Origin of the sequence: Pseudomonas sp. SLFW, from assembly GCF_009905615.1 — a bacterium.
Lineage (GTDB): Bacteria > Pseudomonadota > Gammaproteobacteria > Pseudomonadales > Pseudomonadaceae > Aquipseudomonas > Aquipseudomonas bambusae.
On sequence record NZ_JAAAKW010000003.1, the window covers coordinates 455,589 to 508,541 of the forward strand.

Consider the following 52,953-nt stretch of genomic DNA (forward strand, 5'->3'; position numbering starts at 1 on the left):
TACATCCACCCCGCCGTGCTGGAGGCCTTTGTCGTGGGCGAACTCGCCAAGCTGCCTCGTTCGCGTCAGCGCCAAGGTTTACGACTGGAAGAAGCCGCATTGGCCGGATTTCTCAAAGGCTTGCAGGCTGCCGAAGCCCTGCGTGACGTCACAGGAGACAAACCATGACCGCCCATACCCCCGGGGAAAAAATCAACGACCCTGACGCCAAACCCGCTGATGTGGCGGATGATCGCGACCGCACCCAGGAAACCCGCAAAGAGCAGCCCTTGACTGGAGGCGAGCACGACGACGCGGGCCATACCCCCAAAGTTCCTGATGCCCGGTAAGCTCTGCACCCAGACCGATTCGAATCACGCCAAGGCCCGCCCATGACCACAGCGCCACACCCTCCGCACGACGCCGACACCCGCCCCCCTGTTTCTTTCAAAGTCGCGCCGGATCAACCCGGCTTTGTCAGGGTGCGCGGCGCGCGTGAACACAACCTCAAGGACGTCGATGTGGACATCCCGAGGGATGCCTTGGTGGTGTTCACGGGGGTGTCGGGTTCGGGCAAATCCTCCTTGGCATTCTCGACGCTCTACGCGGAAGCCCAGCGCCGGTATTTCGAATCGGTGGCGCCCTATGCTCGCCGCCTGATCGACCAGGTGGGCGTACCCAACGTCGATTCCATCGAGGGCCTGCCGCCCGCCGTCGCCCTGCAACAGCAGCGGGGCACGCCCAGCACACGCTCGTCGGTGGGCAGCGTTACTACTTTGTCGAGCCTGATTCGCATGCTGTACTCGCGGGCCGGCCACTACCCGGACGGCCAGCCCATGCTGTACGCCGAGGACTTCTCGCCCAATCTGCCCCAAGGCGCCTGCCCCGAATGCCATGGTTTGGGCCGCGTGTATGAAGTGTCGGAAGCGCTGATGGTTCCGGACGACTCGCTGACCATTCGCCAGCGCGCCGTCGCCTCTTGGCCGCTCGCGTGGCAAGGGCAAAATCAGCGCGACATCCTCGTGACTCTGGGCTATGACGTCGACATCCCTTGGCGCGACTTGCCGAAAAAACAGCGGGATTGGATTCTGTTCACTGAAGAGCAGCCGACCGCGCCGGTGTACGCCGGGCTCACCCCGGAAGAAACCCGCGTCGCCCTTAAACGCAAGCTGGAACCGAGTTATCAGGGCACGTTCATCGGCGCCCGCCGCTACGTGCTGCACACCTTCACCCACTCCCAAAGCGCGCTGATGAAAAAACGCGTCTCGCAGTTCATGCGCGGCAGCCCCTGCCCGCTCTGCGACGGCAAGCGCCTGAAACGTGAAGCCCTGTCGGTGACCTTCGCCGGTCTGGACATCGGCGAGCTCTCGCAAATGCCGCTCCTGCGGTTGGCCGACGTGTTGAAGCCGGTGGCGGATGGGTCGACCAAAACCGATATGTCCATTGAAAAGCGCCTCGCCGCCCAGCGCATCGCCCAAGACCTGTTGGCTCGCGTAACGACCCTCACCGACCTTGGCCTCGGTTATCTGGCACTGGAACGCAGCACGCCGACCCTGTCGTCCGGCGAGCTGCAACGCCTGCGCCTCGCCACGCAGCTCGGTTCGCAACTGTTTGGTGTGATTTACGTGCTGGACGAACCGTCCGCTGGCCTGCATCCCGCCGACAGTGAAGCCCTGTTCGCCGGGTTGCAGCAACTCAAAGCGTCGGGCAACTCTCTGTTCGTGGTCGAACACGACCTGGAAACCATGCGCCGCGCTGACTGGTTGATCGACGTCGGTCCTGCGGCGGGCGAACAGGGCGGACGCGTGCTGTACAGCGGCCCTCCCGCCGGCCTGGCGCAGATCGAGGCGTCTCGCACCCGTCAGCACCTGTTCGCGGAGCACAACGATTTGCGTACCGAGCGCCGCACACCCTCAGGCTGGCTGCGTCTCGAAGGCATCACCCGCAACAACCTCAACGACCTGAACGCAGAGTTTCCGCTGGGGTGCTTCACGGCCGTGACCGGCATTTCCGGTTCTGGTAAATCAAGCCTGGTCAGTCAGGCATTGCTGGAACTGGTGGGCGCCGATCTGGGTCGTCCCACCGCCGCCAGCGATCAGGACGAACCGAGCCTCGAAGACGACGCCCCGCAATTCACCGGCGGGCGCATCGCCAGCGGGCTGGAAACGATCAAGCGCCTGGTGCAAGTGGACCAGAAGCCCATCGGCCGCACTCCGCGCTCGAACCTCGCGACCTACACGGGACTGTTCGACAACGTGCGCAAACTGTTCGCCGCCACCGAGGACGCCAAAACAGCCGGCTACGATGCAGGACAGTTCTCTTTCAACGTCGCCAAAGGCCGTTGCGATGTGTGCGAAGGCGAAGGCTTCGTCAGCGTCGAATTGCTGTTCATGCCGAGCGTCTACGCGCCCTGCCCGACCTGCCACGGCGCCCGCTATAACCCGCAAACACTGGCCGTCAAATGGCAAGGCCTCAGCATCGCTGAGGTGCTGCAACTGACCGTCGATCAAGCCGTTGAGGTGTTCGCCGAGCAACCCACCGTCCTTCGCTCATTGACCGTGCTCCGGAACATCGGCCTTGGCTACCTGCGCCTCGGCCAACCCGCCACCGAACTCTCCGGCGGCGAGGCCCAACGCATCAAACTCGCCACAGAACTGCAACGCAACGCCCGTGGCGCCACCCTTTACGTCCTCGACGAACCCACCACCGGCCTGCACCCCAGCGACGTCGACCGCCTGCTCGTTCAACTGAACGCTCTGGTCGACAACGGTCACACCGTCATCGTCGTCGAACACGAAATGCGCGTCGTGGCCCAGAGCGACTGGGTCATCGACATTGGGCCTGGTGCAGGTGATCGAGGCGGAAAAATCGTGGCCAGCGGTACGCCGGAGAAAGTCGCCAAAGCAAAGGCAAGCCGGACCGCGCCGTTTTTGAGGAAGGTGTTAACCGGATTCTAACTTCACCTTGCTCCAAGACCGGGCCGCAAGCAGACTACGTCCGCTCAAATAAGGATCAATACATGAAAACAGGACTCGTAGTACTGCTGGCTGGCCTGATCGCAGGATGTGCGAACTACAGTGATCGGGGAACCGGCGAAGGTGGAAGGGAAACCGGGAAAAACGGCTACACCGTCCGGTGCGACGCCTCACCCCCGAATCAGCCTGGCTGCTATTCGCCACCGCCCTCCTGGTCATGGGGATTTCTGGACAAGTTCAAATTCGGAATTGGCGCGAAGTAAGGCGATGCAATCTCGAAAAGGGTGCTCAAGTGGTGCTCTCACTACCCCATCAAAGGAATGACCATGGCACTCGATTGGCACTCAGCCCCCCTCACCCGGGCCACAGCGCTAGACAAACACTACCGCAACACCCAGAACGTTCGGCGCTTCCTCATTTCGCAATGTGGAGAGGCGTTCAAATTCGATCGAGCATTCATGGCTTGGATCAAAGAACAATCCTCGCTGACGCTGGGCGACGTGGCGGATGAATGGTTGCGGCGGAACGGGTAAGCGGAAGGTTTTCGGAACCGGTTGGCGGCCCACCACAAAGCCAGGCACAAGTGTCACATCACGGTGGCGCTACTCAGTAAGGATTAACGAATGCTGCAAGAACGAATCGCTGCACTGCGCCTCTCGAAACCCCTGCAAGGGGAAATCGATGATCTGGTGCGCGCACTTAACGCGGCAGATGGGAAGGAATCGATCGAACGCGAGGGTGAAATGCAGATCGCGTTCATTCTCGCGCTGGAGAAAACGAAGAAACTGCGCCCAGCGGACATTGAGGCGCTCTACATGATGTTCGACGACGCGGTGCAGGAACGGCTGGCCAATCTATAGTTGCGTTGTGATCCGTCACTGCATTGAAACCGATGCCCGAGACGCTACAGCGTGTGGCCGAGAAATCAAAGACCGGAACATCCCATCGAACGGTGAATTGCGGAAAAATGCGGGATTGTCAGAGCGCTAAAACGACTCAGGCGCTTCGGAAGATTCCGTAAGCGCCTGATCTGGATGGTGCCCCGAGCCGGAGTCGAACCGGCACATCCTTTCGGACGACGGATTTTAAGTCCGGTGTGTCTACCAATTTCACCATCAGGGCGGTGTTGCAGTTTTCAGTCCGACCGCAGGCTTTGGAAGCAGGCTGGTCGACAAGAGGTGGGAATATATACATCCCTACCCTGTGAAGCAAGCGCGAAGCGTTGCAAAAGGCGTGAAAAATGTAACTGTGGGCTCTGTGAAAAATCTCGATAAATCATGGGCCTGCGACATTCGCATCACAGATATTGCGAACATCAGGGCGATACGACCGCCCTCTTTACGGGTCGCTGCGGTGGCAACGCTGATGATGCTCCGTTTGCTGCCCACCGCTAAGCATATTGGCGAGATCGTCAGCTTCACCAGATAAAGCTGACAAGTGGGAGTGATTTGAATTGAAGCGGAACTGATTGACTGAACATTGCGCACAAAAAAACCCGCAAGACGTTGATCTTGCGGGTTTTATATGTGGAGGCCGAGGTCGGAATCGAACCGGCGTAAGCGGATTTGCAATCCGACCACGAATATTAGCTAGATCAATAGGTTACGGAATTTTTGGTTCCGCAAGCAACGTTTTGAGTCAGCGCTGCACCCCACAGGATTCGAGGGCCATTTTCTTAAGTGCGGAAACGGTTTTCAGCCCTTCCTACTTCCTTCTACATGGACCCGCCGCCTGATTCGCAGCCGCGAGCGGTAGCCTCAGCTATGCTCGATCTGCCAAGACTGCCCTAAGCCCAAAAAGGACTTTGAAAATGGCTGATGACCCTTCCAAACGCGGCCCCCAAGATCGAAGCTAAGTGAGCACGACCGTGCCTTGGGAATTGGAGTATTGGACTAAAACATTTAGCGTCACAGAGAAGCAGCTCAAGGCTACGGCAAGAGCTGTAGGACCTATGGTTTCCGATGTTCATAATAGACTCGGCAAGTAACTGATCGGCCCTGCCACGAATCGTGGCGGGGCTTTCCTAAACCATCTATTGCCTCCCGTCCCACTGTGTTGATAGCCACTCCTTAGTGCATGATTATCAATCAAAAGCTCGCAGTATATGGATCTTTTCGGCCATGTTCTTCTACCTTATCGGGTCCTGCCTCTGAACAACTTCCTAAGCCAAGGTCATACATAGCGCTCTACCTGCCTGTCGCAGACTGTCGCTGCCGACGCCTTGCTGAATAATCCCTAAAAGCCTCTTTCAAGAAAATCAAAAGTGCGTCCACGTAAACCTCTAGTGTAGAGGATGGTATAGAAACCGCCTTGAAATCTTGGTGAGTGAGAGCATGGCGTGCCGTAGTCATTTTTTCAATTGCCCTACTTTTGAACAGCGACTCATCTTCTACAGGATCATAACTCTCATTTAGACAACACTCAGCAAAAGCTACCGAGGCATACAGAATCGCTGAGCGCGCGCCTTTTTGGTGATTCACATTCCAACTAAGAGCACCTCGACAATGCTCCAACAACTCTAGCTCAGACGGCAAATAACCTAACCGGTCAGCCAGCTTGTAAATATTGTCTAAGGGAAAGAAAAACTCGAATATTTTATAGAGCTCTAAGTATAAGCTCGCCAGTCTTCCAGACTGAAATGCGGCCATAAGCTGCTCAAATATCCAATCATGTCCGTCAGATGGGATTTCGGCCGCAACGAGAACTATTTTTTCTTGAAAATCACTTACAAACGCATGCTTCAACTCAATGAGCAAACCGACCTTCACAAAGGTCATCCACTCTTCCTCATCTATCGCATCCCCTTCTAACTTGAATGTTAGATAGCTTGGAAAATGCCCAACTATGTCATCCTCGAATATCGGAGACGAAGCAACTAAGCCGCGAGAAATAAGCGACGACGCGGGTATTTTAAACCTCCCGACCATGTAGGCAACTTGTAAGAAATGTGCACGCCCGACTGTTAGCTCGTTACTCCCTAGAATATCCCAACCGAACAGCGCAAGGTCGCGCTTAAAGACGATGACTTTCTTACCGTCGGCATCCGCGAAGATTACGGTTAGATACTCCTCAGTTTCACGATAGGCAATCACCCGAGTGCGCCTAATAGTTTCGATCCCCACCGCGACTAAATTTTCGAACTCGGGATGATCTTCATTTACAGGAATTACCCAAAAATCCTCCAACAGGTCAACGTCTCCACCATCCTGCAAGTAGTGCCTGGTCCACACTTCAAGATTAGCCATCAGCTCCTTTATATTTATGCTCAAGGCTACCTCGCTTTCCAGCAAGGCGACAGCGAACCCTGTTTTATAAGTTCGTTAGTTTTGGAAAACATTATTAGAAAAGCGCGCTTATAGAGATTCCGTTCATATTCGCCGATACGACTAGATTTAGCGGTCAACATCTGATTGAGAGTATCTATATCTACAAACTCAGATAGCTTTTCCGAATCTAGAGACGCCATATATTTTGTTAGACTGAGAGCACTTTTTTGAACCTCTTTTAACTCGTCAGCCGCAAGAGACAAATCGTAGTCAAAGCCCGGCGTGCCTAATAGCCTTTCAGCAATCGCAACAACAAAACCGATTGAGGCAGGGGCTGATGTAAAAATATCTCTGCCGGACTTAACTTTCGCACCTTCATCAGCCGTTAGGCCTCGACCCACACGATCAAATTGTAGGTCAACTTGCGCCATTATTTTAATTGACTCTACAAATAATGGAAAAAATTCGTCACTGGCAGTAGCCTCCGTTATATCAATCTTAGCAAATTCTTCTGCGACACGCTCTCTGATATCCACATCAATGGATCGGGATGTGTAAGCCAAAAACAATTCAATAATCCGAGTGCTTCTATACTCTCTAGCTTGCGAGCGTCTATTATTATCATCCAGCCCGATAACCCTAATATTTTTAACTTCAGACATTATCTTAGATACAATTGGTCGGTAAAGCGTTTCCAACTGACGCTTCAAATCCCAAGGCACCTGTCCAGTGTTTAGAACCAACATCCTATAGATAAGGCTTTCAACTTTTCGAGCAAGCCAGAGTTCGACCCGAACCATTGGCTCAATCCCACCATCCTCTTTGGCTTCTAGCAATGCAGTCGTTCTCTGCATCCCATCAATAATAGAAAGATCAATATCCGCACTAATTAATTCAGACACCAGCTCATCAGAAGACTCTAATTTTTTAAGTTTTTTCAGAATTCCGGGCTTTACTACTGCGCCGATCACAATAGGGGGAATGACAGCACCTCTTTTCAAATCCTCCACAAGCCTGCCACGAATTTTCAAGCCTGTTTTAGTTCTAATTGGCGCTCTCTGACCACTAAGACCGCCCTGATCGCTATAAGCCCCTTCCACCAGCGAAAGGTATTTGGAAAGCGTCATGGTCCCCATTATTGAGATACAATTACTATTTTTGTCTTCCAGCGTAATCAGTGGGAAACGCATACACTCTCATCCTGAAGTGGTTTTGTCTGATTATCGGCAAACGCGAGAAAATAGTAAATGGCTAGGCTAGCTACTATTGAAATCTACCTTTTGCTAGCAACCGCTCCTTCCCAAACCCGATTCGGAAAGAAAAATCCTGTGAGTCAGGTTCTCTACGCCACCGTGCCACCGTCCCACGTCGAGACTCCCACTACTTCAGGCTTTTACTGCCATAGCCTTCATCTCACTACCCACAATTGATCAACCTTGGTCGTAAAACTTGGGCTCATCATTCCTCGCCTCATCGCCCAACCCGGGTCAATGGGCACGCTCGCCGCCCGCAACGTCCCGCGTCCCCACCGTTCATTGATCTCATCCAACACGCTCATCACCTTCGCAGCCTCCACAGGCTGCGAATGCGCAAATAAGTCATCCGTAAATTCACCAGGCTGACGCAGATCCATCAGCAAGACCTCGGCCTTGCTGTATTTGAACCCAGACCTGAACAGCCGATTGACCGCCTCTGTTGCAGCCTTGGTCATCAGCCGCACGTCATTGGTGGGGTACGGCAGTTCCACCAGCGCCCCATTCGCATACTTTGCTTCCTCCGGATTGAACATCCCGGTTCGAATGCTCACGCGGATTTTCTTGCACATCGAGTTCTGTGCCCGCAGCTTCTCTGCCGCGCGTTGCATGTAGGTGGCCACCGCTTCTTTGATCGGCTCGATCTCGGTCAGTCTGGTGCCGAACATCCGGCTGCAGCAGATTTCCTGTTTCGGAGGATCGGCCTCGCCCAGTTCGAGGCAGGGAGTGCCGGCCAATTCGCGAGCGGTTTTCTCGATCACCACGCTGAATTTCTTCCTCAGCGTCCACGCGTCGGCATTAGCCAGGTCCATGGCGGTCTTGATGCCCATCGTTTCCAGATGCGCCTTCATGCGCTTGCCAACCCCCCAGACTTCGCCGACGTCGGTGTTACGCAGGGTCCAGTCCCGCTTGAACGGGTCGCAGATGTCGACCACGCCGCCCGTCTTTGACAGCAGCCGCTTCGCCGTATGGTTCGCCAGTTTGGCCAAGGTCTTAGTCCGCGCGATACCAACCCCGACAGGGATGCCCGTCCGCTGAAATATCGCTGCGCGGATCTTGCGACCGAACGCCGTCAGGTCGCCCTGAATGCCAGTAAGGTCGGCAAACGCCTCGTCGATGCTGTAGACCTCAAGCGCTGGAACCATCGACTCGATGATCATCATGACCCGCTCGCTCATGTCGCCGTACAGTGCGTAATTGCTGCTGAACGCGACCACGCCGTTTCGACGCAGGTGGTCTTTGATCTGAAAGTACGGCTGACCCATCTTCACAAACGGCTTGGCATCGTAGCTGCGCGCGATCACGCAGCCGTCGTTGTTCGACAGCACCACAATCGGGGTCTTGGCGAGGTCGGGGCGAAAGACGCGCTCGCAGCTGGCGTAGAAGCTGTTGCAGTCGATCAGCGCAAAAACCGGCTCAGGCGTGGTCATGGTCGCGAACGCTGTATTTTACAACGCCCCACATCACCAGTTCGTCACCTTCCATAATGTACCGGGAGGGAAACTTGCTGTTCTCCGACATCAGGATGATCGTGTTGTCGCGCTTGTGCAGGCGCTTGCAGACGGGTTCTCCGTTGACCGACGCGATCACGATGTCGCCGTGCACAGCGTCCAGGCTACGGTCCACGATCACCAGGTCGCCGCAAAACATCCCCGCGCCTTGCATGCTGTCGCCCTCGATCTTCACCAGGTACACATGCGGCGCCCGGATGTCGAACAGCTCATCAAGCGAGATGTGTTTTTCGATATGGTCGGCGGCCGGGGACGGAAAGCCCGCCGGAACCTTGAAACCGTAGAGGGGGATTTTCTGGCCGGAGTTGGCCAAGGGGCCGAGGATGGTGACGCTCATGATGCAAACCTGTGAGTGGATGACTGTATGCATATACAGTTAACGTTCTGGTTCGTCTGTGGTCAATCTGATATTGGGAAAATTTCGACGGGTGACATCATGTGCGGACGCTATTCGATCTACGAGCCGATGGATCACTACCTGAAAGAGCTGGCGCCAGAGCAGTTGGTGATCAACGGGTATGACCTCTGGCCGATTGAGCGGTACAACGTCGCGCCGTCTACCCGAGTCGAAATCATCCGCGCCACAGAGGACGGGCTGAGCGTCGACAAAGTGAAATGGGGCTGGTCGCCATTTTGGGCGAAGGGAGAGGGAAAACGTCCGGCGCCGATCAACGCCAGGGTCGAGACCGCGATGACGGGGAAGTTCTTCAAACAGCTATGGCCGAATGGGCGGGCACTGGCGCCCGCGAATGGCTGGTTTGAATGGGTCAAAGATCCGAGCGACCCGAAAAAGAAACAGCCCTATTTCATTCGGCTAAAGGAAGAAGGGCCGATGTTCTTCGCCGCGTTGGGAGAGGTGCATCAGGGGCTTGAGCCGGACCCGCAGGATGGTTTTGTGATCATCACCGCCGACTCAGATCAGGGGATGGTGGACATACATGATCGGCGCCCGGTGGTGCTGAGTCCGAAGCATGCGAGGGAATGGGTCGATCCCGAAACGACGCCAGAGCGCGCCGCTGAAATCGCGAGGGAGTGCTGCAGGCCGACCGGCGAGTTTGAATGGTTCACCGTCAGCAAGGCGGTAGGAAACGTGAGAAACCAAGGCCCTGAACTCATCGAGCCTGACACGGCCTCTGATCTTTTTAGCGATGACAACCGGTGAGGTTCAGGTCGGCAAATGTGGGAAGGTCGCGGTCGGGTCAGTCCAGAGCTGGCGACTGCGATCTGTGCAGCGTAGGCGTTTCGTCGAACGTTGCGCCATGATCTCGCATGCATGCGTAAACGCTTTCGAGTTGCTCGTCGTCGAGCGTCAGCAGCGCGGAGAGATAGAAGTGCATGTGCTGGCCCAAGGTACGAGGCTCAACCCCGCCAGTGTACTTGCGCCACTGAGAGCCACCCGCTAACCCGACAAGGTCGGCCATTTGTTGACTGGTCAGATTCAAACGGGCTTTCAACTGGGCCAGTTCAGCCGCGCTCGGCGGCTGATAATATTGGATTCGGATCATGGGGGCCTATGCCCCGACGGGGCTTTTGGGGCTAGATGAAATGTTTGACTGCGGCGGCACATGCGAATGCAGCCAACGCGGCGGCGGCACCCAGGCCAAATGGCAACCAGACTTTTCTAGGGTCATCAGGTTTTAGGTAACGACGGTGCATCTCTTCGTTAAAGGCCGCAACGTCGGCCTGCAGTTTGGCAAACCGTTCAGATCGGTCAGCATTCGATTCAGTGCGAGGGGTGGACATATCAAGCATCCTCTCTTGGAAAAGTGCGAATCATCGTTGCACCTTTGTGCACACTTTAGACTTGGTGAAAGCGGCAACTCAAGCCGCCCTCATAAGAAACTCAATTGTTGGCAAAGCTCGTATTCACGCTCGCAGCAACGTCAGTAGCGCCACACACGCCGTAATCAGACCAGCGCCCACGACAGCCGGATACCACATGGCTTCGCGTCTCATCTTGTCCTCCTCTGCTGCCAGCTTCCGACTTTCGATCATCAGCTTGTGAATTTCCACCGAAAACCTTTCCAGTTCCAAGTGCTCACGATCCTCTCTCATCATGCCTTCATCCTTGCGTGCTATCGGGTCGCGGTTGGTGCGCTATCGATAGCTAATCGTACCCTTTGGGTACACCACAGCAAGCTTAAATTTGTAACTTTGGAAGCGAGACGAGTTGTGGAATTCTCCGACGTTTCCGTCCGATTTAGCTGACCCATGAGGGTGCAGATTCTCCGGGCATTGCTGAATCTCGGCTACTTCAAGATCGGATAAATCACTGCAGATCAGGTGCAATGCAGGGTGTGGCTACCATCCCACCATCTGGCAATAAATCGACCATGAGGCGAGTTTCCATCGAGTCTTTCATTTGGTTTCATATGCCGTTTTGACGAATGGGTGAGCGCGATCAAGGCTGTTGTCATGGAAGCAAGACAGCTTTCACAAAAGCGAATCTCGGGGAATAGACCATGCAAATTCCGAAGGCGATCATTCCAAGCATCATTCCTTTTCACGCTTCTGAGCTGTTACTAATCGACTATGAAGGCGAGCCATTTGTCCCAATGAAACCCTTGGTCCAGGGATTGGGGCTAAGCTGGAAAACTCAGCTACCCAAGCTCCGGTCAAATCTGTTTTCGTGTCTGGTTCAGAAAATTGTGATAATTACGTGCAGAGGCCGTCGAGCTATGACCTGCCTACCCCTACGTAAGCTCGGGGGATGGTTGATGACAGTAAGTAAAGACACATTCACACCTTCTCACCGAGAACGCATCAGGATTTATCAGCAGGAATGTGATGATGTACTCTGGAGGCATTGGCTGTTAGGGAGGCCGTTGGGAAGACCATTTGCGATCAATGATCAGATGGGGAAGCACCTCGCCGCACAGTGCTCGGCGGGTTGCCATCGGGCTGCAGCATTTGTCGATGAGATGGTACCCAAATCAGGTGGCATTGCTGATAGCCAAACCGCGACACGACTAGCCATCCTCTTATTAATCGGTAGGCGATGGCTAGTAACATTTAACACCAATGGTGAGCCACAGCTCATGGATGTGCCGGTTGATGCAGGGATTTTTACTCCTGACAAAATTCTAACGTGGATTCGCGAGCCCGACGGCGCTTGTCTATCGTTTATCCCAGAGTTGCTAGGTGCTATCGGAGACCGGCTAAAAAAGAAATGAGCGCACTCCAAATTATGAATGCTCAGACGACTTGACCGGTATCAACCTCAGCTCTATCTGATACGTGAAAAATGTGACCAAGATGATCTAGACTTTATTCATCCACATAGGGACACTGCGTGATATCGACTCTGAGTTTGCCATAACCCGCGACGCTTACAAGCTCAATCCACCTTAATTTTACATGTATGATAGGTTTGAACAACATAATGAAAACGGTGATCCCTAAGGGCTTTTTTTTTGAAAGCCTAACTAGATGGAGCTATTTCCCAACTCAAAAGCGCGAGCCTGAGTTCGTCCCTTCTTTGAACACCGAAAAGTTTACCCCGGAGGTTGCGCTGGAGCTGGGTAAGCTCAAGCTCCGGAAGGGCGGGTATGATCAATTAGAATACAGATTGACTCGTCACAATCTTGCGACCCGTCCCCTATCCATTCCACATCCTCACGCCTACGCAGATCTGTGCCTCACTCTAGAATCAAACATAGATAAAATACTCGAGACTGTGGATATTTATAACAACCCTAACAGCCTGATAAAACCTGCTCGGAACAGCTCTGGTCGTCTAATAGTAATGGATTATGGCGATCCACTTATTAATTCAAGCCGACTAGTAACCCACAGCTTTGGGAAAAGATTTAGAGTCCAAACAGACATCACCAATTGCTATTCAAGCATCTATACTCACGCACTACCTTGGGCATTGATGGGTCTTGAACATTCGAAAGCCAACTTGCAAAAAGAACACTGGTTCAATCAGATAGACGCGAGCTTTCGAAACATAAAACGGAACGAGACACAAGGGATTGGGATTGGTCCCGCGGTATCAAACATTGCAGCCGAGATAATATTGGGACGCATTGACCTTACCCTTTCAAACAAATATGACTATCATAGATATATAGATGACTACACATGCTACTGCAGGACACATGAAGAAGCCTTAAAGTTCATAGCAGATTTAGACTCTGCTCTGAGAAGCTATAAGATGACCTTGAACGTAAGTAAAACCCGGATCGATCCCCTGCCCGCGTGCGTCAGCAGCGAGTGGGTATTGGAGTTGCAATCTAGGGCACCTCTGGGTTCGTTCACCAACCATTTGAATGAGGTAAGCTTTATTCGTCATAGCAGTATAGCGGCGATAAAATATTTAGAACTGGCGATCCATCTGAACCAAAAATCCCCTGACGGCAGCATAATAAAATTTGCTGTAAAATCGATACTTGATCAACTCCAGCCCGACGGAAACAACGTAGTAACTCAATACATACTTAACCTATCCTTCATTTATCCACATTTGCTCCCTCTCCTAGATGCCGTAATTGACAGTGACTCAGACGGAGTAGAAGCTTATGAAAAGCATCTTACCGAAATCGCGATCGAGCATTGTAAATCCAAGCGATCTGATGGCATATGCTGGCCACTTTACTATCTACACAAGCTTTCACTGAAGGTATCTCCTCTCCTTAGAGACGCAGTGCTGGCATCTGAGGACTGCACAGCATTGCTGTTGTTGGAAACTTTTCCCGAACACTACGGGGCAACTGAAGCATTCGTGAAATCGCTACAGTCTGCGTCTGATTACGATCAGGACAAATACTGGCTTTTAACTTATCAAATGTTGAGGTGGAACCGTTACAAGGGCATAAAATCCAGCGACGCTTTCGACTTGATGAAACATCTGGAGGTGAGCTTTTCAAACATTGATAACACTCCCTCCGCAAGTGAGCTAAAGCTCCAAGCAAAAAAAGACGAAGAAGTTGCTGAATACTTCGAATGTTTGTTTGATGAGCTGGATGCTGGAAATTCTAATAACGATACATGAGAAATGCACCTAGCATCGCCGCGCCGCCGTAGCCAAACGCGTATCAAAACACATGCACAGTTATTTAAGGGCCGCAGAATTCAGTCGATCTCGGCTACCTAGGAACAGATGTGACTGTTCTTAGGTAAGCCTGACAAGCCCGCAACGCAATCAACCCTCGATCTCCATCGTCGGTGATGCCGACAATTCGTTGAGCATGCGCTGGGTCAAGTTCGGCTCGATGGGTTCCATGATCCAAGCGGCGGGCGGAGGTGGTGGCAGACACTCCACCGCCTTCGCGGTCGGTCGCGCTGAGTACGACTGACAACCGTAAGTCAGCAGTAGCAAGGCGATCAAGCAGGCGTTTCTGACCCTTCTGTGCATCAGACAATTCCTTATGGTGAGTTTGTTCGCTGATCTGCAGCCGTCTCTCGACTGCAAGTCGCTTGTGTTGTTCTTTGAGTTGCGCAGCCGCGCTCGCGATTGACGAGTCGCTCAGCGCCTCGTGGTGCAATCGTGCTTGTCGTTCAAGCTGGTGGCCGTAGCGCCAATCCTGGATCTGCCAAATGCCCGATGCAGTCGCTACGGACGAAATCGCCACGATCCCGACGACCGTGCCGACGCCCAATATCCTGGGCGAAATCATCTCAGCGCCCTCTCCACTCCTGTGGTGATCAAGTTCACTGGATAAGGAACGCATCCGTTTTCGTGGCGAATGATGCCAACCACTAACGCACTCAGAACGAAGGCGCATCCAAGGTCGAGCGAGGTATCTGTTCCAACGCTCATGCCGGATGCCACGGTCCTGATATATGCCTCGGTGTCGTTCTCTGTGCCCGGTGCCCATCGTGTGATGATCTCGCGCACTGTATCGATGCCCCTGCTGCCAACGTTGGGCTGACCGTCCTTGCCTCGGTAGATGAGGATTAGTTTCGCAAGCGCACGGATGCCGTTCTCAGGCGTGTCAAACCGAGCGAATCGTTTCTCAATGGCGGGATCAGGGGTGAGTTGGCCCTGCCATTGGTTGCGGGCGTTGTACTCAATGTTGCCGGGATTGTTGTTTCGAACCCCACGTGTGATTACTGGCACTGCTTTTCTCCAGGCGAAAAAAAACCGCTCGATGGCGGCGTGTGATGATGTTCGCGTGCCTACAACTGCACGACCTTCAGCGGCTTTTTGGCCTTCCTGCCTTTGGCATTAGCCTTCCCTTTCTTCCCACCGTTGCACTCGATAGTGGTGGTCCAGCCTGCTTGGGTGAATACCTGTTCCACGGAGTCCACCAAATAGACCCCGTCCACGCCGACCTTGAAGCCTTGGGCGTTGATAAGGCGCTCTGCGAATACGTCGGTCCGGCCTAGCATCTCCAGTCGCACACCGGCTGTAGAACGGTTGAATCCGGCGAGGCGTGCCTTTGCTGCGGCTTCGGCAGCACTCTTGCTGGGGTGAATGTGTCGATCCGTGTGAACCGGTGGGAGTCCCTCGGCGACGTCTTCATTATCGAGCTGGACGGTGCTGAGACTCCCCTTCTTGTCGGCGTAATCAGCCTTGACGGCTTTCTTAACGTTGTCGTCCCCGAGGCGGAATTGCCATCGGGAGATGTGGCATCGCCTGATCAGCACCACCGGTAGCTCTTTGCCGCTGACACTGGCGCCGCCTTGTCGTGGTAGAACGATGAGTTTCCCGTCCGCGACCTTGGCGGTGCAGTCGTAATGCTTTGCCAATCGGGTGATGAAGCTCAGATCGGACTCGCTCAATTGGTCGGCGCGATCCACGAGGGTTTGCACCGGGCATTCAGGCTTCCAGCCATTTCGACCGGCAATATCCGACACAAGGCTGGCCAGGCTCACACCTTCCCAACTACCGCTGCGTGTGGTCTTCGCGCTGCTGCGTGTGTCGCTGGACTTACTGCGAATGACGAGAGTGTCGGGCGGCCCCGACACTTCGATTTCATCTACCGTGTACTTGCCTATCAAGGCCATTTTCTGCCCTTCGTATCCGAGATACACCTCCATCCGAGCGCCATGTTTCGGCAGGCTGACGGCGCCGTCGCGATCATCGATGCGAAGCTCGAAGTCATCCGAACTGGCGCCAGGTTTATCGACCGTTCGTATCTGCAGCATGCGGTCGTTGATAACGGCTGTGATGTCGAGGCCGTTGGCGACGATTCTGTAGATCGGTTTCACCCTACTGCTCCATTAACGTTCAGTCCCATAGCGTGATGGCCTCATTCGTGGACGCGACGACCGCGGGCAATCTGATCAACAACCCTGCCCGAAAGGGTTGGCGTTCATCTGCCAGCCCCTGATTGGCGTCCAGCACCGCTTCCACGGTACCGACCAGGTGGCCGTAATACTGCTGGCAGAGGGTATCGAGGATGTCGCCTTCAGACGTTCTGCATGTCATCGCCATAGCGCGTGAACTCCAGGGTGAACGACTGCTTGCGAGGTATCCCTCCCTGCAATAGCGCGCTCTGTTCTTCATTGATATTGACGAGGCACCAGGTCCCCAGCACCTCGCCATAGCCCGTTGTGAGCATCAGGGGCTGTAAGCGCTCGCCAATGCTTCGCAGCCGGTTCAATTGAGTTAAACCGCCTTTGAAGGTGGGAAAGATGGCGCCCTTGATGGTGAGTTTGTCCTCGCCCATGCCGACGGCCTGTTGGGCTGGACGACGGGTCAAACGCTCTTGAGTTGCCCAACGGAAGGCAGAGGTTCTGCTCAACTCGTCGAACGCGGCGGTGTCCTGATTGAAGAAGAACGGTTGGGTGCCTGCTCTCAGCGGCTGCATGATCATCAAATGCGGGAAGGGTTTGACCGCTTCCGGGGCCGGGGTACGGTCTTGGGTCAACATTGCCGACGGGAATACCGGCGCCGATCCGGGACTCGCCTTTGCGGCGAGCTTATTGACCGCAGACTTTGCCCGCGCGGCTTGCTCCCCCAACACCTCCACACGCCGCTGGATCTCGGATGCAGCGCGGGTGGCCTTGCCATAGGCCGCGACCACTTGCCCCACCTTGGACTGGGCAACTCCGATGGCACCGGTGATGCGTTTCAGTTTTGCGCCAATCAACGGCCCCACGAATGGCAAACTTTCGAGTTCATCCGCCGCGCCGGTTATCTCGCCGATGGCGCCATTCACGGGTCCCAGCATGCCGTCCAAATCCTTGCGCCCAGCCTCACCGGCCTGAACCATATGTTTCAGGCCGGATTGCATGCTTTCCAGGTAGCTCATGTTTCCTCCTTTAAAAAACCGGCTCATCCGTCATGGTCCGTCGTGCAACTTGCTGGGCGGTTTCCGTGAGTCGGCGCTCGATCTCCGGCATCATCTGGTTCAGCAACTCGCGCGGGTCCTTTGCATCACCCTGGACGGTGATGCTGAACGACGGAGACAGGGTGATTTTCTGATCTTGTTTCGGCTGTACCGGTCGTGCGGACGGCGCCTCGGCGGCCTTGGCCAGCAATGACACAGGGGCCTTTTTGTCGGCCTCGATGAAAGAGCGGGACACATCGTTTAGACCCGGTATACGCGCCGCAACACTGGGGGTTGAAGCCGGATGAATTGATTCACGCTTCGTCGCCGGTTCTTCGCTCGATCCAAAGAGCGACTTACCCACCACTCCTCCCAATGCATCGCCGCCCAGATTGCCCAGGACGCCGCCGATCAGCCCGCCGATGGCCGTGCCGATGATGGGCACCACCGAGCCAATGGCCGCCCCCGCTGCCGCACCGGCGAGCGTCCCTGCCAGACCGCCAGCGGCGCTGCCATACCCTTCGGCTTTTTCATCCTGGGTTTCGGCAGTGTCGTAGACGTCTTTTGCTTTCAGCGCTGCATCCAGCAGTGCGCCGGGCAAGTTGCCCTTGCCTATCGACCGCAAACCGCCAAACGCTGAACCCGTGGTTTTGGCGGCGGGTACCATTTGAATGGCCGGGCGCGCTCTCGCCGGAGGCGTCCAGCTGCTGAGGGATTTAGCCTTTTCAATGGGCCCGCCCGCATACACACGCATGCGCGGCTTCGGTGTTTCAGGGGAGCTAGAAGCGACGGCCCGAGGAGCCTTACCCCGACGGCCCCATCCTCGGCGACGGCTTTTACCCGTATCAGCGCCCGTGCTTGAAGGGCTTGTGCCGAGGCCGCTGACGACGGCCACTTTTTGCACTCGGTTAGGGTCGCCCATCAGCGTTCCGCGCGCGATGTTGCGCAAGCCTTTCGCGATCTTGAAACCACTGTAAGCCGCGCTGATCGTCGCAATCGCAGCGCCAACGCCGAGCAGGCTGTTGACCAACGCGGGCGACTTATCGCTGATCACCGCTATGCCGCTCGCCATACCGGAGAGACCGCTCGCCATGCTGTCCGTCAGCGGGCGCATGGCGTCACCGGCGCTGCGCAGGGCTTCGTCCATCGCCTGCCCTGTTTCCTTCCATTTCTGGGCAGAGGCGTCACGACGCTCGTTCAGGTTTTTTTCCAGGATGCCGGACGCGTTGGCTGAGTCTTTTTTCAGCTGCTGATAGAGACGCTTGTTCTGCATATACGCGGTGAGTGCCGCTTTGACCTGCATGTCTGCAAACAGATCGCCCGTGCGCAATGCCTGCTCCAGCGAGGTCATCATTGCCTGGGCTTTTGCAGGGTCTATCTCCGCACTGATCTTCTCGGTGGCTTCGGACATGGCCTTTGCCTTTTTAGGGTCAGTGGCCTCGACGTACCGCTGCGCGAGCGCGAAGCTGGATTCCAGCGTTGACATCCCTTTCTTCAGGCCCGTATTGAGTGACGCCTGATAGTCGATACCTGCATCCTTGTAGGCCTTGACTACGTCCTGAGAACCGATCCTCTCCATCCAGTTTTTCAGGTTGTTCGCCGCTTCATCGGAACTGCCGGCTGTTTTCATCTGTACTTGAAGCATCGACCCCAGCTGAACGACGGCATCGTTGCCGTAGATCCCGAGCTTGGCCATCCCCGCCAACAACTGGGGAAACCACTTGGCCATGTCATTGGCTTCGAAGCTTCCGGCCTGCCCTTGGAATGCAATCGACTCCAACGCTTTCTGCATCTGTTTGGGATCGGTAATTCCGGCGTTCTGCCGTAGGGCGTTGACCATCTTTGCCGTGTCACCGCCGTCGGCGCCCTGCCCGACTGCGAAGGTCGCCGCCGCCGGGGCATATTCGATGGCTTGCTTGAGTTCCATGCCAGCACCGACCAACCCGTTGACGACGTTGGCCACCTCGTTTCGAGACATGCCTGTATCGCGGGAGGTTTCGATGATCTGGGTGGACATCTGCTTCTCTTCGCGAGTCCCGGCCACCCCTGCTTTGATGGCGATGTCACGGATGATCGCGCCGTAATCAGCGCTGACCTTAGTGGGTGCGATCATCGTGGCTGCAGCGGCCCCCGTTGTTGCGGCGGCGGTATTGCGAAGGTGTCTGCCGCCCTGTTGCAGTTGGCTGCGCCCCAATGCCTTGAGTTCCGCAGCTCGTGCCTGACGGCCGAATTGCTCGTACGCTTTGCCGAGGTTTTGCACCTCCACCCCTTGGCGGCGCAAGCTCTGCAGATTGGTATCGAGTTTGCGCCGCAGAGCATCAGCAGATGCGGCGCCGCTCATATGAGCCTTGCGCCACTCCTCCTGAAGCTTTTGCGTTTCGCCGATGATCGACTGCAGGACCTTGGCTTTGTTAGCTGTGGCTTCGAGACGCTTGACCCGCCCCTCTACGTCCTTAAATGCCGCCCCGACGGTTTTGCTGACGGCCCCTCCAATCACCAGCCCGAGGGCGAGTTGTTTAGCCATTCGCCACCTCATGGACGTTGTTTTGGCGGGTCTGGCGGCTATTCAGCCAGCCACCAGACCATGTCGTGAAACGGCATTGACTCGATGTCGGCCAGTGAAAACCCCGTCTCTCTGGCCAACCGTTTGGCGAGCTGCCGCATCACCGAGGGGTCAAACTTCGTCTTCGTCGACCAGGCGAAAATAGCCCCGTTTGACGCGCTCGTAATCCTTGAGGGTCAGCTCCATGAGGTCCTTTTCGCTGACCTCCATCAAGCTGGCAAACAGCATGGTGTCGACGGCGAGATCGTCATTGGGATGAGCTTTCTGACAGGCGCGGACCTCGCGGACGGTCGGCGAGCGCATGCGCAGTTTCTCCTGCGTGATGCCATGGAACGCCTTGGGCGTAGACAGGGTAATTGTCACACCCGCGTCGTTAACGGCCATCCAGCGCGGCTGAGCGTCGGGGCCTTTTGCGTCGATGTTCAAAGTGGTCATGCTGCCTCCTTACAGGCCGAGTTGATTGCGCATTTGCTGGAGTTGGTCGACGCCGTTGATGACGCGAACCGAATTGACCGGATCGATCTCGTACATGACCCGCTCGTTGATTTCGAGCTTGTAATAAGAGACGGCCACCGAGTATTTGAATTCGGCCTTGTCGCCCACCTTCCAACTCCCGGGGTCCAGCTCTTTGAGCATTCCCCGAATCGTGGCGACAACCCCGACAAACCGGCCTCTTTGCTCTTTGAACGAGCCGCGGAATGAACCGTTGAACGCAGTCTGATCAGCCAGACCGAAGAACTTCATGGCCTCTTTGCGCACGCCGTTGGTGCCGAACGAGGCCTCCATTTTCTCCAGCCCCATGTCCATCTCGATTTCGCCGTCCATGCCTCCGGCGCGATACCCCTCGGTTTTGACGGTCAGTTTGGGGAGGGACAGTTCGGGCACGTCGCCCTTGAAGCTAAGGCCGTCAATGAACAGGCTGGTGTTGAAAAGCGTTTGAGGAATCACTGAGCGGCCCCTTATGCGGCGTTATCGAGGACTTCGGTGAGCCACTGGTTAGTGACTTCAACGAGAAAGTTCGGGTTTTCAGCAGGCGGCACGTCGCTGAACCGGATGATCCAGTACACCTTGCCCTGTTCGAGCTGGCTCGCGGTGTTGCGCACGGGGTCCGCGTAGACCTCGAAGTTGATGATCGCGCCCTGATTTTTCATGTCGCGCATGAAGTTCTGCAGCCCCTCAGTCACGTCCTTGATGTAGGTTTTAGTGATCGAGCGGTCGACTGCCCATTTGTGGCCGTACTGGATCGCATCCATCACGATGTCCAGCGTCCGGACACGCGTGACGAATGACCATTTCGGATCGCTGGAACAGGTGCGGTTGCCCCACAGACGAAAGCCGTTGTCGCGAATGATCGTGGTGATGTTCGCGGCATTGAGCAGGTTGGCCCTGCACGTCGAATCTCCGTCCAGGAATTCGATGGGCCGGGTGGTGCCGGAGAGTCCGACAAACTCTTTGTTCGACGGCGACGCCCAAAATCCGTATTCACTGTCAGTCCACGCAAACAGACCAGCGGTGAACGGTGAGGCGGGCGCGTCGACATTCTTGCTCAAGGACGTATCCCAATGCTGCGCGCCAGGGTCTACGAGAAAGATGCGCTTGCTTCCAAAGTTCTTGGCGTAATCGAGCGCTTCCTCGTCGGTTGTGTTCGGCCCATCGATGATGGCGATGGCGCGCAGCTTGCCTGCCAGGCCGTCCATCGCAGTGGCTACCGCTTGGGTCGCAGAATGCTTGGGGGCAATCAGCAAGCGAGGCTGTGCGTTGAACCGGCTTTTTCCGTCCAGTAAGGCTTGAAGCCCAGTGCGTTTGCCGGAGGCGAGAACGCCACCGATGATGGCCGAGGTTTGAGCAGCAGCATCGGACTTCTTCTCTACGCCACAGGCGACGATGACGGCCTTGGACCTCGCATAAATCGCCTTGCAGGCCTTGGTGATGGGAGCATCGCTACCCCAGGCAGCGACGGCCTCCGCTTCGTTCGTGATCAGCCTGAGCTCGTCGGCTTCGGCGGCAGGTGTCCCGTCGGCACCGGGGCCCGGAGTGAAGACATCGCATAAGCCGATGATTGAGGAGGAAGGCAGTGCGATTGGGCGCGCGCCGATGTCGAGGTTCGTGACGGTGACGCCGTGGAAAAAATCGGTGGAACTCATGGGTTCTCCAAAAGAACACGCCGCGCTTAAGCGGAGTGGGAATGCTGTTAAGCCCAGTAAATAAAAAGCCCCGGCAAACCGGGGCTTTATTTGATCTGGTCGATGATCCAGGCTGGCGGGATCGGTCGTCCTGAGCTGTCGGGGAACACCAGCGCCACAGGCCAATCGCGCAAACGCTGCATATAGTCCAGAAGCTCTTTGAAACGCTCAGCCGTGAGGGTCGATTTGAGTCCAGCATCCTGCTGATCACGATGGCGGTCCCGTATCCACTGGATTCGGGAAATTTCAGCGTCACGCCATTTACGTTCCGCAACAGTAGGATTGTCTGCTGGTGCGTCGATCAGAACAGGCAAACCGTCGCCATCGTGGCTTCGAACTTTGCCCTCGACAGGATTGCCAATGACTTCGAGATAGCGCGCTTCAGAAATTTCGACGGCATCCTCCGGCATCGTCCGGTGAATGGACTTCAAATAGGTCACACAGGTTGAGCGACTGTAGTAGCGCGTCATCATCTCAAGCTCCTATCGCCATGCATCTGGCGGCTGCAGTGATCGCACCCCAGTTATGAAGTTCGACCCTCGTGGTCGATACAGCACCAGCGTTGATACTTCCGGGCTGCAAGTTGCCGTTGTTCGCTACCGCTGCAGCGGTAGCCCACAAGCAAGCCCGCGGGAAAGCAATGGGCCAGTGAGCAGCACCTTGCCCTCCCGGCGAGATTGGGCCGGAGGTTGTCCATTGCACGACGAGTGATCCCATCCAAACAGGAAACACGATGTAGCCGTTGCCGTTGAGACTGAGCGCAAAGCCAAAACGCATTTTGTGCGGAGTAACCATCACGTCGTCACCGGCCCCCTGATTTACAGCGTGCTGGCTACCGACCTTTGCCAAGCCTGCTATCGCCTCCGTAGCCGGCAGGAGAAGGTCGCGCAGTCGAGATGCCAGTTTCTTCGGGGTAATGATGGTGGCATCATCCGTCCCGGCGTTCACGGCTTTTTGACCCGCGATTTTTGCGATTCCAGCGATCGTTTCGGATGAGGGAACCACCATATCGTTCAAGCGCATCGCCAGTTTCTTCGACGTCACCGGATACCGGTCATCCACACCCTCTCTAACAGCCGCATGGCTGGCGACGTTCGCAGTGGTGAGGTCTTCAATCCACGACGACCATACGTTCACAGTCCATCGTCGGGTGAATTTCTTGTCGACTGAATATGCTGTCCAATGCTGAATGGCGGAGTTTTCATTGAACACCTGCTGCAGCACCAAATCGCCGTTGATCCCGCCTCTAGGTCCATTGAGGATTTGCTCTCCGTGAGCGCCAAAATGCCCCGTCCGATACGGCACTGCATTGGCGTCCCTGAACGTCTCCACCGTCCCCATCAAGCCGCCTGCACCAACAACCATTATCTTCCCGGGTGTCGCATCAGTAGGACTGGACTGCAACATCGAACCTAGCTTGCGAGTGATGGCCTGGAACACCCTCAACGGGGTCATCGGCTTCGTATTGTTCTGGTGATGTTGGGCTTGCGCTTCAGACTGCGAAGCAATGCTAATGCCATAACCATCGAGACTGTCGGGATTACTGCCCGACACAACAACCCCTCTGCTGTTGACTGTGACTCGGTGATACGTGCCCGCCTGACGGGTGCCGGGCAGTACGTTAATAATGAAATCCTCAACGTATTTACGCGTCGCAAGCACAACTGAAGGATCAATTCTGAGCTCTACACGGCTTGAGTTGCTGACCAGCAGATTCAGCCGGACGATCTGAGTCCTCCCCGATCCTTGTGCGAGGAGCGGCTTGAACGATGGTGCACAGTTTGCAACCGCGACCAGATCTCCGTCGGCATCGTACAGACCTATTTCCCGAATCCACCTGCCCCCTACATCAGCCGGTATGATCTGCTCGGCCACAATGATCGCGGAGTTCACTGGGTCGATTTTCAGGGTATTGACCGGCGCACGTCGCCATTCGTTGATGAGGTGCGTCTGGTTAGCACTTGGCTGCGGGTCCGTGTTGTTGGCATCTCCAACACCCATATGGGTAATCTTCCAGGCAACGCCGAGCGCATCGGCGTTCGCCTGTTTCGCGGCCCCGACGTTGGTCAGGATCGCGAAGAACTGCGAATTTTGGTCAATCATGTGTACACGTCCAATGTATCGATGATGGTTTCCCTGCCGCCCATGCCGAAGGCCCCTCCAACTTCGATGTCGCGAGGTGCAGGTGGGTAGATGTCGATTTCGTCGCCGTCATACTGGCAAGCCGAGACGGTGATACGTCCAACGGTTGCCACGCTGATCGCCAATCCTGTGAGGTGCCGGGTGAGCGGTTTGGCGTCATCGATGAGCCAAGTGAGTTCCTGATACATCTGCTCGGTGATGCCCGTGTCGAGCACACCGACTTGAAGCTCGAATGTTCCCGGCTCCCCTTCTGGCGTTTTCTCCCACCATTCAAGTACATCAATGAGAAAGCCCAGCGGTTCGACAACTCGACGCAACGCGCCGATGGTGCCCTTGTGGGCATGAACGTAAAACGAGGCGCGGATCGCGGCGCGCTTGGCGTCTTCGCTCCACTTTTCGCTCCACCGGTCCACCGAACATTCCCATGCGAGAAACGGCAGAATCGGCGCCGGACAGGTATCGGGGTTGTAGAGTGTGCGAAGCGGTACCGGTGGATGATCATCGGTCGCGACCTCGACCGCACGTTCCAGCCGCGTGCTGTTGAGGGGCAGCAGACTGGGCATATCACGCTCCAAGTTTTACGGTGTAGCCCGTGCAGTACGCGGCCTGACTCTTCGTTGGTTTGATATCTTTCCACCCCACCAGCTCGACTCGACGCACGCCTGCGATGTGCAATTGCGCATCGATGGCCGACCGCGCGACTTCGATGCCCAAGCGGCGACGTGGATTCACCCATGCCGCCAGTCGGGCACGGCATTGAGCGAGGATCGGTTCGTTTTCCGACCCGCTACCGACGGGGTGAATGATGGCCTCGATCGTGTACGGCAACACTTCAGCGCTTTCGACGTGAAGGCGGTCGCCGACCGGGCGGATGTCCTCATCGCTCAGGTACGCTTTTACCAACGCCAGCAGCGCTGGATCTGCTGCACCGGTGCCATTCAGTTGCTGCACCGTGACCACTGCCACGGCCGGCGACGGGCTTTCAGCAGTGGCATCGGCTACCAGGCCCGAGGCATTTCGCGCATGCAGGATGTAACTGCTACGCGGACCAGCAGTGGTCAGCCCTTCCCATCGCATCTGGATGCGCTCACGCAGTGCATCGTCCTCTTCCAGCACTTCGGAAAGGAGAGGTACGGCGGCAAGGTCAGCCGCCTGAATCACCAGACGCTTGAGGTTGACCCGTGCAGCGAGCTGGTCGAGGTCTGCGCGTTTGGCGTATGGCAACATCAGCGCTTTGGCCGCGTCGTTGATCCGGGCGCGATTGGTCATCTTGCGATAGGCCGCTAACTCCAGCAGTTTGACGACGGGGTCGCTCTCAAGCGGCGCGGTCCAGTCGTCGCCCATATGCAGCCGGAACAACTCCAGCTCTTCGGCGTAGATGGCCTCGAAGTCCAGCGGTTCCAGCACATCGGGCAACGGCAGTGTGGCCAGATCAATCGCACTCATGCCGCCACCTCCAACATGCGGCTCTGGCCTTGATAATCGACTGCCAGGCGAAACGTGATCTGCCCGCTCAGCACGGCGACCACCCTGATAGTGGACAACCGCACACGTGGCTCCCATCGACCCAAGGCGCGAGCCGCCTCCGCTTGTACCGCGCCTTTCCAGCCTTCGTTTATGGGTAGATCCACATACCGCCGCAGGTCACTGCCGTAATCCGGCCGCTCACGGCGTGAACCAATGGGAGTGGAAAGCACATCGCCGATGGATTGTTTCAGATGGGCCAACCCGCCCAGCGGCTTGCCGGTCGTCCGGTCCATTCCGATCATGGGCTTACTCCTGCAAGGGTTTCATTTCCGGGTGTGCGTTGAGGTAGTCGTATTGCTGATCGTCGAGCGCGACGGCCTGGCCTTTGCTCACCTCGATAGTCCTGTCATCGTCCATCACCAGCACGCGAGAGGTATAAACCCTGTCTCGGAAAACTCTGCGGTTCTCGGTATGTTCAGGCTCGGCAGGCGATGGCAAAGGCGACTCTGGCGGGATCGCAATTTCAGCCATCGCCGTTTCGCTCGCGCTTTTGGTTTTGCTCATGGTTTTCTCCGGGCATAAAAAAACCCGCGCTATGGCGGGTGATGTTGAATCGCTGAATCAGTGAGCGTGGTTGGCCGAGTTACCTGCCGTGTCAATGATCTTGCCCTTCCCTGTTACGTCGCCGCTGATCATCAGGGTGCCGTCGATTTCCGTGTTGCCCTGCAATTTGATTTGCGAAGCTTTCACGTCGACCTGGCTGTCAGTAATCGTGACAACCGAACCGCCAACCCTGATGGTGCACGTCCCACCCGGCATGTTGATGTCGTAGGTGTTGGCCTGCCAGTCGTACGCCAGCGAACCACCGTCTTCGAATCGCCAGACCTCGACGTGGTCACGGTTGTCCGGCTGCGGATGGTCTTCGCTGTACAACCCCGCGAGGAATCGGCCCAGCGCGGGCTGGCCGTGAGGGCAAAGCAAGGTGCCTTTTTCGTTGATGCTTGGCGCCCGCCAGTGACGAGCCTTGCCCGCTGCCTGGCTATGCCAACGGACCCACGGGCTGATCCAGCCCCGCGAATCAATGCGGACCATAGCGCTGGTGGTATCCACCGCCACGACATGACCCGGCATCAACATGGCCCCGATCATCCGGTCGTGTTCGGCGAGCGTCTCGCGACTCATCCTGCCACCGCTTCGATATCGACTTGTTCGGCATACAGCTGGGGTTCAAGAAACGCCGGGGCTGCATCCGGCCATGGCCATTGCTCTTCGCCCAGGTAAATCTGCTGCGTCCACTCGACTTTCCAGACGGTGCAGCTGTCGAGTTCCGGGCGGGTCCAGTCCGGACCGGCGTGCACGAATTCGGCGGCGTCGACGTCGTCCAGTTCCCAATACTGCGCGCGCAACAGCACCGCAAGCTGCGTAGCGATGTGTATCGCTTGCTGATGGTGTTCGGGTTCTTCAGCGGCGACCACCACGCGCGCTTCCAGGCGGCAAGTTAAAGCCACGCGCCCAGTGCCGGGATCTGTGCCCGGTTCGACCTCTGCCAGTTCGAGCAACAGGGCCGGAAGGCTTATCCGCTCGCGGATATCCGGCCAGCTCGCGACGATTTCCAGCACGGGCAAATGCTGACGGATGTGACGTTCTACCGTGCTGAAGAACAGGTTCAGCGTCAGCGGTTGATCACCCTCAGGCGTTCCCTCGTAGATGTTTGTGCAACTCATAATTCAGCTCCTGTTTGAGGATCTCCAGCAGCCTCGCATCAGCTCGACGCGACCACGCATCAAACAACGGTGCCACAGCTTCGATAGAGACCTTTGCCTTGGCCAGCGGGAAGCGGCTGTTGTTCTCCGCGATCCATCCCGAACTGATGCCGCCCGCGCCCGGTACATTGCTGTCTGGATAATCACTGCATTTGAAATGCTTGCTGGCTGTGCGAATCCAGATGTCTGGCTTCCCGCCATAGACCTTCTTGTGGAACGCACCCGCATACCGCCGTTTGCCCACTGACACGCCCGCTTGGGTTTGCCGTGGGCGACCGGTTCGGCTGGCCTCCAGCGGGTTGATGCCGAACCAGAGCTTGGCGCGTGTATTGCTGCCTTTGGCGGTGTAGGCCCGCAAGCGCTGCCGGACCGCATGGATAGCAATCCCTTCCTTGCGCCCGACCTCCCGGGCGATTTGCGTCCGGAGCCAGCCCAGCGTTTTGTTGATGGCCCGCCGCTGGGCGTTTGCCGCAGCCTTGGGCACCAACTTGGCAAAGTCGGCGAGCGCCTGAAGGTCCGCCGCGGTGGGTTGCAGCGTGATCAATCCGCTGCTGGCTGACGTTGTGTAAAAGCTGCCGATACTCATGGCTTCATCCTCAATACCAGCGAGACGAGACCGCTACCATCCGGTTCGAGCCGGGTGATGGTATAGGGCCCTCCGCCGTCCAGCGCGGGCAGGTCGATGTTGATTGCCTGCCCTTGATCGACGCCTACCGCCTCCGCGACCCGCATTACGAAATGTGGCTCACGCAGACCGGTGTTCAACCGGCCCACCACAGGTTGCAGCCAAGGCGCTGAGAACATCCCCGCCACCGGCCGCCCTTCGATCTGAGCGGAGTCACTCAACACGTCGAACACGGTGTCATCGACGTCGGCCACCAGGTCCCGGAACGCCATGATCAGACGCTCAGCCGGATGATTGCGCGAGGCCGGGTGCACAGGTGCAAAGGGTTGGACTGCGCTTCACCGGCGATGCCTTTCCCGAAAGGCATGCTTTCAAGCTTGCTGTAATACGGAATGCCGAGCGTGTTGACGGTTTCCATGTAGTCAGCGGGTGCAAAGGCCGACTTGAAAAGCTCCGGCACGCCTTCGGGCACGAGCTGGGCCTGGTCGGCGTTCACGAAAGGCACCCCGGCGACTTTGCCCCGATACCGTTCCCAACTGATGCCGCCGAAGTCGAACGACTCTCGGCCATCACCACGAAGAGCCGCTGCCTGCAGCGTTCCTTCGTAGGTCTTCACGACGGATCGATGACTGATCAGTTTTTCCCAAAAGGTTCTGCCACAGAACGCCCTGGCACCGCTGGTGGTAACGCTGCCCAGCGCGTCCTCCTGCAGATCCAGCGCTTCCATGCATTTCACTTGCACCAGGATCTCGGGGTTATCCAGCTCCAGCGACATCGACTGTCGCTTGACCCCAAAACGTTCATAGATGTCGAGCAAAACGGTTTTGCCGTCTGCATCCAGCACCTGCCCCTTGATGGCCCCCATGCGTTGAAACTCATGGGTGATGTCCAACTGACGCCTAACTTTGGCGAGGCGCTTGTTCACAACGTCCTGTACGGCCTGCATTTCGCTTTGTGACCCAAAGGCGCGGATGTTCTGGATCTCGTCGGCCAGGATGGTGAAGCGCTGCGGCAGGTGCACGGTATTAAAGGGGATGAGCTGCCGCTTGCTCCCACCGACCACCAGCCCGGACGTTCCGCGTTCCCCGGCGGGTACAAGCGCGAGGGTATCGCCGTCTTTTTCGACCTGAACCGTTAGCGTGGTCACGCCCTCTTCTTCGAACAGTCCGAGACTCGAAATTCGACCGGGTAGGTATTCCTGCTCGTTGATGGCGGTGGTGAGGCTGGCAACGCTGAACGCGTCATCTTCAAAAATGCCGATGTCGGCCATGGGTGTACTCCAGAAAAGCAAAACCCCGCGCTCGGCGGGGTTTCGGGGATTCGATGAGGTTCAGCGAACGATGATGAGATGGGTGGCCAGATACTTCTTGGCCTTGGAATCCAGACCGGTCAAATGGGCTTCGCTCACCTCGGCCAACCGCGCGATGCCGCGCCCTCGGCGTGCGGTATCGGATGCGCCAAGCGACGCGTACAGAACGCATGCCGCTTTCTCTGTTCCGTCTTTGGCGGTGGGGTCGTATGGAGCGTACTCGCTGCCAGCCGCTCTTACGCCAAGCACCTGCCCTGCCACCAAAGCGTCCCCTGCGGCCACGTTGATGGTCTCCCGCGATATCTGGCCCGGGCCTTCGGAAAGCAGGAATTCGCCCGCATGAGTCTGTTCGTGTCTGATGGTCATTGCCTCGCTCCTTGAGCTGGTTTGTTCGTTGATTGAGCGTTACGCCGGGAGGCCCAGATGCCCTGCGGGTTTGGCTGTCGCGCTTGCGCATGGATCGGACTGTCATCCGCCAACGGCAGGCTGTTGTCGATTTCAAAGCCGCCGCTGCCGGTGAGCGTATCGAACAGCCGCGCACGGACGGCGACGGTGTCCAGTCCGTCCCGTACGAAGCCTTCAGTCAGCTCAGGCAGGCGCGCCGCTACACACAGGTCTCGTACTGCCTTGGCGCGTGTAAGCGCCGCCTGTACGACCGGCTCATCGGCCAGCTGCGTGCTGTTTATCAACGGCTCGATCAGGTTGCTGATCCCGGCTTCTGCGCAACCCTGTGTAATCATCAGCGCCAGCTTTGCCGTCGAAACTTGTGCGGGTGGCTGTGGCTGCGGTTCAGTTTCGGCGACAGGCTCTTCGGCTCCATCGATCAGGTCCATCAACGCCTGAGGCGCATGCCGGTAGCGGTGCAGCACAGCGCCCTGCCCCACACACGCCTTGACCTCGATGCCGCCACCGATTTCATCAGCAAGACCCAGTTCAACCGCCTCGGTGGCTGTCAGCCAGGTTTCGGCATTGACCAGGCGCCGCAGCTCGGCGTCGTCCACATTGGGCGCCTTGGCTTTGTATGCGGCGATAATCGCTTCGAGTGTCTGGTCCAGCACGTCAGCCACGCGCCGGAAGTCATCGGCGTCACCGCTGGTGTAGGTCCACGGGTTGTGAATCATCAGCATGGCGTTGGCGGCAATGACGACCCGATGCGCGCCGCAGACGGCCACACTTGCGGCACTTGCAGCCAGAGCGTCTACTCGCCCCGTACACCGCTCGCCAAGCCGCGACAACGCGTTATGCATGGCGAGGCCGTCGAACAGATCACCGCCGCCGCTGTTGAAAGCCACGACGATGGGTGAGACGCCGTCATCCATGCCGCGCAGGTCCTGCACGAACTGATTGGCGGTGATGCCCCACCCGCCGATCTCGCCGTAGACGTAAACCTCGATTGTGCGTCGCTCGGCTTCGCCGCTCGCTTGCAGGAAGTACCAGCTCTTTGCCGAGACGGGCAGCTGTTTACCCGCGCTGTCGTAGATGCGCGGGTGTGTTTTCTGGGTCATCGTTGTTCCTTGTCGTCCAGTGAATCGAACGTACTGAGAGTTCTGTAATTGAGGCCCATCGACACGGCGCGACTCTGGTCGGCAGCGTTTTCGGCGTCGACCGTTTCGGCGTCGTATCCGGTACGCAGAACCATTTCGCTACGTGAGGCAAATCCGGCGTTAACTTCCAGAATCCGCGACTGCACGTCCTGCACCGGGTGGATGTAGGCCCAGCCTTGTGGAACCCAGCGTGTGCGCAGGTATTCCCGGCGCCGCTTTGCGTAGTCCGGCAGGTCCAGCTCGCCAGCCAGCACGGCCATGTCCATCCATGCCGCGCGCACCGGGCGGCAGAGCTGGTGGACGTAGACGCTGAATTGCAGCTGCTCAAGCCGCCGTCGAAACTCGTTCAGTACCACGCGTAACGCCCGGTCGTTCACATCCCGCATGTCACCGGTGAGCAACTCGTAAGGCGTACCGCTTCCCGCCGCTGCCGCCATCAGTTGCTGTCGCATGAAGTCTGGGTAGTTGTTGCCTGCATCCGGGGGCTTGGAAAACTCGACTTCTTCACCCGCGCCCAGCTCCTGCATGGTCCCCGGCTCAAGGGCGACCATGGGCGTAAAGCCATCGGTATCTAAGGTGAGCGGATTTCCCGTCACCGGATCACGAGGTACTGGCCCTGCGTCCGGCGCGGGTCGGGTGATGAACCCGGCGAACAGGTTGGCCACCTCCTGCCGGAACAGCACGGCGTCGTCGTAGTTGTCCAGGCTGCGCAAACGCTTGAGTACCGGCGACAGACGCGGTGTGCCGCGTAACTGCCCCGGCTCAAGTGGCTCGAATATGTGCAACACCTGCGCGGCGGGCACCCGCACCAACTGGTTGTAGCCGGTGTTCAGGCCGGATGCTTCGCGCGGATGCGAGCGATACATCCAGTAAGCCACGCGTTTACCCGAGGGTTCGAATTCAATCCCCGCTCGAATCGCGTTGCCGTTGCTTGCGGTCTCAAACTTGTCATGCGGGACGAACTCGGGTGCCAGGGTTTGCAGCTGGATCGGAACGGCGAGGCCTTCGTCCAGACTGCGTGGCCGCAGACGCACGAAGCATTCGCCGGCCGTTTCCACGGTTCGGGCGATCAGTGCTTGCTGACCGTAGAAGTCGGTCACGCCGTCGGCGTCGGATTCATCAACCCAATCTTCCCAAAGCTCCTGCAAGCGCTTGCGTAGCACCGGGTCGTCCAGCGTGGGCCGTGGTGTAATGCCCGTGCCGATCAGATTGCTGACGCGCTTGTCGATGGCATTGAAGGCGTACGGGTCGTTACGGACGGCTGCGCGAGAGCGACTTCGCAGATTGCGCAGAGCAGGCATCATCAGGCTGTTGACGCTGCCGTCCGGTGCATCCCAAGTCGCGGACCGGCGGCCCTCCCCGGCGCCGTCGTAACTGGCCTTGATGCGCTCCGGCAGCAGGAACCCGTTACGGGTGAGCGTTGGGTAGCGTGCCATCAGAGCCCCTTGCCGCCGTGGTACATGCGGTATACGCGGGAGCGCGGTTTGCCGTTGCTTGCCAGCGAGGTGCGGATTTCTTCGCGCGCTTTGAGCAGCTCGTCCACCGTGCGGTATTCAACCGTGCGGTCGGAATAGCGCACGGTCTTTTCGCCGCGCGCAATGGCCGTCTCGACGGCTTCGAGGTGTTTCTGGGTGAAGGACATGGGGGTTTACTCTTGAGCGGGCGGACGCGGTGCTGTAAAAGGCCGTCAGCCGAAGCGCTGGTGACGGGACTGGAGTTTTCGCTGGAAGCTGCCTCTGACCAGTACTTCAGCAAGGGCATCAGCGAGCTCATCATGTGTAATGTGTGGGAGTCGCATCTGCCAATACGTTTTAGCGCGCACCCAATCCATACTGCCCGTCAACTGCTCGGCGACTACACATCGCAGCTCCTGCTGGAGTTCTGCGGCGGCTTTGATTTTTTGCGCACGTTGCGCGTTGTCTACGGAGTGTTCAGACATGGCTGTCTCCAATATCGAAAGGTTTGACAATCTCGCTAGCCGACTATTTGCCGAGCTGTATGAAAGCTTTCCCATGGGGAAAGATATCGATACCGCGAACTATCTCGATCCAGCTACCCAATGGAGCGAGCGCTACCAGCAAGAAGTTCTGATCGATGATGGGGAGTTCTTCCTAGCCACTGTTCTATGGCTGCAAAGGGCTGGTTACTTGTCAGTCGATAAGTACCACCACAGTCGCGTGAGTGATGTCGTACTCACCGCTAAAGGGCTCGAAGTGCTCAGAGCCGTGCCAGGCAGCTTGCAAGGCGATGCTTCCATCGGCGAGCAGCTAGCTGACGCTGCAAAGTCAGGAGGGAAAGAGGCAATGCGAGGCTTACTGTCTGAAGCCTTGGGCATTGGCGCTCGCCTCCTCGGTCCCTACGTCGGCCTTACACCTTGATCTAACGGCGCTTCAGGTACCCGCTCGTTGAAATTCGACGAGCAGGTATCCGTGAAATTGCTAACACAGGCACTGGCGGAGCTACGGGTTCGGGCATCTGTCCTGATAGAGGTGTTGGGGCATTGCCGTCGGGCTTGGTCCCCGGTGATTTTAAGTTCTGCGAAGGTTCACAAGCGGCCTCGTCAAATAGGCCAGACTGCGCCAATGCCTGCCGCACCTTATCCCAGTCGTGTTCCTTGTAACGCGCGATGCCCAGGTAATGCGCCATCGCGAGGTTGTAAACCATCAGGTCGAGCGCCTCATTGCGTTCGGCCTTGCCTTTGATCCACTCGACCCGCTTATGGCCGCGCACGTACCGGGCGACCTTGCGCTCCGCCACGCATTGGGCGAAGAACTCATCAGGCAGGTCGTTCGCGAAGTGCAATGCGCCGGGGCCTGTCTCGAACGGGTAGCGGTTGTAGATCCAGTCTTTTGCGGTGTCAGTGCCGACGAACCACAACTCGGCGCCGCCGCGTTCGGTCTGGCCCTTCCATGTCACGTCGACCATCGATGGCCGCTGTGCGATCACAGGCTTACCCGGCTTGCTGGCACCCTTGAGCGCGAAGACGTTGCGCCAGCGCCGTACGCGGCAGAACTGATAGACCTCGTCAGTGTGATGCCCGCCTGAGTCGATGCCAGTGGCAAGGATTGTCAAGCCAACACCGGACGGATGCCGGTAGCGCTGTTTGAGCAGCTCGTCCAGAGCCGCCCAGGTGCGTTCGTCTGCCGGGTCACCGGCTACCACTTGAAAGTCCACCACCCAGCGCTCCATGCCGACGCCCCAGCCCATGGCCATGAATTCCAGCCGGTTCGCCTGCACGTCCACAGAACCGGTGATCATGAGAACACCGACAGGGATTGAACCGAGCGAGTAGGTCTCTTGGCGCGCTCGCGCTATCAGCACGTCCGCTTTGGTTTGTTCCTGTGCGCTGTCCCAGACTTTCGCCAGTCGGGTGTTGTAGAACACCTGCATGGGTTCCAGATCGCCTTTGGCCTGGGCTTTCTTGGCCTTTTCGAATTGCTTGGCCAACGCCCGCCAGTCCATCCAGCCCGGAGGCGAGTACAGGGCGTTAAGGTTGAAGCCAACCGTCTCGCCGTCACCGGTTGCCGTCGCGCGCCATTGACCGCGTGCGAGCATCTCGCCCTTCTCGTGTTCCTCGATCAGTACGTCACAGTCGGGACCGGCACACTCGTAGTGGGCCACGCTGAGATCGGCGGAATAGTGCAGGCGCTCCCACTCCAGCGTCTGCATGTGCCCGCATGTCAGGCATGGGACGAAGTAGTAACGCTGGTCACTGGTGTCGAACAGGTCAGCGATCCGGGACGCGCCCTTGATGGTCGGCGAGCTGGAAAAGTAGAACTTGGCGTTTCGGCCGAAGGTGCTGCCTCGGGTTTCGGCCAATTCGATGGGGTCGCCCTCTTCCCCTACGTCCACGTCCCAGCGGTCTACCTCGTCGCCGTAGATGTAGCGTGCCGACAATTCGGCCAGGTTGGCCGCTGAGCCTGCTGTGGTGACGTACAGCGAGCCGCCTTCGAACTCTTTGGTGTCCATGGTGTTGCGCGCGTCACGAGAGCGACTGGCGGCCACACGTTCGTTCAGAACCGGTGTTGCCTTGATGGTCTTGCCGATCCGCGATGACACCCGCTTGGCGAGGCCCAGGCTGGGCAGCAAGGTCAGGATGTTCGACGGCGCCATGTGGATCAGGCCGCCGATCCAGTTCAGCGCGATCTGCGTTTTCATCAGTTGCGAGGCCACCATGGTGACGACGCGTTTGCAGGGGTGCGCCGGTGACAGACAGCGCATGGGTTCACGGGCGTAGGGTGTCCGCGAGGTCCGGTATTTGCCGGGTTCGGCGGCGCCGGTGTCACGCGGGATACGCATGTACTCGTCGGCCCATTCATCGACCCACAGATCGGGGTCGGGCAGCAGGCCGCGCAGATACGCTTCGCGGTACACTTCAGCACCGTCTGCGTATCCAGGTTGCATAGGTCAGCTCTGTGTCATTGCTTGCTCAAGGTCGGCAGCGTTCATGCGGCTCGCATCGGTGAAGACGCGGCGGAAGGTGCCGGTGAGGTGTTTTTCGATTTGCCAAGGGTCAGTCATTGCCGCCAGTTCGGGGGCGAGCTGTGGCGACAGTCCGAAGATCAGATCGCGCAGCATGCGGCCCGCTGTGAAGGCCGCTTTGGAGACGGCTTCGCGGTCAACGAGATTGCCTTGGACTTTGTAGAACTCCGCCTCGGCCAGTTGGGCGAGGAAGTGCTCGCGGTGCGCTCGGGCTTTCTGAAAGTCCGGCGCCTTGCCGGTGGGCTGCACCGCAGGTTGTTCGGCGGCTATCGACAGCTCCGAATGGACGTTGCGCTCGATCCGTTGTTGGTCGTGCCGTGCGGTAACACCCGCTTTGCTGGGGTCCGCCGATGAGGCGAGCAGCAGTTCGGTGGCTTCCAGTTCGACTTTGCCGTCCTCGGTCAGCACCAGCCGGTCCTGTTTGGCGAGTTTGGAAACGTACGATTTCGCCCAGCCACGCCGTGCCGCAAATTCAGATTTGCTGATGACGGTCATGATGTTTGTCCAGTTCACCCAATAAACTCGGGTAGTTCACCCGTTCACTCGGTTCACTAAGCTGGTGAACCTCCCGCTAACAAAGTCCCGCGGGTTTCCTGCCCCGTATCCCCTCAGATGTCGCAGGGTCCCCCGCGCTTTTGGGGGGGCGGATCAGGCTCGCCCGCGAATCCGCCCGCGCTGACTGGGGCATCGGGGATGCCCAGCCGCTTGGCGACCCAGCGTTCATATAACCCGATGGCCACGTCCGCTCCGGCCATCGCCGTGAGGCACCCCGCCGCACTGGCGGTGATCATCGATACCCCTGCGGCGTAGAGCAGCATGGTTGTGGATACGCCACAGACCACGCACGCACCTGAGCGCAATACCAGCCGCCGTATCAGCGACCAGCCTTGTATGCCAGCCTTGTCCGCACGCCACATCTCGCCTGAGATGCCGCCCAGTGAAGATAGAACGATCACCATCCAGATGGGCATGTCCGATAAAGCCTGCTGTTCGTTTGGCATGAAGTCCTCATGAGCGCTTCAACCAGAGTCAGCTGAAGCTTGATTGAATCGGGATCGGATAAGATGTCCATTTTTTTGGGTCGGTCGATCTTATGGAAATGATTGCGAATGTAGGGAAAATCCTAGGCGTCCTGGTGTCACTGGCCGGACTGTTCAAATTCGTGAAGGAGTGGATACTCACCCCCGAGGAAGATCAGAAGAAGGTCCTGTCAAAGCTCAAAAGCTGGCTAAACAACGGCTTCTTTGTTCTGGTCACAGTGATGTGTTTCGCCACGTCCCTTGTGAGCATGTGGCAGGTATATGAATTTGGTGTCAGCGAAGATCCGCTCACGCGAAAGGCCGTACTCTCCCTTATCGCAAGTCTATGGAACGCCTTGGTGTATCTAAGCTTCGGCGTTGGTATTCCCGTCGCCATAAAAGTAGGCCGCTTGCGTGAAGCACGAAGAGCCGCCGAAGCAAAGGCATAAAAAAACCGGCCCATTGGGCCGGTTCTCATTTGTAAGCGCTTGCTGCGCTCGCACCTTTCGAAGATGACTACTTTTTACAGGTCGATTCCGGTGGCAGCAAGCCTGTTTTAGCGCCACCGGCGAATATGTAGGCAACGCTGCACCAACGCCCCGGCAATATCGACGAATACACCACACCGGCTAATCGCTTCTCCTGTGAAATCGTGCTGTCCCATAGCCCTAAAACGTGGTGGGACAGCTGAGAGCCGCGTAAATCAGGGGCTTGCCCCACTGTCCCACTTATATCTTTACTTTCTCGTGTAAAGAAAGAAATTAAATACACGCCTGCGCGTAACGCGCGCGTACCTGCCCGCCCGCTACGCTCACATGCGTGAGAGCACGAACAGGTGGGACAGTGGGACAGCCCAACAACGACAAGGCCCGCGCTTGTCCCACACTGCGCGAACGCAATGGGACAAGGCGGGCCAACATGACAACAGCGGTGGATAAATGCGCGATCAAGCCGCCTTCCCCATCAACATGGCACCAACGAACACATGCGCCTGATGCAAACGTTGGTAATACGTGTCGCGGCTGCACCCGCAGTGCGTGTATTTCTGCCGCAAGAAACTGTCGTGATTGCAGTAATGTTCCCGGACCACCAGCGCCAATTCAGGCGGCAGATGTTTATTGACGATCAGCTCAATGTCAGCTGACTCATCCAGCAGCACCCGGCTGCCCCGAGTGCCTCGAATCAATTCGCCTTTGCACTCTATCAGCATTGCAATCAAGTTCCCACCGCTGCCTGAGGCTTCCCAGTGGTGCGGTGAATGCAAGTCATCGGCCCACAGCTTCAACATCTCATCGACATGCTTGATCAAAAGCAGGGCTCCTTGCTCGGCTCGACCGTCAGCGGGCACGCGCCGCCCCACCCATCCGGCTTTCGGTAGCCCCAAGGCCGCACCTTGCTCTTTGCCAACGCAGGAAGCCGTACCCGTCGCCATCCCAACCGGTGCATGATCGCCCCGACGCGCATCTGCTCGGGTTTGCCCCAATGCCCGAAATCGAGCTTCAACGCGTGTGCCAACACATCGCACCCGGTTGCGGTTTCTCCAATCTGCGACTCCTCTAGCCACCCGAGGATCGGACCTTCCCATTCATCCACTACGAAGCGTTCGTCCTGCTCTTCAGAGAACAGCGCCGCATCTTCCGGGTTCACCCACCAGAGCTCGCCGGCCAGGTAACAGAACACCGCCTCAGCCCACAGTTGGTCGCGAATCTCCCGAAGTTTCTCCAGCTCCACTTTGGTACATGCCACCGGCCAGTAACGGCGGTTGCCGGTCGCGTCCTTCAGGTACTCCCCCTGATTAGTCGTGCCCACGAAAACACACTGGCGTGGCACGTCGTTCGTTCTGCGGCCGTAACTCTCGCGGTAGGTATCCGTCGATGCCGAAAAGAACTGCTTGGCCTTCGTGCTCTCCGCCTTATTGAAGCTGTCCAGCTCCCCCAATTCAACAATCCATTTACCTCGAATAGCCTGAAACCCGTCCTTGTCGCCGAGCGAAAAAGGCGTGTCCATGAACCAGTCGCCGCCGAGGATTCTCATCGCCGTTGATTTACCGGCTCCCTGCGCGCCCTCCAGGATCAGCACCGAGTCAGACTTGCAGCCCGGCTTCATCACCCGGGCCACTGCGGAAATCATCCAGCGCTTACCCACCTTCGTGACGTAATCGCTCGGTGCGACGCCCATGATGTCCGTCAGCCAACTGTCGAGACGCGGCGTGCGATCCCATTCCAACCCTTGCAGGTACTCGCGAACCGGATGAAATGCATGGTCGTGCGCCACAACGCTGACGGCCTCGATCACGCTCGACGGCTTTACGCGCAGGTTGTACTGCTGTGCGAGCCATCTCATGACCCGCGTGTCATCAATGTCGCCCCAGTCGCCAGTGTCGCCGCCATACGGAGGAGTACGCAGCTTCACGATCTTCGAACTGAACGCGCAATAGCCGATTACGCCCTTCCAGCGCTCGTCATTGCCCATGATCATCTCGACATTCGACATGTGCGCGATCAGCGAACCGTTTTCCGTCCGTGCCAACTGATCCCGCCAACCGCCCGCAGCCGGTGGTTTGATCACCGCGCTCACTTGCCGCCGAACAGCCTCAAGCCCTTCCGCGCAATGCAGGTCATTGAAGTCGGTCCACTTGTCCTCACGTGCGCCGGAGAAGATCGGCCCGACCACCTGCCCGCCAACGATCAACGCGGCGTTGGTGCCCTTCTCTTCGCCTGGGTTCCAACGCTCGCCATTGGGACGCTTCGTCTTCCAGTCGTCATCCCGACAGACAATCAAAGGCCGGCCAGGAAACCGGTCCCGCATCGTCTTCGCGACTTCCCGCAGATTGCCCGCATCGAACGCGATCGCCACCGTCGCCGAGGTCGCCATGTGCAGGCTAGCGCCTGTCGCGTAGCCCTCGCACACCAACACTGGCTCGCCCGGTTCGGGGTGCGGCCCGATCAGATGGAATGCGCCCTCTTTCGACATGCCATACGGCCAATAGGACTTGTCACGACCCGTGGCGGCTTGTTTCTCTGGAAAGATCACCTGCAAACCAACGATCTGATCCCTGACGTTGCACATAGGGACCAGCACTGCACCCGTGCGCGGCGCGTAACGAACGCCGAAACCCACGATACGCTTGCGGTCCAGATAATCGCTCTTGCCCTGTTCAGGCATTTGCTCGAACAGCCGTGACGCCCGATTCGCAGCCTTTCGAGCGGCATTCGTAGCCACCTCCGCTGCGCGGCGCTTCGCCTCTTCCTGCCGAGCGCGCATCACCTCGCGCTCTTCCTGGCTCATGCGCCCAGCCTTGACCTTGATCTTCTGCGACTCGCCAGAACGCCAATCGCCGAAGCTCCCGAAAATGAGCGTTTCGCCCTTCGCGGTCAGATACACGTGCACCACATACCAACCATTCTTTTCCTTGCCCTTGTCCTGCGCCGTTTTGCAGCGGGTTAGCTTCCCGTACGCCAGAGGCTGATCCGGCTCCAATCCGTAATCAGCAAACTGACCCAACACCTCATCAAGCATTTCCGACTCCCTGTCCTTCCAAACTCATCTGGCACTTCATGCAACGTAAACAGTTGGCGACTGCAAATCGGCGCTGCCACGGGATCAGCGCCTTGCAGCCCTGCTCAATGCAAAACAACGACGCCTCTTGAGCTGGAGCCTCGACGGCTCGCCGGGTCTCAAGGGCTTTATCCATGAATTTGAGATTCAGCTCGGTCACGAAATCGGCGTTATCCATGATGGCCACCCCGCTCCGTGCGATTGACGTAACTCGCACGGTTCAACAGCCCGAGCAGCCCTTGGATGCCGCGAAACACCTGCAGCCGGATCTCGGCCAATTCGGAATCGCTGATCTGCCCGTCGCCGATGCTCTTGGCCCACACATCTGCCAGGTCAGCGACCTGACGGAAGTAACTTGCCATCCCCATCGTAAGCGTCTGGGCCATATCGCCCGTGTACGCTCCAGCCAAGTCATGCCAGATCGTGTCCCCTACCAGCGCATGCACCGAATCAAGAATGCGGCGATCCTTGGTCAGCTCCAGGATCTCGCCGAACTCTTGAACGTTGACGGTATGACTCGGATGGGTGGGTGAAAGCTTGTGCTGCATGGTCGACGCGTTGCGCCCGGTGGTGGCGGCAATCGCAGCAGCTCCGCCCGGATAGTCCCGTGCGGCGTGGTACAGCGCCAACTCAAGCGGCAGAACTTCCCTGCGCGCCCGGTCGACAGAACTCGTGACAATACGGCTCATGGCATTAATCCCTAAATGTTGCCAGTGCCGCGCGGACGCAATGGTGGTAAATTTGCCCGCGTGGCTGTTAGGCCCAAACGCCGGATAGACCCCTACGGTCGATTCCGGCACCGTGCCGAGGCGAACAATCCGTTGTTCACCTCTGGCGCAAACGCTGTCCTATCTGTGGTGGAGACGGCAGCACCAAGGCATCCGTGCCTTGGAACCTCGGTATCGAATGACGGCATGTGGTGTGCCCGTCATTCGTGCCCGAGACCTGTTAGCATTGTGGTGATGCTGTCAGGAGGAACTGGGCGGCCTTGGCCGCCTTTTTTCCTCAGACTTCAGGAGAGACAACGACCTCATCTACGATGTTGAAGTGCTCAAGAACGTCTGTAAGTGAAAGAGCGCCGCAGCTCTCACGCGTCAGAGACCTGATCAAGGCGACGCTCGGATCCTTGCTAGCGTATTTGACGTGCAGCCTTAGATAGCTGCTAGCAATCCCGCAGCGGCGCGCGTACGCATCCAATGCATTACGATTCAGTCCATCAATGTAATCGCGAAATGTCATGCACATCCCTCCTTTTGGCGAATGTTAACCTATTAGGTTATTTTTTTAAACACCTAGATGGAGATTCACCCCGCAGGTTAAACTGGCCAAAATGCGCAGATGAATATCAAAGACACACGACTTCAAAATTTTCGGCGAGTGCTTGAGGAAAAAAACCTCAAACTCAAGGATATTTCCTACTTGCTTGATAAGGCTCCTTCTCAAATCAGTGCTTTCGCGGGAAAAAATCCTACAAAAGGGATCGGTGATCACATCGCCCGTGAAATTGAGCGAGCCTTGGAGCTGCACAATGGATATCTAGATCTCCCGTATGTGCTCGACGAATTCAATTCCCTCACCGTAATGAGTGCTGGAAGTAGAAGGCTGCCCGTGCTGAACGCGGCCCAAGCCGCTTCATGGTGTCAGGCTCAGGCAGCACAGGCTGTGGACGAACACAGAGTTTGGATGAGTGCTCCAGGCCCTGTCGGCCCACGTGCGTTCATCCTTATGATTGATGGGGTCAGCATGGAGCCGATGTTTGGCGTTGGAGACAGGGTTGTTATTGATCCCTCGGTCCCCGTCGTTTCCGGTTCATTCGCGGCAGTAAAACGAGAAGGTCATGACGGAGTGCTTTTGCGAAAATTCACTAGGGAAGGTGATGAAGAGTACCTGCACGCGATCAACCCAAACTGGCCCGACAGGATCCTAAAACGCTCCGGTGAGTGGGAGATTTTCGGGAGTGCGAAGTGGAAAATCACCGAACTTTAAGTCTTTAGGATTAGAATCTTGAGCGAACAAATAGGACATGTCAAAAACCCCCTGACAGTTATTTCAAGATTTGCAGCGATTGCTGAAATAAGCGGCACTGTCGTGCTACCATTTATCGCCCCCGAAAACCAGCAAACATTTATCTGGTTTCTAATGCTTTTCCCCGCCCTACTGGTGATCGCTTTTTTTCTAACACTTAACTTCAACCATAAAAAGCTTTACGCACCTTCCGATTATAAAGATGAAAAAAACTTCATGGATTATTTAGGCATTGCGACGCCTGATGAAACTGAAGAAAAGCTTAAGGGGGAGCTAAAGGAAGACTTGGAGCCAGACTCAGCTGCCGATCAACCAGGGCCGACCACATCAGGGAGCGGGGAGCCTGAAACGCAGGCCTCACCTCGGGTTTCCGCTGAAGAACAAGACACCACGCCACCTCTCGCCGAGCCCACAGGACCCGGGACACCGATTCCCACCCAAGCCTTTGATGTTCATGGCTTCAAAGATCAGATCAATCGAGAGACTTTAGAAGACCTTCGCCATATCGAACACAAATCGATAATGAAATTGAAGGTAATGACACAAATTCCGTTCAAAACAAACGTAAAATTTGACACTCCCGAACTATCATCCCCGTTGTTTTTTGATGCAGTGGGTGTGAGATCGAATGTTGTTCATTTAGCAGAAGTTAAATATTTTAAATCACTACCAGTACCGCCGCGACGGTTTTACGGAGTATTTGATGAAGCTCATGCGGCGATACAACTGGTAAGAAATACTGCCGACCAGGATGCGGTTCTACATCTCGTAATCATCGTGGATGCTCCGTTGAACGAACGCGAAGTTTATCGCATTAAGGACAATGTCAGTCTGGCCGCGAAACGCTGGGACATCAATTTCAGGCTCTACATTGCCTCGCGAGAAGATTTGCTAACAAAGCTCATGCCATTTGCAGGCTGAGAAAATCTAGCACTTGACTTGTTAACCTTTTAGGTTAACTATCGCCTCATTCTCCACCACAGAACGAGGCAACCACCATGCACACCACCGCCACTCTGCACGTCCACCCGGCCGCTGCAAACCCGTTCCAGATCTTCGAGACTCGCCGCTTGGCGCGCTCGACGGGCTGCGCGTTCGTACCGTCCAAACCTAAGCTCATGAGCCGCACATGCCCTGCTCCATCCACCCCAAACGGCGGAGGCAACGCGGCATGACTCACTTCAAATTTAACAACCGCACGCTCCAGCTATTAAGCGCACAGGCCACCCTGTCCGGGACGTTCCACCATGCACTGCGCACGCCAGTAACGCGCAGGAGCCTGCCGTTCTGCCTCCACGTAGATCGGTGCATGACGGAAACTCAATTCACCGTAGAGATGAACAGCGAACGCCACTCGCTGACCCTGCCAACCGCCGAGAACAGCCATCTCAAACTGGCAGCGTTTATCGAGGAGATCGCAAACGGTCCGCGGCTGTTTGAAAAGCCGACCGAGTCCATCCACCACTTAGCCCCCGCTGCTCCGCCAGCAGCCAACGCGGCTTAAGGAGTGCAGCATGGAACGCAGCCTCGAACAAACCGCGAAACACCTCGGCACCACCCGGCCCAAGCTCATCAAACTGATGCGCGCCAACGGCCTGCTAAACGACCGAAACCTGCCTGCACACCCACACCGCGACCGCGAATACCTGCGGGTGAAGGACGGGAGCTGGTACCACCAGGAGCTTGGCATGCAGTACAGCCAGTCCACGCGCGTTAAACCGGCTGGCATCTCATGGCTGGCCAAACAATTCGACCTACCTCTCCCTGCCATACCGGCTGACCGCCGTGACGTGGCCTAGGGAATACGCTCGCCAGATCATCGCCCTGAGAACCCGAGAAGAGCGCAACGCCGCCCTGCTTGAGGTACCAGAGCACCTGCGCGAGTTGACGAAAAAGCATTGCCTGTTGGCTTGGCAACACCCGAAACGCAAACAACGCACGGAAAGCACATGACACACGCCACACAATCCCCGTTACGACTGATGACCGCCCCGGATGCGGTCACTGTCGAGTTGCTCTACCGCACCTTCGGTGACCTGCTCATACCCCTCGATCAGCTGCGCGCGCGGTACTTTCGCAACCTCAACGAGCGGTCGTTTCAGTCGGAGATCGAAAGCGGCCGCATCCAGTTGCCAGTTACCACTCTGGACAGCAGCCGTAAGGCCCCGAAGTTCGTCTACATCCGCCACGTTGCCGCGCTTATCGAAGCGTCCGCCTACAAGGCTGACGAAGCCATGGCGCGAACTCAAGACACCCCAATGGAGGACCCAACAGACGGTCGCCACCACCGGCCTACACAGGAAGCACACCACCATGACTGACGTTCAAATCTATGCACTGATTGCGCTCGTACTTACGGCCGGCGCCCTCGTGTTCATCTGCTACCGCTGGGGCAAGCTGGACGGTTACCGCGCGGGCAATGTCGAGGGCAACAAAGACGCCCGACGTGACTGCCAGAAGACCATCGACGGCATGCAAACGTTGCTCGACAGCAGGGCCTCTGAACACCGCAAGCTGCGCCAGGTTGCCAACTGGGCGCTTGCACGGTCATCAATGGGGGAGAAAGAGCGCGCAACCCTGCTGGAGATCGCGGACCACCTGCAGCTGTCATCCGACACATTCGCAGCGCTGACCTCCCAAAGCCAGGCAAGACGATCGCTCGACCTTCGCGCTAAAGCACTTGACCTTGCCGATATTCTCCGCCCTTTAGAAACGGAGATGGCAGCATGACCGTCACAGCTCGCCGTCTCAGCAAATCGATCAGCATCGCGCCACAAGCTGCCCATACAACCAGCAACGCGCTGACTCGCCGAAAATCCAAGGGCAGCGCGCTCAAAATAAAAAGATTCTGCTGCGCAGCAGTAGGCATTAATGGCGAACTTCGTGCCGCCGCAAAATCGCTGATACCCCACCTCAAGCTGCGCCGGGCTGCGAAATACGAAACCACGCTGGGAGCGCGTATCCGCCCGTCCGCGCAGCCTGCTCAGGGGTATAACGCCCAATCCGAAGATGACCAGACCACACCCGCTAGCCGTGGATACACGCTGAGTTTCGGATGGAGATCGATCACGCCCCTGCATTGGGATGCCGCCCACTTGTGCAATGAGACCATTCTGGAAGACATGGCACAGGCCTGGCTGCTGCCAGACAACGTGCACCACCACATGTCCCTGCAGGACAGGAGGCGCAGTGCATGAGCTGGCTATTTTCGCAGGCGCTGGTGGCGGAATACTCGGCGGGCACCTCCTGGGCTGGCGCACCGTCTGCGCCGTTGAGCGTGATGCCTACGCCGCACAAGTTCTCGCGCAACGACAAAACGATAGAGCCCTTCCAGCTTTCCCGATTTGGTCTGACGTGCGCAGTTTTGACGGGAGACCATGGCGCGGCCTTGTTGACCTGGTATCGGGCGGGTTTCCCTGCCAGGACATCTCAGCCGCAGGAACCGGCACCGGCATCGACGGCAGCCGCTCAGGTCTCTGGCGCGAAATGGCACGAATCATCGGTGAAATACGACCCGCAAGCGTGCTGCTGGAAAACTCACCGCTGCTTGTGGGACGAGGTCTTGCCGTGGTCCTCGGTGACCTTGCCGAGCTGGGGTATGACGCGCACTGGCGTTGTCTATCAGCGGCAGACTTCGGCGCACCGCACAAACGAAACCGAATCTGGCTTGTGGCCGACACCCACCGTCCATGGCAACCACAACAAGCCAGGCAGCAGCAGCAAGAATGCCGGATGGGGCCTGAGCAACGCGGCCAAACAGTGGTCATCACCGACCAACCGCCCCGCCAGCCGCCGACGGCGCTCTTCTCCGGCCACACATGCTTGGCCGACGCCCGTAGCGAGCATGTCGAAAGGCTCCTCGCCCCGCTCCCTCACACGCAGATCCGGGGCCAGCCGCGCACGGGATCGACTGGACCACGCGATCATGGCTTCGGACCATGGCCACCTGAACCCGACGTGGGTCGAGTGGCTGATGGGGTGGCCCATCGGTTGGACAGACTTAAAGCCCTTGGCAATGGACAAGTTCCACGAGTGGCAGCGGCAGCATTCGATTGGTTGTACAGGGAAGGATGACAAGGAGGCAGCATGAGAGCAGCGCATCAAAACAGGGTGGACTGGGAAGTGCCCAGCGAGTTTCTGGCCGAAGAAGAGCTGGCGGTGGTTACGGGGTATCAGATGCCTTCCAGACAGATTCAATGGCTCAGCCGCAATGGCTGGCAATACGTGTTGACAGGGGCGAGACGCCCCATCGTCGGCCGCGTCTATGCGCGGCTGAAACTGTCAGGCGTCAAACCATCCGCATCAAATGTGGTGGCACAAACGTGGACACTTGATTTGTCACGGGTGGGATAAAGGGTGCGCAGCAAGAATAAGGAAAACCGGGATCTACCCCCGCGCATGTTGCGGCGAACCCGCAAGCTCAAGAACGGGAAGCTCTGGGTCGCGTACTACTATAACGGCAGAGATGAGGCCGGAAAACGCCGAGAGATTCCGCTCGGCAATGACATAAACGAAGCCAGAATCGAATGGGCAAGGCTCGAAAGGAAAATCCTGCCCAAGTCGATATGTCTGATGGAAGAGGTGTTCGACAGATACAGCGACTCAATCATTCCAGGCAAGGGACTGCGCACCCAGGCAGATAATCGGAAGGAAATGAAGCTCTTGCAGGCCGCCTTTGGAGACGCCCCCATCGACTCGATCACGACCGCCACCGTCGCTCAGTATAGAGACGCCCGGACGGCCAAGGTGCGAGCAAATCGTGAAATTGCCCTCCTGTCACACGTGTTCACTATTGCACGTGAATGGGGCCTGACCGACAGGGCGAACCCTTGTTTCGGTTTACGCCGGAATAAGGAGAAACCGCGCGACTATTACGCCAACGAAGTCGTATGGAATGCAGTCTATGCAGAAGCTGTGCAGGAGCTGAAAGACGCCATGGATCTGGCCTATCTCACGGGCCAGCGCCCTGCAGACACGTTGAAAGCGGCTACGACAGATATCGCCAAAGAATTTTTCTCAGTGAAACAAGGCAAAACCGACAAGCATCTCCGAATCAGGCTATTGATCGGCGAGCAGTTAACGGGACTTGGCAAGTTTGTAGAAGACTTACTGGACCGCCGCCGCGCGGCGGGTATCCGAGGATCCAGGCTTATCACCAACGCATCAGGATTACGGATGAGCATGGCGATGATGAACAATCGCTGGGTGGAAGCACGTGAGAAAGCAGCGAGCCAGGCAGTGATGAATGGAGATTCCGAACTGGCAGAATTGATCAGGAGGTTTCAGTTCAGAGATATCAGACCTAAGGCAGCGTCGGAGATCGAAGACATCAGTCACGCGAGCCGACTGTTGGGACATTCGAATGAGAAAACCACCAAGGATATCTATCGCCGAGTGGGTGAAGTTGTGAGTCCCACCAAATGAGCACTTGCAACCAGATCGACGTTAGTGACCGCTAACCTGAAAGCCTCAAGAAGCCCGCAGCTGCGGGCTTCTTAGTTTTTTCTATCTAAGCGAAAGCATCATGGTCATCGGAGAAAGGTCTGGGCACGGAATAAACCCAGCGTGCTTGGCATAGTAAGCCGCGAGCCTTTCGTTCAACGGATGCACGATGATTGCCACGGATCCGATGACTTCGGAGGCGATAATGCAACGCTCAATGGCGTCAGCCAGCAATCCAAGCGATAGACCCCGCCCGCTAGCCTTAGCGGTGACCCCCATGCGCCCCAGAACGGTTACAGGCAATGGGTCCGGTGCATTACGTCTGAGCTTCGCCGTCGCGCCGTACCGCCGATCTACCGCGCTGTTAGATAACGTGTAGTAGCCCGCGATAACATCCGTGTCTTTGAAGCAAACGACATAAACCATCGCATGCTTTGCCTGCTGAGCCTTCAAAGCCTTGTTGCGTATGTAATCGTCGATTGAATTTTCACCGGATTCAAATTCATCGGCTACGTGACGCACCTCCAGCTTTTCCGGAGGACTCAGCTCCAAGGTTTCGGCTTTGCAAGCAGTTTCCTGACGCATTCGTTATTCCCTAATGAATTGTCGTTGAGCGCTTGCTCAAATCGGTCAAAGGCTTCATCACTCAACAAGAACAGTCTGCGATCCAAAAGCACTTCTTCGGCGCGTTTGCACGCAGCCTCAAGGATGAAGCTGGTCCGGTCTGTTCCAAGTATCTCGACAGCGGCGTCAATCAAGCTGCGTTTTTTGGTATCGACCCGCATGTTGATCGGAACGGGTTTATCGCGTTCTAAGATTTGGTTCATGTCACGGTCCCTAAATGATGATTGCTGAGCCTTGCCCGCGAGGTGGGTCCATGGCCCGAGAATGTTGGTTCGATGTCACGAAAATAGTACCTCCAGTCCGTTTTTTTCGTCTTCGGTGGGCGTATCCAACCCACGAGAAAAGCCTATCACGCTGTATAGCTAACGTATAGTCGTATATCTGATGCACTTACACGACTCAGGTGGGCACGGTGGCGCCTACGCTCTCCTGAGCGAGGACTACCTCAAATGAGGACGGAGAAGAGACGGTGCTTGAAGGATAGATCCGCGAGGCAGCGAGCTTAGGTTGCGGAAACGATCTCGAAAGTTGCGGAAACTCTGGCGTTTCAGAAAGCACAAAAAAACCCGCAAGACGTTGATCTTACGGGTTTTATATGTGGAGGCCGAGGTCGGAATCGAACCGGCGTAAGCGGATTTGCAATCCGCGGCATAACCATTTTGCTACTCGGCCCCAAACGTCCAGCGCCCCCTACAACTGACCCTGAACGCGTACAAACTGGAGCGGGAAACGAGACTCGAACTCGCGACCCCGACCTTGGCAAGGTCGTGCTCTACCAACTGAGCTATTCCCGCTTGGTGTGGGCGCCATTCTATAGATTCAAATGACCCCGTCAACCCCTTGATTTAAAAATACTTATTTTTGCTCTGTGGTAGTGCGCAGATGCGGCCACGCCGCTCTGAGGTACTGCACCATCGACCATAGGGTCAGCCCCGCCGCGACCATCAGCAACACATAACCCAACACGACCCAGAAGGTGAAAGCGGGTGGATTGGCCAGGAGAATCACCAACGCCAGCATCTGCGCGGCAGTTTTCCACTTGCCCAGATTAGACACAGCGACCTGAGCACGGGCGCCCAACTCGGCCATCCATTCACGCAACGCTGAAATCACGATCTCGCGACCGATGATCACGGCGGCAGGCAGCGTCAGCCAGAAATTGGCATGGGCCTGGACCAGCAGCACCAGCGCCACGGCCACCATCAACTTGTCCGCGACAGGATCGAGAAACGCGCCAAATGGCGTGCTTTGCTCCAGGCGCCGGGCGAGGTAGCCGTCCAGCCAGTCGGTGGCGGCCGCCAACGCGAAAACCGAACTGGCAGCGGTATAGCTCCAGTGATAAGGCAGATAAAACAGCAGAATGAAGATCGGAATCAGCAGGACACGTAATACGGTGATCAGATTAGGGATATTCATCGGCACAACTGGCTACGAGGTGAGCGGGCATTCTACTCGCTGTGCAGGCTGGCATAAATCGACTCTGCGAGCTTTTTACTGATTCCGGGTGCCTTGGCGATTTCTTCGATGCTGGCGCGGGACAATTCCTGCAACCCACCGAAGTGCTTGAGCAAGTCGCGACGCCGCGTCGGGCCCACGCCTGCCACGCCTTCGAGGGTGGACGTGCGGCGGGTCTTGCCACGCCGGGCGCGGTGGCCAGTGATGGCGAAGCGGTGGGCTTCGTCCCGGATCTGTTGAATCAGGTGCAGCGCAGGCGAATCGCCCTTCAGCGTGAATTCATGAGCAACGTCGTTTAAATACAGGGTTTCGAAACCGGCCTTGCGGGTCGTTCCTTTTGCCACGCCGAGCAAAATGAGGTCCGGCACGGCGAGCTCATTGAGCACATCACGCGCCATGTTCAACTGGCCTTTACCACCGTCCACCAACAGGATGTCCGGAAGTTTCCCGGCACCGTCGTTGATTTTGCTGAAGCGCCGGGTCAGCGCCTGATGCATAGCCGCGTAGTCGTCGCCAGCCGTCACGCCTTCAATGTTGTAACGGCGGTAATCGGACTTGATCGGACCTTCCGGGCCGAACACCACACAGGACGCAACGGTCGCCTCACCGCTGGAATGGCTGATGTCGTAGCATTCGAGCCGCTGCGGTGGTTCATCCAGCTTGAGCACCTCGGCCAGCGCTTCGAAACGCGCCGCGACGTGCTGACGGTTGGCCAACCGCGCCGCCAATGCCTGTTCAGCGTTGGTCACGGCCAGTTGCTGCCAACGCGCCCGGGTGCCGCGCACCCGGTGGCTGATGGTGATTTCCTTGCCGCGAGAAGCATCGATGGCATCGATCAGCGCCGGGAAGTCGTCGTTGACCACGTTCACGATCACTTCGCTCGGCAACTCGCGTTCGCCGCCCCCAAGGAAATACTGGGCCAGGAATGCGGACATAACCTCCCCGACCTCCTCCTCGATCCCGACCTGAGGAAAGAAATTCTTGCTGCCCAACACGCGACCGGCACGGACGCTGATGAGATGAACACAGGCGCCGCCAGGGTTGACGAAAGCCGCGACCACGTCGACGTCGCCACTTCCGCCTTCCATGCTCTGCTGATCCTGAACCCGTCGCAGCAGGCCGATCTGATCACGCAATTCGGCGGCCTGCTCGAAATTCAGCGCCATTGCCGCCTTTTCCATGAGCATGTTCAACTCATCGGTCAACGCATTGCTGCGTCCTTCCAGAAACATCACCGAGTGACGTACGTCCTCGGCATACACCTCAGGTTCGACGAAATTCACGCACGGCGCTTTGCAGCGTTTGATCTGGTATTGCAGGCACGGACGGGTGCGGTTCTTGTAGAAGCTGTCCTCGCACTGACGCACGTGAAAGGTCTTTTGCAGAATGCTCAGGCTTTCACGGATCGCCCCTGCACTCGGGTAAGGCCCGAAATAACGGCCTTTGGCTTTTTTTGCCCCCCGATGGATGCTCAAACGTGGAAACTCGCCGTCTGACAGGTGCACGTAAGGGTAGGATTTGTCGTCGCGCAGCAAAATATTGTAGGGCGGCCGCGATTCCTTGATCAGCGTCTGCTCCAGCAACAGCGCCTCGGTCTCGTTGGCGGTGATGGTGGTTTCGACCGACGCGATGCGCGCGACGAGTGCGCCGGTCTTCGGCGCATGGCCGGTCTTGCGGAAATAACTGGCGAGGCGTTTTTTCAGGTTTTTGGCCTTGCCGACATAAAGAAGCCGCCCGTCGATATCGAACATGCGATAGACACCGGGACGGCCACTGCAGGTGGCAAGAAACGCGCTGGGATCGAACGGTTGGGTCATTTCAGGCGCTGGCATCGACCATGCCGTGACGAACGGCCAGCAAGGCCAGCTCGACGTCGCTGCCGATCGAAAGCTTCTCGAAAATGCGATACCGGTAGGTGTTGACGGTTTTCGGCGACAGACACAGCTTGTCCGAGATGGTTTGCACTTTCTGGCAACCGACGATCATCAGGGCAATCTGGATTTCGCGCTCGGACAACAGGTCGAACGGCGAATTGCTGGTCTGTGGCTGGAACGATTTGAGTGCCAGTTGCTGGGCGATCTGCGGGCTGATGTAGCGCTGCCCTGCGAAGACCAGCCGAATGGCCTGAACCATTTCAGTCAGGCCTGCACCTTTAGTCATGTAGCCCGCCGCGCCCGCTTGCAGCAGGCGTGTCGGAAACGGATCGTCTTCACAGACAGTGACCGCCACGACTTTGATGTCAGGGTGACTGCGCAGCATTTTGCGCGTGGCCTCAAGGCCGCCGATACCCGGCATCTTGACGTCCATGAGCACGACGTCGGGCTTGAGCTCTCGCGCCTTCTTCAAAGACTCTTCGCCGGAGTCGGCCTGGCCGACCACCTGCAGACCGTCGATGTCGGCAAGCATGCGTGTGATACCTGTCCGAACCAGATCATGGTCATCGACAACCAGCACCCTAATCAAGCAGACACCTCACAAAAAACAATTTATGGCGATTGCCCGCCACCTTAACAAAAAGAAAGCGCATGACCTAGGACGAAGCAACGTTCGAACGGCCCTGACAGAGAATCGATAACGAGACCGACACGCTATCATCATCGGCCGGGAAACTTGCAAAAAATCTTGAGGCGCACGCTCACACGTGCAACGAAAGGTCAATCTTCTTGCGGGGCGGATTTCTTTTCAACGGCGTAGGTCGCCTTGTATTCCGCCAACGCAGTCGTCAACCGGAGAATGGCATCCTGATCTTCCTTGACCAGTGATCTGTAGCTGCCCAACACCCACTCTTCAACCTCACTGAGGTTTTCGATCGGCACCGGGGTGGGCGAACCGGTCAACACATAGAGCACGTCTACACCTTTGGCAGCCACTGCCGCCAGGTAATCGGCTTTCGGCGTACGGTCACCGTTTTCGTACTTTCCTTGCGCATTGGGTTCGACACCACCAATTTCGCCGAACGCTCGTTGCGACAGCCCCAAGCGCTCGCGTTCTTCCCTAAGCCGGGCACCTATTCCACTCATTTGAATGCGTAACCTTGTTGACCCCATCCTTACGAATGGTAGAATCCAGATAAATTTGTACAGACTTGAACGGTTTTGAACTATGCCCGGAATACGCACCGCAGCACAAGCCAAGGCCTGGCTCGAAGAGCAAGGCAAATCTGTTCAAGAATTTGCCCGGGAAAATTGTGTGGACGCCGCCACGACCTATCAGATTCTTTCTGGCCGGAAAAAAGGCCGACGCGGAGAATCCCATAAGGTAGCGGTGCTGTTGGGGATGAAAATCGGGGTCATTCCGGACTCGGCTTCGTCCGCTGAACCCAAGATATGAGGTGCGCCGGGACCGGCTTCACGCCTCCAGCACATACTCCATCCAATACAGTGCAGGCTCCTCTCCCACGTGGCGATAACCGAGCCGAAGGTACAGGCCCGACGCCGGATTGTTCTTGAACACTTTCAGCCGAACCCTCGCACACCCCCGCGCCCTGGCCAGTTGCAACACCCACACCATGACCCATTGCCCCACGCCTTCGCCGCGATAGGCCTC

At 57.2% G+C, this 52,953-nt stretch carries 69 protein-coding genes and 3 tRNA genes (2 of these 72 running past the window's edge); 22 read left to right on the plus strand and 50 right to left on the minus strand.

The features are described 5' to 3' along the window. From GVN17_RS07920 to GVN17_RS07940, 5 genes are all read left to right on the plus strand, one after another. Positions 1 to 168 carry the 3' portion of a DNA topoisomerase IB gene (locus GVN17_RS07920; protein WP_166594670.1) on the plus strand. It extends 891 nt beyond the left edge of the window, so 168 of the gene's 1,059 nt are visible here — the last part of the coding sequence; the start codon falls outside the window, past its left edge; it ends in the stop codon at positions 166 to 168. Then, on the plus strand, positions 165 to 329 hold the full coding sequence (locus GVN17_RS07925) for a hypothetical protein (RefSeq protein ID WP_166594671.1): 165 nt from the start codon (positions 165 to 167) through the stop codon (positions 327 to 329). The genes GVN17_RS07920 and GVN17_RS07925 overlap by 4 nt, the downstream gene beginning before the upstream one ends. A gap of 42 nt (positions 330 to 371) precedes the next feature. Next, on the plus strand, positions 372 to 2,936 hold the full coding sequence (locus GVN17_RS07930) for an excinuclease ABC subunit UvrA (RefSeq protein ID WP_166594672.1): 2,565 nt from the start codon (positions 372 to 374) through the stop codon (positions 2,934 to 2,936). A 344-nt stretch (positions 2,937 to 3,280) separates the two neighbouring features. Continuing rightward, complete coding sequence (locus tag GVN17_RS07935; protein WP_166594673.1) at positions 3,281 to 3,487, plus strand: DUF6434 domain-containing protein; 207 nt, start codon at positions 3,281 to 3,283, stop codon at positions 3,485 to 3,487. 93 nt (positions 3,488 to 3,580) lie between these two features. Next, positions 3,581 to 3,814 carry a hypothetical protein gene (locus GVN17_RS07940; protein WP_166594773.1) on the plus strand — a complete coding sequence of 78 codons (234 nt, stop codon included), beginning with the start codon at positions 3,581 to 3,583 and terminating at the stop codon, positions 3,812 to 3,814. A 175-nt stretch (positions 3,815 to 3,989) separates the two neighbouring features. Here the strand turns inward: GVN17_RS07940 and GVN17_RS07945 are convergent. Further along, positions 3,990 to 4,076, minus strand: a tRNA-Leu gene (locus tag GVN17_RS07945). Positions 4,077 to 4,821: 745 nt separating this feature from the next. Between GVN17_RS07945 and GVN17_RS29630 the strand changes: the two genes are divergently transcribed. Next, positions 4,822 to 4,941 (plus strand): DUF3606 domain-containing protein, encoded by a 120-nt coding sequence (locus tag GVN17_RS29630; RefSeq protein WP_371928513.1) that lies wholly within the window; start codon positions 4,822 to 4,824, stop codon positions 4,939 to 4,941. 199 nt (positions 4,942 to 5,140) lie between these two features. Here GVN17_RS29630 and GVN17_RS07955 read toward each other — a convergent pair whose 3' ends face one another. From GVN17_RS07955 to GVN17_RS07970, 4 genes are all read right to left on the minus strand, one after another. Then, complete coding sequence (locus GVN17_RS07955; protein WP_166594674.1) at positions 5,141 to 6,199, minus strand: hypothetical protein; 1,059 nt, start codon at positions 6,197 to 6,199, stop codon at positions 5,141 to 5,143. Positions 6,200 to 6,225: 26 nt separating this feature from the next. Continuing rightward, complete coding sequence (locus GVN17_RS07960; protein WP_166594675.1) at positions 6,226 to 7,410, minus strand: hypothetical protein; 1,185 nt, start codon at positions 7,408 to 7,410, stop codon at positions 6,226 to 6,228. Between the two features lie 218 nt (positions 7,411 to 7,628). Further along, positions 7,629 to 8,903: a translesion error-prone DNA polymerase V subunit UmuC gene (gene umuC, locus GVN17_RS07965; protein WP_166594676.1), complete on the minus strand. Its 1,275-nt coding sequence runs from the start codon at positions 8,901 to 8,903 to the stop codon at positions 7,629 to 7,631. Further along, complete coding sequence (locus GVN17_RS07970; protein ID WP_166594677.1) at positions 8,890 to 9,321, minus strand: LexA family transcriptional regulator; 432 nt, start codon at positions 9,319 to 9,321, stop codon at positions 8,890 to 8,892. The genes umuC and GVN17_RS07970 overlap by 14 nt, the downstream gene beginning before the upstream one ends. 99 nt (positions 9,322 to 9,420) lie before the next feature. Between GVN17_RS07970 and GVN17_RS07975 the strand changes: the two genes are divergently transcribed. After that, positions 9,421 to 10,146, plus strand: coding sequence for an SOS response-associated peptidase (locus tag GVN17_RS07975; RefSeq protein ID WP_166594774.1), 726 nt, complete (start codon positions 9,421 to 9,423; stop codon positions 10,144 to 10,146). 37 nt (positions 10,147 to 10,183) lie between these two features. Here the strand turns inward: GVN17_RS07975 and GVN17_RS07980 are convergent, their stop codons facing one another. The 3 genes from GVN17_RS07980 to GVN17_RS07990 form a co-directional block, all read right to left on the minus strand. Further along, a complete protein-coding gene (locus tag GVN17_RS07980) occupies positions 10,184 to 10,489 on the minus strand; it encodes an XRE family transcriptional regulator (protein ID WP_166594678.1) in 306 nt (101 codons plus the stop codon). Positions 10,490 to 10,520: 31 nt separating this feature from the next. Next, on the minus strand, positions 10,521 to 10,727 hold the full coding sequence (locus GVN17_RS07985; protein ID WP_166594679.1) for a hypothetical protein: 207 nt from the start codon (positions 10,725 to 10,727) through the stop codon (positions 10,521 to 10,523). 123 nt (positions 10,728 to 10,850) lie between these two features. Then, positions 10,851 to 11,042 (minus strand): hypothetical protein, encoded by a 192-nt coding sequence (locus tag GVN17_RS07990; protein ID WP_166594680.1) that lies wholly within the window; start codon positions 11,040 to 11,042, stop codon positions 10,851 to 10,853. Positions 11,043 to 11,446: 404 nt separating this feature from the next. On the opposite strand from GVN17_RS07990, the gene GVN17_RS07995 reads away from it, so the two are divergent. Next, entirely contained in the window at positions 11,447 to 12,157 is a 711-nt protein-coding gene (locus GVN17_RS07995) for a phage antirepressor N-terminal domain-containing protein (protein ID WP_166594681.1), read from the plus strand. A 209-nt stretch (positions 12,158 to 12,366) separates the two neighbouring features. Next, a complete protein-coding gene (gene drt4, locus GVN17_RS08000; RefSeq protein ID WP_166594682.1) occupies positions 12,367 to 13,980 on the plus strand; it encodes an antiviral reverse transcriptase Drt4 in 1,614 nt (537 codons plus the stop codon). 94 nt (positions 13,981 to 14,074) lie between these two features. On the opposite strand, the gene GVN17_RS08005 is transcribed toward drt4, so the two are convergent. The 25 genes from GVN17_RS08005 to GVN17_RS08125 all read right to left on the minus strand — a co-directional run bounded on the left by GVN17_RS08005 (position 14,075) and on the right by GVN17_RS08125 (position 32,741). Next, positions 14,075 to 14,605, minus strand: a complete 531-nt coding sequence (locus tag GVN17_RS08005) for a lysis system i-spanin subunit Rz (RefSeq protein WP_166594683.1) — start codon at positions 14,603 to 14,605, stop codon at positions 14,075 to 14,077. Further along, entirely contained in the window at positions 14,602 to 15,048 is a 447-nt protein-coding gene (locus GVN17_RS08010; RefSeq protein ID WP_371928507.1) for a structural protein P5, read from the minus strand. The genes GVN17_RS08005 and GVN17_RS08010 overlap by 4 nt, the downstream gene beginning before the upstream one ends. Positions 15,049 to 15,107: 59 nt before the next feature. Further along, positions 15,108 to 16,142 carry a contractile injection system protein, VgrG/Pvc8 family gene (locus tag GVN17_RS08015; protein ID WP_166594684.1) on the minus strand — a complete coding sequence of 345 codons (1,035 nt, stop codon included), beginning with the start codon at positions 16,140 to 16,142 and terminating at the stop codon, positions 15,108 to 15,110. 19 nt (positions 16,143 to 16,161) lie between these two features. Beyond that, positions 16,162 to 16,368: a tail protein X gene (locus GVN17_RS08020; protein ID WP_166594685.1), complete on the minus strand. Its 207-nt coding sequence runs from the start codon at positions 16,366 to 16,368 to the stop codon at positions 16,162 to 16,164. Beyond that, on the minus strand, positions 16,343 to 17,188 hold the full coding sequence (locus GVN17_RS08025; protein ID WP_166594686.1) for a phage tail protein: 846 nt from the start codon (positions 17,186 to 17,188) through the stop codon (positions 16,343 to 16,345). Before GVN17_RS08025 ends, GVN17_RS08020 begins: the two co-directional genes overlap by 26 nt. A gap of 10 nt (positions 17,189 to 17,198) precedes the next feature. Further along, the gene (locus GVN17_RS08030; protein WP_166594687.1) at positions 17,199 to 19,730 is read right to left on the minus strand and encodes a phage tail tape measure protein; all 2,532 of its coding nucleotides are present in this window, start codon (positions 19,728 to 19,730) and stop codon (positions 17,199 to 17,201) included. Between the two features lie 150 nt (positions 19,731 to 19,880). After that, entirely contained in the window at positions 19,881 to 20,204 is a 324-nt protein-coding gene (locus GVN17_RS08035; protein ID WP_166594688.1) for a phage tail assembly protein, read from the minus strand. A gap of 9 nt (positions 20,205 to 20,213) precedes the next feature. After that, entirely contained in the window at positions 20,214 to 20,717 is a 504-nt protein-coding gene (locus tag GVN17_RS08040; RefSeq protein ID WP_166594689.1) for a phage major tail tube protein, read from the minus strand. Positions 20,718 to 20,728: 11 nt separating this feature from the next. Next, positions 20,729 to 21,913 carry a phage tail sheath family protein gene (locus GVN17_RS08045; RefSeq protein WP_166594690.1) on the minus strand — a complete coding sequence of 395 codons (1,185 nt, stop codon included), beginning with the start codon at positions 21,911 to 21,913 and terminating at the stop codon, positions 20,729 to 20,731. An 86-nt stretch (positions 21,914 to 21,999) separates the two neighbouring features. Further along, complete coding sequence (locus tag GVN17_RS08050) at positions 22,000 to 22,425, minus strand: phage tail assembly chaperone (protein WP_256665130.1); 426 nt, start codon at positions 22,423 to 22,425, stop codon at positions 22,000 to 22,002. Between the two features lies 1 nt (position 22,426). Further along, the gene (locus GVN17_RS29635; protein ID WP_256665131.1) at positions 22,427 to 24,055 is read right to left on the minus strand and encodes a phage tail protein; all 1,629 of its coding nucleotides are present in this window, start codon (positions 24,053 to 24,055) and stop codon (positions 22,427 to 22,429) included. Further along, positions 24,052 to 24,657 (minus strand): phage tail protein I, encoded by a 606-nt coding sequence (locus tag GVN17_RS08060; RefSeq protein WP_166594691.1) that lies wholly within the window; start codon positions 24,655 to 24,657, stop codon positions 24,052 to 24,054. The genes GVN17_RS29635 and GVN17_RS08060 overlap by 4 nt, the downstream gene beginning before the upstream one ends. Position 24,658: 1 nt before the next feature. Further along, positions 24,659 to 25,540 carry a baseplate J/gp47 family protein gene (locus GVN17_RS08065; RefSeq protein WP_166594692.1) on the minus strand — a complete coding sequence of 294 codons (882 nt, stop codon included), beginning with the start codon at positions 25,538 to 25,540 and terminating at the stop codon, positions 24,659 to 24,661. Then, complete coding sequence (locus tag GVN17_RS08070) at positions 25,537 to 25,863, minus strand: GPW/gp25 family protein (RefSeq protein WP_166594693.1); 327 nt, start codon at positions 25,861 to 25,863, stop codon at positions 25,537 to 25,539. Before GVN17_RS08070 ends, GVN17_RS08065 begins: the two co-directional genes overlap by 4 nt. Before the next feature lie 4 nt (positions 25,864 to 25,867). Beyond that, entirely contained in the window at positions 25,868 to 26,125 is a 258-nt protein-coding gene (locus GVN17_RS08075) for a hypothetical protein (protein WP_166594293.1), read from the minus strand. Between the two features lie 57 nt (positions 26,126 to 26,182). Continuing rightward, entirely contained in the window at positions 26,183 to 26,743 is a 561-nt protein-coding gene (locus tag GVN17_RS08080) for a phage baseplate assembly protein V (protein ID WP_166594694.1), read from the minus strand. Further along, on the minus strand, positions 26,740 to 27,285 hold the full coding sequence (locus tag GVN17_RS08085) for a hypothetical protein (protein WP_166594695.1): 546 nt from the start codon (positions 27,283 to 27,285) through the stop codon (positions 26,740 to 26,742). The genes GVN17_RS08080 and GVN17_RS08085 overlap by 4 nt, the downstream gene beginning before the upstream one ends. Further along, positions 27,251 to 27,910 (minus strand): phage tail protein, encoded by a 660-nt coding sequence (locus tag GVN17_RS08090; protein WP_166594696.1) that lies wholly within the window; start codon positions 27,908 to 27,910, stop codon positions 27,251 to 27,253. The genes GVN17_RS08085 and GVN17_RS08090 overlap by 35 nt, the downstream gene beginning before the upstream one ends. Further along, positions 27,907 to 28,221: a hypothetical protein gene (locus GVN17_RS08095; protein ID WP_166594697.1), complete on the minus strand. Its 315-nt coding sequence runs from the start codon at positions 28,219 to 28,221 to the stop codon at positions 27,907 to 27,909. The genes GVN17_RS08090 and GVN17_RS08095 overlap by 4 nt, the downstream gene beginning before the upstream one ends. A gap of 2 nt (positions 28,222 to 28,223) precedes the next feature. Beyond that, positions 28,224 to 29,219, minus strand: a complete 996-nt coding sequence (locus GVN17_RS08100) for a major capsid protein (RefSeq protein WP_166594698.1) — start codon at positions 29,217 to 29,219, stop codon at positions 28,224 to 28,226. A gap of 60 nt (positions 29,220 to 29,279) precedes the next feature. Next, a complete protein-coding gene (locus tag GVN17_RS08105; protein ID WP_166594699.1) occupies positions 29,280 to 29,624 on the minus strand; it encodes a head decoration protein in 345 nt (114 codons plus the stop codon). After that, positions 29,621 to 30,763 carry a head maturation protease, ClpP-related gene (locus tag GVN17_RS08110; RefSeq protein ID WP_166594700.1) on the minus strand — a complete coding sequence of 381 codons (1,143 nt, stop codon included), beginning with the start codon at positions 30,761 to 30,763 and terminating at the stop codon, positions 29,621 to 29,623. Before GVN17_RS08110 ends, GVN17_RS08105 begins: the two co-directional genes overlap by 4 nt. Next, positions 30,760 to 32,238 carry a phage portal protein gene (locus tag GVN17_RS08115; protein ID WP_166594701.1) on the minus strand — a complete coding sequence of 493 codons (1,479 nt, stop codon included), beginning with the start codon at positions 32,236 to 32,238 and terminating at the stop codon, positions 30,760 to 30,762. Before GVN17_RS08115 ends, GVN17_RS08110 begins: the two co-directional genes overlap by 4 nt. Then, positions 32,238 to 32,444, minus strand: coding sequence for a phage head-tail joining protein (locus tag GVN17_RS08120; protein ID WP_166594702.1), 207 nt, complete (start codon positions 32,442 to 32,444; stop codon positions 32,238 to 32,240). The genes GVN17_RS08115 and GVN17_RS08120 overlap by 1 nt, the downstream gene beginning before the upstream one ends. Positions 32,445 to 32,489: 45 nt before the next feature. Beyond that, positions 32,490 to 32,741, minus strand: coding sequence for a hypothetical protein (locus tag GVN17_RS08125; RefSeq protein WP_166594703.1), 252 nt, complete (start codon positions 32,739 to 32,741; stop codon positions 32,490 to 32,492). Here GVN17_RS08125 and GVN17_RS08130 point away from each other — a divergent pair. Then, complete coding sequence (locus tag GVN17_RS08130; protein WP_166594704.1) at positions 32,740 to 33,180, plus strand: hypothetical protein; 441 nt, start codon at positions 32,740 to 32,742, stop codon at positions 33,178 to 33,180. The two genes, GVN17_RS08125 and GVN17_RS08130, sit on opposite strands and share 2 nt — an antisense overlap. A 1-nt stretch (position 33,181) precedes the next feature. Here GVN17_RS08130 and GVN17_RS08135 read toward each other — a convergent pair whose 3' ends face one another. From GVN17_RS08135 to GVN17_RS08145, 3 genes are all read right to left on the minus strand, one after another. Next, complete coding sequence (locus GVN17_RS08135) at positions 33,182 to 35,206, minus strand: phage terminase large subunit family protein (protein ID WP_166594705.1); 2,025 nt, start codon at positions 35,204 to 35,206, stop codon at positions 33,182 to 33,184. Positions 35,207 to 35,209: 3 nt separating this feature from the next. Beyond that, positions 35,210 to 35,779 (minus strand): terminase small subunit, encoded by a 570-nt coding sequence (locus tag GVN17_RS08140; RefSeq protein WP_166594706.1) that lies wholly within the window; start codon positions 35,777 to 35,779, stop codon positions 35,210 to 35,212. A 113-nt stretch (positions 35,780 to 35,892) separates the two neighbouring features. Further along, the gene (locus GVN17_RS08145) at positions 35,893 to 36,285 is read right to left on the minus strand and encodes a phage holin family protein (RefSeq protein ID WP_166594707.1); all 393 of its coding nucleotides are present in this window, start codon (positions 36,283 to 36,285) and stop codon (positions 35,893 to 35,895) included. A 92-nt stretch (positions 36,286 to 36,377) separates the two neighbouring features. Here GVN17_RS08145 and GVN17_RS08150 point away from each other — a divergent pair, with 92 nt between their 5' ends. Further along, entirely contained in the window at positions 36,378 to 36,752 is a 375-nt protein-coding gene (locus GVN17_RS08150; RefSeq protein ID WP_166594708.1) for a hypothetical protein, read from the plus strand. Between the two features lie 497 nt (positions 36,753 to 37,249). On the opposite strand, the gene GVN17_RS08155 is transcribed toward GVN17_RS08150, so the two are convergent. The 5 genes from GVN17_RS08155 to GVN17_RS08175 form a co-directional block, all read right to left on the minus strand. Then, entirely contained in the window at positions 37,250 to 37,612 is a 363-nt protein-coding gene (locus GVN17_RS08155) for a hypothetical protein (protein ID WP_166594709.1), read from the minus strand. Further along, positions 37,609 to 39,822, minus strand: coding sequence for a VapE domain-containing protein (locus GVN17_RS08160; RefSeq protein WP_166594710.1), 2,214 nt, complete (start codon positions 39,820 to 39,822; stop codon positions 37,609 to 37,611). Before GVN17_RS08160 ends, GVN17_RS08155 begins: the two co-directional genes overlap by 4 nt. Next, positions 39,815 to 40,039 carry a hypothetical protein gene (locus tag GVN17_RS08165; RefSeq protein WP_166594711.1) on the minus strand — a complete coding sequence of 75 codons (225 nt, stop codon included), beginning with the start codon at positions 40,037 to 40,039 and terminating at the stop codon, positions 39,815 to 39,817. The genes GVN17_RS08160 and GVN17_RS08165 overlap by 8 nt, the downstream gene beginning before the upstream one ends. Continuing rightward, positions 40,032 to 40,550, minus strand: a complete 519-nt coding sequence (locus GVN17_RS08170) for a phage regulatory CII family protein (protein ID WP_166594712.1) — start codon at positions 40,548 to 40,550, stop codon at positions 40,032 to 40,034. The genes GVN17_RS08165 and GVN17_RS08170 overlap by 8 nt, the downstream gene beginning before the upstream one ends. 316 nt (positions 40,551 to 40,866) lie before the next feature. Continuing rightward, positions 40,867 to 41,100, minus strand: a complete 234-nt coding sequence (locus tag GVN17_RS08175; RefSeq protein ID WP_166594713.1) for a hypothetical protein — start codon at positions 41,098 to 41,100, stop codon at positions 40,867 to 40,869. Positions 41,101 to 41,199: 99 nt separating this feature from the next. On the opposite strand from GVN17_RS08175, the gene GVN17_RS08180 reads away from it, so the two are divergent. The 10 genes from GVN17_RS08180 (at position 41,200) to GVN17_RS08225 (ending at position 47,310) form a co-directional block, all read left to right on the plus strand. Continuing rightward, on the plus strand, positions 41,200 to 41,847 hold the full coding sequence (locus GVN17_RS08180; RefSeq protein ID WP_166594714.1) for a S24 family peptidase: 648 nt from the start codon (positions 41,200 to 41,202) through the stop codon (positions 41,845 to 41,847). Positions 41,848 to 41,865: 18 nt separating this feature from the next. Continuing rightward, positions 41,866 to 42,807: a hypothetical protein gene (locus GVN17_RS08185; protein WP_166594715.1), complete on the plus strand. Its 942-nt coding sequence runs from the start codon at positions 41,866 to 41,868 to the stop codon at positions 42,805 to 42,807. 250 nt (positions 42,808 to 43,057) lie between these two features. Next, positions 43,058 to 43,390: a hypothetical protein gene (locus GVN17_RS08190; protein ID WP_166594716.1), complete on the plus strand. Its 333-nt coding sequence runs from the start codon at positions 43,058 to 43,060 to the stop codon at positions 43,388 to 43,390. 10 nt (positions 43,391 to 43,400) lie between these two features. Further along, positions 43,401 to 43,685 (plus strand): phage antirepressor KilAC domain-containing protein, encoded by a 285-nt coding sequence (locus tag GVN17_RS08195; protein WP_166594717.1) that lies wholly within the window; start codon positions 43,401 to 43,403, stop codon positions 43,683 to 43,685. A gap of 150 nt (positions 43,686 to 43,835) precedes the next feature. After that, positions 43,836 to 44,207, plus strand: coding sequence for a pyocin activator PrtN family protein (locus GVN17_RS08200; RefSeq protein WP_166594718.1), 372 nt, complete (start codon positions 43,836 to 43,838; stop codon positions 44,205 to 44,207). After that, complete coding sequence (locus GVN17_RS08205) at positions 44,200 to 44,616, plus strand: hypothetical protein (protein WP_166594719.1); 417 nt, start codon at positions 44,200 to 44,202, stop codon at positions 44,614 to 44,616. The genes GVN17_RS08200 and GVN17_RS08205 overlap by 8 nt, the downstream gene beginning before the upstream one ends. After that, positions 44,613 to 45,083: a hypothetical protein gene (locus GVN17_RS08210; protein ID WP_166594720.1), complete on the plus strand. Its 471-nt coding sequence runs from the start codon at positions 44,613 to 44,615 to the stop codon at positions 45,081 to 45,083. The genes GVN17_RS08205 and GVN17_RS08210 overlap by 4 nt, the downstream gene beginning before the upstream one ends. Continuing rightward, positions 44,989 to 45,960, plus strand: coding sequence for a DNA cytosine methyltransferase (locus tag GVN17_RS08215; RefSeq protein ID WP_218576118.1), 972 nt, complete (start codon positions 44,989 to 44,991; stop codon positions 45,958 to 45,960). The genes GVN17_RS08210 and GVN17_RS08215 overlap by 95 nt, the downstream gene beginning before the upstream one ends. Positions 45,961 to 45,972: 12 nt before the next feature. Next, complete coding sequence (locus GVN17_RS08220) at positions 45,973 to 46,239, plus strand: DUF4224 domain-containing protein (RefSeq protein ID WP_166594722.1); 267 nt, start codon at positions 45,973 to 45,975, stop codon at positions 46,237 to 46,239. Between the two features lie 3 nt (positions 46,240 to 46,242). Beyond that, positions 46,243 to 47,310, plus strand: coding sequence for a tyrosine-type recombinase/integrase (locus GVN17_RS08225; protein WP_166594723.1), 1,068 nt, complete (start codon positions 46,243 to 46,245; stop codon positions 47,308 to 47,310). 81 nt (positions 47,311 to 47,391) lie between these two features. Here the strand turns inward: GVN17_RS08225 and GVN17_RS08230 are convergent, their stop codons facing one another. The 8 genes from GVN17_RS08230 to GVN17_RS08265 form a co-directional block, all read right to left on the minus strand. Next, the gene (locus GVN17_RS08230) at positions 47,392 to 47,913 is read right to left on the minus strand and encodes a hypothetical protein (RefSeq protein WP_256665132.1); all 522 of its coding nucleotides are present in this window, start codon (positions 47,911 to 47,913) and stop codon (positions 47,392 to 47,394) included. Next, the gene (locus tag GVN17_RS08235) at positions 47,871 to 48,155 is read right to left on the minus strand and encodes a DUF1778 domain-containing protein (RefSeq protein WP_166594724.1); all 285 of its coding nucleotides are present in this window, start codon (positions 48,153 to 48,155) and stop codon (positions 47,871 to 47,873) included. Before GVN17_RS08235 ends, GVN17_RS08230 begins: the two co-directional genes overlap by 43 nt. Before the next feature lie 395 nt (positions 48,156 to 48,550). Next, positions 48,551 to 48,624 (minus strand) — tRNA-Cys (locus GVN17_RS08240). Positions 48,625 to 48,670: 46 nt separating this feature from the next. Next, positions 48,671 to 48,746: transfer RNA gene (locus GVN17_RS08245), tRNA-Gly, on the minus strand. A 61-nt stretch (positions 48,747 to 48,807) separates the two neighbouring features. Further along, complete coding sequence (gene pgsA / locus GVN17_RS08250; RefSeq protein WP_166594725.1) at positions 48,808 to 49,368, minus strand: CDP-diacylglycerol--glycerol-3-phosphate 3-phosphatidyltransferase; 561 nt, start codon at positions 49,366 to 49,368, stop codon at positions 48,808 to 48,810. Between the two features lie 32 nt (positions 49,369 to 49,400). Further along, a complete protein-coding gene (uvrC, locus tag GVN17_RS08255; protein ID WP_166594778.1) occupies positions 49,401 to 51,224 on the minus strand; it encodes an excinuclease ABC subunit UvrC in 1,824 nt (607 codons plus the stop codon). 1 nt (position 51,225) lies between these two features. Then, positions 51,226 to 51,870 carry a UvrY/SirA/GacA family response regulator transcription factor gene (gene uvrY / locus GVN17_RS08260; protein ID WP_166594726.1) on the minus strand — a complete coding sequence of 215 codons (645 nt, stop codon included), beginning with the start codon at positions 51,868 to 51,870 and terminating at the stop codon, positions 51,226 to 51,228. Between the two features lie 191 nt (positions 51,871 to 52,061). Continuing rightward, positions 52,062 to 52,427, minus strand: a complete 366-nt coding sequence (locus GVN17_RS08265; RefSeq protein WP_166594727.1) for a helix-turn-helix domain-containing protein — start codon at positions 52,425 to 52,427, stop codon at positions 52,062 to 52,064. Between the two features lie 82 nt (positions 52,428 to 52,509). On the opposite strand from GVN17_RS08265, the gene GVN17_RS08270 reads away from it, so the two are divergent. Next, the gene (locus GVN17_RS08270; protein WP_166594728.1) at positions 52,510 to 52,737 is read left to right on the plus strand and encodes a DNA-binding protein; all 228 of its coding nucleotides are present in this window, start codon (positions 52,510 to 52,512) and stop codon (positions 52,735 to 52,737) included. 18 nt (positions 52,738 to 52,755) lie between these two features. Here the strand turns inward: GVN17_RS08270 and GVN17_RS08275 are convergent, their stop codons facing one another. Then, positions 52,756 to 52,953, minus strand: partial view of a GNAT family N-acetyltransferase gene (locus GVN17_RS08275; RefSeq protein WP_166594729.1) — the 3' end only. It continues 279 nt past the right edge of the window; 198 of the gene's 477 nt are visible here — the last part of the coding sequence; its start codon lies beyond the right edge, outside the window — the gene reads right to left on this strand; the stop codon is at positions 52,756 to 52,758.

Excerpts from the sequence above, each read along its gene's own strand:
- GVN17_RS07925 (WP_166594671.1), top strand. The coding sequence starts at position 165 with ATGACCGCCCATACCCCCGGGGAAAAAATCAACGACCCTGACGCCAAA.
- GVN17_RS07930 (WP_166594672.1), top strand. The coding sequence starts at position 372 with ATGACCACAGCGCCACACCCTCCGCACGACGCCGACACCCGCCCCCCT.
- GVN17_RS07935 (WP_166594673.1), top strand. The coding sequence starts at position 3,281 with ATGGCACTCGATTGGCACTCAGCCCCCCTCACCCGGGCCACAGCGCTA.
- GVN17_RS07955 (WP_166594674.1), bottom strand. The coding sequence starts at position 6,199 with ATGGCTAATCTTGAAGTGTGGACCAGGCACTACTTGCAGGATGGTGGA.
- GVN17_RS07960 (WP_166594675.1), bottom strand. The coding sequence starts at position 7,410 with ATGCGTTTCCCACTGATTACGCTGGAAGACAAAAATAGTAATTGTATC.
- umuC (WP_166594676.1), bottom strand. The coding sequence starts at position 8,903 with ATGACCACGCCTGAGCCGGTTTTTGCGCTGATCGACTGCAACAGCTTC.
- GVN17_RS07970 (WP_166594677.1), bottom strand. The coding sequence starts at position 9,321 with ATGAGCGTCACCATCCTCGGCCCCTTGGCCAACTCCGGCCAGAAAATC.
- GVN17_RS07975 (WP_166594774.1), top strand. The coding sequence starts at position 9,421 with ATGTGCGGACGCTATTCGATCTACGAGCCGATGGATCACTACCTGAAA.
- GVN17_RS07980 (WP_166594678.1), bottom strand. The coding sequence starts at position 10,489 with ATGATCCGAATCCAATATTATCAGCCGCCGAGCGCGGCTGAACTGGCC.
- GVN17_RS07985 (WP_166594679.1), bottom strand. The coding sequence starts at position 10,727 with ATGTCCACCCCTCGCACTGAATCGAATGCTGACCGATCTGAACGGTTT.
- GVN17_RS07990 (WP_166594680.1), bottom strand. The coding sequence starts at position 11,042 with ATGATGAGAGAGGATCGTGAGCACTTGGAACTGGAAAGGTTTTCGGTG.
- GVN17_RS07995 (WP_166594681.1), top strand. The coding sequence starts at position 11,447 with ATGCAAATTCCGAAGGCGATCATTCCAAGCATCATTCCTTTTCACGCT.
- drt4 (WP_166594682.1), top strand. The coding sequence starts at position 12,367 with ATGAAAACGGTGATCCCTAAGGGCTTTTTTTTTGAAAGCCTAACTAGA.
- GVN17_RS08005 (WP_166594683.1), bottom strand. The coding sequence starts at position 14,605 with ATGATTTCGCCCAGGATATTGGGCGTCGGCACGGTCGTCGGGATCGTG.
- GVN17_RS08020 (WP_166594685.1), bottom strand. The coding sequence starts at position 16,368 with ATGGCGATGACATGCAGAACGTCTGAAGGCGACATCCTCGATACCCTC.
- GVN17_RS08025 (WP_166594686.1), bottom strand. The coding sequence starts at position 17,188 with ATGAGCTACCTGGAAAGCATGCAATCCGGCCTGAAACATATGGTTCAG.
- GVN17_RS08030 (WP_166594687.1), bottom strand. The coding sequence starts at position 19,730 with ATGGCTAAACAACTCGCCCTCGGGCTGGTGATTGGAGGGGCCGTCAGC.
- GVN17_RS08035 (WP_166594688.1), bottom strand. The coding sequence starts at position 20,204 with ATGACCACTTTGAACATCGACGCAAAAGGCCCCGACGCTCAGCCGCGC.
- GVN17_RS08045 (WP_166594690.1), bottom strand. The coding sequence starts at position 21,913 with ATGAGTTCCACCGATTTTTTCCACGGCGTCACCGTCACGAACCTCGAC.
- GVN17_RS08050 (WP_256665130.1), bottom strand. The coding sequence starts at position 22,425 with ATGATGACGCGCTACTACAGTCGCTCAACCTGTGTGACCTATTTGAAG.
- GVN17_RS29635 (WP_256665131.1), bottom strand. The coding sequence starts at position 24,055 with ATGATTGACCAAAATTCGCAGTTCTTCGCGATCCTGACCAACGTCGGG.
- GVN17_RS08060 (WP_166594691.1), bottom strand. The coding sequence starts at position 24,657 with ATGCCCAGTCTGCTGCCCCTCAACAGCACGCGGCTGGAACGTGCGGTC.
- GVN17_RS08065 (WP_166594692.1), bottom strand. The coding sequence starts at position 25,540 with ATGAGTGCGATTGATCTGGCCACACTGCCGTTGCCCGATGTGCTGGAA.
- GVN17_RS08070 (WP_166594693.1), bottom strand. The coding sequence starts at position 25,863 with ATGATCGGAATGGACCGGACGACCGGCAAGCCGCTGGGCGGGTTGGCC.
- GVN17_RS08075 (WP_166594293.1), bottom strand. The coding sequence starts at position 26,125 with ATGAGCAAAACCAAAAGCGCGAGCGAAACGGCGATGGCTGAAATTGCG.
- GVN17_RS08080 (WP_166594694.1), bottom strand. The coding sequence starts at position 26,743 with ATGAGTCGCGAGACGCTCGCCGAACACGACCGGATGATCGGGGCCATG.
- GVN17_RS08085 (WP_166594695.1), bottom strand. The coding sequence starts at position 27,285 with ATGAGTTGCACAAACATCTACGAGGGAACGCCTGAGGGTGATCAACCG.
- GVN17_RS08090 (WP_166594696.1), bottom strand. The coding sequence starts at position 27,910 with ATGAGTATCGGCAGCTTTTACACAACGTCAGCCAGCAGCGGATTGATC.
- GVN17_RS08095 (WP_166594697.1), bottom strand. The coding sequence starts at position 28,221 with ATGGCGTTCCGGGACCTGGTGGCCGACGTCGATGACACCGTGTTCGAC.
- GVN17_RS08100 (WP_166594698.1), bottom strand. The coding sequence starts at position 29,219 with ATGGCCGACATCGGCATTTTTGAAGATGACGCGTTCAGCGTTGCCAGC.
- GVN17_RS08105 (WP_166594699.1), bottom strand. The coding sequence starts at position 29,624 with ATGACCATCAGACACGAACAGACTCATGCGGGCGAATTCCTGCTTTCC.
- GVN17_RS08110 (WP_166594700.1), bottom strand. The coding sequence starts at position 30,763 with ATGACCCAGAAAACACACCCGCGCATCTACGACAGCGCGGGTAAACAG.
- GVN17_RS08115 (WP_166594701.1), bottom strand. The coding sequence starts at position 32,238 with ATGGCACGCTACCCAACGCTCACCCGTAACGGGTTCCTGCTGCCGGAG.
- GVN17_RS08120 (WP_166594702.1), bottom strand. The coding sequence starts at position 32,444 with ATGTCCTTCACCCAGAAACACCTCGAAGCCGTCGAGACGGCCATTGCG.
- GVN17_RS08130 (WP_166594704.1), top strand. The coding sequence starts at position 32,740 with ATGGCTGTCTCCAATATCGAAAGGTTTGACAATCTCGCTAGCCGACTA.
- GVN17_RS08125 (WP_166594703.1), bottom strand. The coding sequence starts at position 32,741 with ATGTCTGAACACTCCGTAGACAACGCGCAACGTGCGCAAAAAATCAAA.
- GVN17_RS08135 (WP_166594705.1), bottom strand. The coding sequence starts at position 35,206 with ATGCAACCTGGATACGCAGACGGTGCTGAAGTGTACCGCGAAGCGTAT.
- GVN17_RS08140 (WP_166594706.1), bottom strand. The coding sequence starts at position 35,779 with ATGACCGTCATCAGCAAATCTGAATTTGCGGCACGGCGTGGCTGGGCG.
- GVN17_RS08145 (WP_166594707.1), bottom strand. The coding sequence starts at position 36,285 with ATGCCAAACGAACAGCAGGCTTTATCGGACATGCCCATCTGGATGGTG.
- GVN17_RS08150 (WP_166594708.1), top strand. The coding sequence starts at position 36,378 with ATGGAAATGATTGCGAATGTAGGGAAAATCCTAGGCGTCCTGGTGTCA.
- GVN17_RS08160 (WP_166594710.1), bottom strand. The coding sequence starts at position 39,822 with ATGCTTGATGAGGTGTTGGGTCAGTTTGCTGATTACGGATTGGAGCCG.
- GVN17_RS08165 (WP_166594711.1), bottom strand. The coding sequence starts at position 40,039 with ATGGATAACGCCGATTTCGTGACCGAGCTGAATCTCAAATTCATGGAT.
- GVN17_RS08170 (WP_166594712.1), bottom strand. The coding sequence starts at position 40,550 with ATGAGCCGTATTGTCACGAGTTCTGTCGACCGGGCGCGCAGGGAAGTT.
- GVN17_RS08175 (WP_166594713.1), bottom strand. The coding sequence starts at position 41,100 with ATGACATTTCGCGATTACATTGATGGACTGAATCGTAATGCATTGGAT.
- GVN17_RS08180 (WP_166594714.1), top strand. The coding sequence starts at position 41,200 with ATGAATATCAAAGACACACGACTTCAAAATTTTCGGCGAGTGCTTGAG.
- GVN17_RS08190 (WP_166594716.1), top strand. The coding sequence starts at position 43,058 with ATGACTCACTTCAAATTTAACAACCGCACGCTCCAGCTATTAAGCGCA.
- GVN17_RS08195 (WP_166594717.1), top strand. The coding sequence starts at position 43,401 with ATGGAACGCAGCCTCGAACAAACCGCGAAACACCTCGGCACCACCCGG.
- GVN17_RS08200 (WP_166594718.1), top strand. The coding sequence starts at position 43,836 with ATGACACACGCCACACAATCCCCGTTACGACTGATGACCGCCCCGGAT.
- GVN17_RS08205 (WP_166594719.1), top strand. The coding sequence starts at position 44,200 with ATGACTGACGTTCAAATCTATGCACTGATTGCGCTCGTACTTACGGCC.
- GVN17_RS08210 (WP_166594720.1), top strand. The coding sequence starts at position 44,613 with ATGACCGTCACAGCTCGCCGTCTCAGCAAATCGATCAGCATCGCGCCA.
- GVN17_RS08215 (WP_218576118.1), top strand. The coding sequence starts at position 44,989 with ATGAGACCATTCTGGAAGACATGGCACAGGCCTGGCTGCTGCCAGACA.
- GVN17_RS08220 (WP_166594722.1), top strand. The coding sequence starts at position 45,973 with ATGAGAGCAGCGCATCAAAACAGGGTGGACTGGGAAGTGCCCAGCGAG.
- GVN17_RS08230 (WP_256665132.1), bottom strand. The coding sequence starts at position 47,913 with ATGCGTCAGGAAACTGCTTGCAAAGCCGAAACCTTGGAGCTGAGTCCT.
- GVN17_RS08235 (WP_166594724.1), bottom strand. The coding sequence starts at position 48,155 with ATGAACCAAATCTTAGAACGCGATAAACCCGTTCCGATCAACATGCGG.
- pgsA (WP_166594725.1), bottom strand. The coding sequence starts at position 49,368 with ATGAATATCCCTAATCTGATCACCGTATTACGTGTCCTGCTGATTCCG.
- uvrC (WP_166594778.1), bottom strand. The coding sequence starts at position 51,224 with ATGACCCAACCGTTCGATCCCAGCGCGTTTCTTGCCACCTGCAGTGGC.
- GVN17_RS08265 (WP_166594727.1), bottom strand. The coding sequence starts at position 52,427 with ATGAGTGGAATAGGTGCCCGGCTTAGGGAAGAACGCGAGCGCTTGGGG.
- GVN17_RS08270 (WP_166594728.1), top strand. The coding sequence starts at position 52,510 with ATGCCCGGAATACGCACCGCAGCACAAGCCAAGGCCTGGCTCGAAGAG.